At 30.7% G+C, this 57,671-nt stretch carries 55 protein-coding genes, 6 tRNA genes and 1 pseudogene (1 of these 62 running past the window's edge); 14 read left to right on the top strand and 48 right to left on the bottom strand.

Annotated elements, in window-relative coordinates; all coding sequences use genetic code 11:
- The 3 genes in view from CPIN17260_RS02700 to CPIN17260_RS02690 are tightly spaced (at most 3 nt apart) and all read right to left on the bottom strand, a layout consistent with a single transcriptional unit that may run on beyond the window.
- Window positions 1-899, bottom strand: partial view of an alanine racemase gene (locus CPIN17260_RS02700; protein ID WP_078387488.1) — the 5' portion only. The gene continues 115 nt to the left of window position 1, outside the view; 899 of the gene's 1,014 nt are visible here — the first part of the coding sequence; it begins with the start codon at window positions 897-899; its stop codon lies beyond the left edge, outside the window.
- Between the two features lies 1 nt (window position 900).
- A complete protein-coding gene (gene cmeU, locus CPIN17260_RS02695) occupies window positions 901-1,128 on the bottom strand; it encodes a CmeU family protein (RefSeq protein WP_069632920.1) in 228 nt (75 codons plus the stop codon).
- Window positions 1,129-1,131: 3 nt separating this feature from the next.
- Window positions 1,132-2,100, bottom strand: a complete 969-nt coding sequence (locus CPIN17260_RS02690) for a L,D-transpeptidase family protein (RefSeq protein WP_069632919.1) — start codon at window positions 2,098-2,100, stop codon at window positions 1,132-1,134.
- A gap of 149 nt (window positions 2,101-2,249) precedes the next feature.
- Here CPIN17260_RS02690 and CPIN17260_RS02685 point away from each other — a divergent pair, with 149 nt between their 5' ends.
- Genes CPIN17260_RS02685 through CPIN17260_RS02675 form a run of 3 tightly spaced genes read left to right on the top strand, consistent with a single transcriptional unit; the run spans window position 2,250 to window position 3,705 of the window.
- Window positions 2,250-2,684 (top strand): copper chaperone PCu(A)C, encoded by a 435-nt coding sequence (locus tag CPIN17260_RS02685; RefSeq protein WP_069632918.1) that lies wholly within the window; start codon window positions 2,250-2,252, stop codon window positions 2,682-2,684.
- Between the two features lies 1 nt (window position 2,685).
- Window positions 2,686-3,147, top strand: coding sequence for a hypothetical protein (locus CPIN17260_RS02680; protein WP_069632917.1), 462 nt, complete (start codon window positions 2,686-2,688; stop codon window positions 3,145-3,147).
- Between the two features lie 9 nt (window positions 3,148-3,156).
- A complete protein-coding gene (locus CPIN17260_RS02675; protein ID WP_069632916.1) occupies window positions 3,157-3,705 on the top strand; it encodes an SCO family protein in 549 nt (182 codons plus the stop codon).
- Window positions 3,706-4,246: 541 nt separating this feature from the next.
- Here the strand turns inward: CPIN17260_RS02675 and CPIN17260_RS02670 are convergent.
- From CPIN17260_RS02670 to CPIN17260_RS02585, 18 genes are all read right to left on the bottom strand, one after another.
- On the bottom strand, window positions 4,247-5,296 hold the full coding sequence (locus CPIN17260_RS02670) for a c-type cytochrome (protein WP_078440525.1): 1,050 nt from the start codon (window positions 5,294-5,296) through the stop codon (window positions 4,247-4,249).
- Window positions 5,297-5,298: 2 nt separating this feature from the next.
- On the bottom strand, window positions 5,299-6,540 hold the full coding sequence (locus CPIN17260_RS02665) for a cytochrome b (protein ID WP_078440524.1): 1,242 nt from the start codon (window positions 6,538-6,540) through the stop codon (window positions 5,299-5,301).
- Window positions 6,541-6,550: 10 nt separating this feature from the next.
- Complete coding sequence (locus CPIN17260_RS02660; protein ID WP_069632913.1) at window positions 6,551-7,054, bottom strand: ubiquinol-cytochrome c reductase iron-sulfur subunit; 504 nt, start codon at window positions 7,052-7,054, stop codon at window positions 6,551-6,553.
- A gap of 147 nt (window positions 7,055-7,201) precedes the next feature.
- Entirely contained in the window at window positions 7,202-7,609 is a 408-nt protein-coding gene (locus tag CPIN17260_RS02655) for an SseB family protein (RefSeq protein WP_157887325.1), read from the bottom strand.
- Between the two features lie 7 nt (window positions 7,610-7,616).
- A complete protein-coding gene (locus tag CPIN17260_RS02650) occupies window positions 7,617-8,618 on the bottom strand; it encodes a YeiH family protein (RefSeq protein ID WP_069637935.1) in 1,002 nt (333 codons plus the stop codon).
- Between the two features lie 6 nt (window positions 8,619-8,624).
- Window positions 8,625-10,211 carry an arginine--tRNA ligase gene (argS, locus tag CPIN17260_RS02645; RefSeq protein ID WP_069637934.1) on the bottom strand — a complete coding sequence of 529 codons (1,587 nt, stop codon included), beginning with the start codon at window positions 10,209-10,211 and terminating at the stop codon, window positions 8,625-8,627.
- 9 nt (window positions 10,212-10,220) lie between these two features.
- Window positions 10,221-10,421 (bottom strand): Sec-independent protein translocase subunit TatA/TatB, encoded by a 201-nt coding sequence (locus tag CPIN17260_RS02640; RefSeq protein WP_069632909.1) that lies wholly within the window; start codon window positions 10,419-10,421, stop codon window positions 10,221-10,223.
- Between the two features lie 25 nt (window positions 10,422-10,446).
- Window positions 10,447-11,058, bottom strand: coding sequence for a guanylate kinase (gene gmk, locus CPIN17260_RS02635; RefSeq protein WP_078440523.1), 612 nt, complete (start codon window positions 11,056-11,058; stop codon window positions 10,447-10,449).
- On the bottom strand, window positions 11,059-12,711 hold the full coding sequence (locus tag CPIN17260_RS02630; protein WP_078440522.1) for a hypothetical protein: 1,653 nt from the start codon (window positions 12,709-12,711) through the stop codon (window positions 11,059-11,061). It lies immediately after the preceding gene.
- Window positions 12,712-12,772: 61 nt separating this feature from the next.
- Window positions 12,773-13,534 carry a flagellar biosynthetic protein FliR gene (gene fliR / locus CPIN17260_RS02625; protein ID WP_069632906.1) on the bottom strand — a complete coding sequence of 254 codons (762 nt, stop codon included), beginning with the start codon at window positions 13,532-13,534 and terminating at the stop codon, window positions 12,773-12,775.
- Window positions 13,525-14,169, bottom strand: coding sequence for an ABC transporter ATP-binding protein (locus CPIN17260_RS02620; protein ID WP_069636487.1), 645 nt, complete (start codon window positions 14,167-14,169; stop codon window positions 13,525-13,527). The genes fliR and CPIN17260_RS02620 overlap by 10 nt, the downstream gene beginning before the upstream one ends.
- The gene (gene tsf / locus CPIN17260_RS02615; protein ID WP_069632904.1) at window positions 14,169-15,233 is read right to left on the bottom strand and encodes a translation elongation factor Ts; all 1,065 of its coding nucleotides are present in this window, start codon (window positions 15,231-15,233) and stop codon (window positions 14,169-14,171) included. Before tsf ends, CPIN17260_RS02620 begins: the two co-directional genes overlap by 1 nt.
- Complete coding sequence (gene rpsB, locus CPIN17260_RS02610) at window positions 15,233-16,021, bottom strand: 30S ribosomal protein S2 (RefSeq protein WP_069636485.1); 789 nt, start codon at window positions 16,019-16,021, stop codon at window positions 15,233-15,235. The genes tsf and rpsB overlap by 1 nt, the downstream gene beginning before the upstream one ends.
- 131 nt (window positions 16,022-16,152) lie before the next feature.
- Complete coding sequence (locus tag CPIN17260_RS02605) at window positions 16,153-16,665, bottom strand: flavodoxin family protein (RefSeq protein ID WP_078387485.1); 513 nt, start codon at window positions 16,663-16,665, stop codon at window positions 16,153-16,155.
- Window positions 16,662-17,882: a radical SAM protein gene (locus CPIN17260_RS02600; protein ID WP_069632901.1), complete on the bottom strand. Its 1,221-nt coding sequence runs from the start codon at window positions 17,880-17,882 to the stop codon at window positions 16,662-16,664. The genes CPIN17260_RS02605 and CPIN17260_RS02600 overlap by 4 nt, the downstream gene beginning before the upstream one ends.
- A gap of 36 nt (window positions 17,883-17,918) precedes the next feature.
- On the bottom strand, window positions 17,919-18,716 hold the full coding sequence (locus CPIN17260_RS02595) for an ABC transporter substrate-binding protein (protein ID WP_069637929.1): 798 nt from the start codon (window positions 18,714-18,716) through the stop codon (window positions 17,919-17,921).
- A gap of 3 nt (window positions 18,717-18,719) precedes the next feature.
- Window positions 18,720-19,493: an ABC transporter ATP-binding protein gene (locus CPIN17260_RS02590; RefSeq protein WP_078387484.1), complete on the bottom strand. Its 774-nt coding sequence runs from the start codon at window positions 19,491-19,493 to the stop codon at window positions 18,720-18,722.
- Window positions 19,490-20,476: a FecCD family ABC transporter permease gene (locus tag CPIN17260_RS02585; protein WP_069636482.1), complete on the bottom strand. Its 987-nt coding sequence runs from the start codon at window positions 20,474-20,476 to the stop codon at window positions 19,490-19,492. Before CPIN17260_RS02585 ends, CPIN17260_RS02590 begins: the two co-directional genes overlap by 4 nt.
- 347 nt (window positions 20,477-20,823) lie before the next feature.
- Between CPIN17260_RS02585 and CPIN17260_RS02580 the strand changes: the two genes are divergently transcribed.
- Window positions 20,824-22,491 (top strand): anaerobic C4-dicarboxylate transporter, encoded by a 1,668-nt coding sequence (locus CPIN17260_RS02580; protein WP_069636481.1) that lies wholly within the window; start codon window positions 20,824-20,826, stop codon window positions 22,489-22,491.
- A 44-nt stretch (window positions 22,492-22,535) separates the two neighbouring features.
- Here CPIN17260_RS02580 and CPIN17260_RS02575 read toward each other — a convergent pair whose 3' ends face one another.
- Window positions 22,536-23,627, bottom strand: coding sequence for a nicotinate phosphoribosyltransferase (locus CPIN17260_RS02575; protein ID WP_078387483.1), 1,092 nt, complete (start codon window positions 23,625-23,627; stop codon window positions 22,536-22,538).
- Between the two features lie 191 nt (window positions 23,628-23,818).
- Between CPIN17260_RS02575 and topA the strand changes: the two genes are divergently transcribed.
- The gene (topA, locus tag CPIN17260_RS02570) at window positions 23,819-25,906 is read left to right on the top strand and encodes a type I DNA topoisomerase (RefSeq protein WP_078387482.1); all 2,088 of its coding nucleotides are present in this window, start codon (window positions 23,819-23,821) and stop codon (window positions 25,904-25,906) included.
- Window positions 25,907-25,924: 18 nt separating this feature from the next.
- On the opposite strand, the gene hydF is transcribed toward topA, so the two are convergent.
- From hydF to CPIN17260_RS02500, 14 genes are all read right to left on the bottom strand, one after another.
- Entirely contained in the window at window positions 25,925-27,109 is a 1,185-nt protein-coding gene (gene hydF, locus CPIN17260_RS02565) for a [FeFe] hydrogenase H-cluster maturation GTPase HydF (RefSeq protein ID WP_078440521.1), read from the bottom strand.
- A complete protein-coding gene (hydE, locus tag CPIN17260_RS02560; protein WP_078423047.1) occupies window positions 27,106-28,155 on the bottom strand; it encodes a [FeFe] hydrogenase H-cluster radical SAM maturase HydE in 1,050 nt (349 codons plus the stop codon). Before hydE ends, hydF begins: the two co-directional genes overlap by 4 nt.
- A complete protein-coding gene (gene hydG / locus CPIN17260_RS02555) occupies window positions 28,143-29,615 on the bottom strand; it encodes a [FeFe] hydrogenase H-cluster radical SAM maturase HydG (protein ID WP_078387481.1) in 1,473 nt (490 codons plus the stop codon). Before hydG ends, hydE begins: the two co-directional genes overlap by 13 nt.
- Window positions 29,616-29,629: 14 nt before the next feature.
- Window positions 29,630-30,313 (bottom strand): cytochrome b/b6 domain-containing protein, encoded by a 684-nt coding sequence (locus tag CPIN17260_RS02550; RefSeq protein WP_078440520.1) that lies wholly within the window; start codon window positions 30,311-30,313, stop codon window positions 29,630-29,632.
- Window positions 30,306-30,653, bottom strand: a complete 348-nt coding sequence (locus CPIN17260_RS02545) for an iron hydrogenase small subunit (protein ID WP_069632892.1) — start codon at window positions 30,651-30,653, stop codon at window positions 30,306-30,308. The genes CPIN17260_RS02550 and CPIN17260_RS02545 overlap by 8 nt, the downstream gene beginning before the upstream one ends.
- Window positions 30,654-30,667: 14 nt before the next feature.
- Entirely contained in the window at window positions 30,668-32,017 is a 1,350-nt protein-coding gene (locus tag CPIN17260_RS02540; protein ID WP_069632891.1) for a [Fe-Fe] hydrogenase large subunit C-terminal domain-containing protein, read from the bottom strand.
- Window positions 32,018-32,252: 235 nt separating this feature from the next.
- Entirely contained in the window at window positions 32,253-34,709 is a 2,457-nt protein-coding gene (locus CPIN17260_RS02535; RefSeq protein ID WP_078440519.1) for a molybdopterin-dependent oxidoreductase, read from the bottom strand.
- A 24-nt stretch (window positions 34,710-34,733) separates the two neighbouring features.
- Window positions 34,734-35,333, bottom strand: a complete 600-nt coding sequence (locus CPIN17260_RS02530) for a hypothetical protein (protein ID WP_078440518.1) — start codon at window positions 35,331-35,333, stop codon at window positions 34,734-34,736.
- A gap of 224 nt (window positions 35,334-35,557) precedes the next feature.
- On the bottom strand, window positions 35,558-37,060 hold the full coding sequence (locus CPIN17260_RS02525) for a [Fe-Fe] hydrogenase large subunit C-terminal domain-containing protein (protein ID WP_157887324.1): 1,503 nt from the start codon (window positions 37,058-37,060) through the stop codon (window positions 35,558-35,560).
- 196 nt (window positions 37,061-37,256) lie between these two features.
- Window positions 37,257-37,341: transfer RNA gene (locus CPIN17260_RS02520), tRNA-Leu, on the bottom strand.
- A gap of 11 nt (window positions 37,342-37,352) precedes the next feature.
- Window positions 37,353-37,429: transfer RNA gene (locus tag CPIN17260_RS02515), tRNA-Arg, on the bottom strand.
- Window positions 37,430-37,446: 17 nt separating this feature from the next.
- Window positions 37,447-37,523 (bottom strand) — tRNA-Arg (locus CPIN17260_RS02510).
- A gap of 6 nt (window positions 37,524-37,529) precedes the next feature.
- Window positions 37,530-37,606 (bottom strand) — tRNA-His (locus tag CPIN17260_RS02505).
- Between the two features lie 12 nt (window positions 37,607-37,618).
- A tRNA-Pro gene (locus CPIN17260_RS02500) sits at window positions 37,619-37,696 on the bottom strand.
- A gap of 229 nt (window positions 37,697-37,925) precedes the next feature.
- Between CPIN17260_RS02500 and CPIN17260_RS02495 the strand changes: the two genes are divergently transcribed.
- On the top strand, window positions 37,926-38,768 hold the full coding sequence (locus CPIN17260_RS02495; protein ID WP_069632889.1) for a biotin synthase: 843 nt from the start codon (window positions 37,926-37,928) through the stop codon (window positions 38,766-38,768).
- Window positions 38,769-38,820: 52 nt separating this feature from the next.
- On the opposite strand, the gene CPIN17260_RS02490 is transcribed toward CPIN17260_RS02495, so the two are convergent.
- From CPIN17260_RS02490 to CPIN17260_RS02475, 4 genes are all read right to left on the bottom strand, one after another.
- Entirely contained in the window at window positions 38,821-39,315 is a 495-nt protein-coding gene (locus CPIN17260_RS02490) for a flavodoxin (RefSeq protein ID WP_078440517.1), read from the bottom strand.
- 93 nt (window positions 39,316-39,408) lie between these two features.
- Window positions 39,409-40,038, bottom strand: a complete 630-nt coding sequence (locus CPIN17260_RS02485; protein ID WP_078440516.1) for an NAD(P)H-dependent oxidoreductase — start codon at window positions 40,036-40,038, stop codon at window positions 39,409-39,411.
- Window positions 40,038-40,451 (bottom strand): DoxX family protein, encoded by a 414-nt coding sequence (locus CPIN17260_RS02480; protein WP_226996990.1) that lies wholly within the window; start codon window positions 40,449-40,451, stop codon window positions 40,038-40,040. The genes CPIN17260_RS02485 and CPIN17260_RS02480 overlap by 1 nt, the downstream gene beginning before the upstream one ends.
- Window positions 40,452-41,585: an iron-containing alcohol dehydrogenase gene (locus CPIN17260_RS02475; protein ID WP_078440931.1), complete on the bottom strand. Its 1,134-nt coding sequence runs from the start codon at window positions 41,583-41,585 to the stop codon at window positions 40,452-40,454.
- A 132-nt stretch (window positions 41,586-41,717) separates the two neighbouring features.
- On the opposite strand from CPIN17260_RS02475, the gene CPIN17260_RS02470 reads away from it, so the two are divergent.
- The 8 genes and pseudogenes from CPIN17260_RS02470 (at window position 41,718) to ureC (ending at window position 50,938) form a co-directional block, all read left to right on the top strand.
- The gene (locus CPIN17260_RS02470; protein WP_078415705.1) at window positions 41,718-42,122 is read left to right on the top strand and encodes a winged helix-turn-helix transcriptional regulator; all 405 of its coding nucleotides are present in this window, start codon (window positions 41,718-41,720) and stop codon (window positions 42,120-42,122) included.
- A gap of 113 nt (window positions 42,123-42,235) precedes the next feature.
- Window positions 42,236-45,697 carry a S8 family serine peptidase gene (locus CPIN17260_RS02465; protein ID WP_157887323.1) on the top strand — a complete coding sequence of 1,154 codons (3,462 nt, stop codon included), beginning with the start codon at window positions 42,236-42,238 and terminating at the stop codon, window positions 45,695-45,697.
- Window positions 45,698-45,883: 186 nt separating this feature from the next.
- The gene (locus tag CPIN17260_RS02460; protein ID WP_069636476.1) at window positions 45,884-46,381 is read left to right on the top strand and encodes an urease accessory protein UreE; all 498 of its coding nucleotides are present in this window, start codon (window positions 45,884-45,886) and stop codon (window positions 46,379-46,381) included.
- A 32-nt stretch (window positions 46,382-46,413) separates the two neighbouring features.
- A complete protein-coding gene (locus CPIN17260_RS02455; RefSeq protein WP_226996988.1) occupies window positions 46,414-47,097 on the top strand; it encodes an urease accessory protein UreF in 684 nt (227 codons plus the stop codon).
- Between the two features lie 9 nt (window positions 47,098-47,106).
- Window positions 47,107-47,718 (top strand): urease accessory protein UreG, encoded by a 612-nt coding sequence (gene ureG, locus CPIN17260_RS02450; RefSeq protein ID WP_069636474.1) that lies wholly within the window; start codon window positions 47,107-47,109, stop codon window positions 47,716-47,718.
- A 5-nt stretch (window positions 47,719-47,723) separates the two neighbouring features.
- Entirely contained in the window at window positions 47,724-48,509 is a 786-nt protein-coding gene (locus CPIN17260_RS02445) for an urease accessory protein UreD (protein WP_069637914.1), read from the top strand.
- Window positions 48,510-48,527: 18 nt separating this feature from the next.
- Window positions 48,528-49,226 (top strand): annotated as a pseudogene (ureA, locus tag CPIN17260_RS09745) (urease subunit gamma).
- Window positions 49,223-50,938, top strand: a complete 1,716-nt coding sequence (gene ureC / locus CPIN17260_RS02430) for an urease subunit alpha (protein WP_078440513.1) — start codon at window positions 49,223-49,225, stop codon at window positions 50,936-50,938. The pseudogene ureA and the gene ureC overlap by 4 nt, the downstream one beginning before the upstream one ends.
- Window positions 50,939-51,056: 118 nt before the next feature.
- Here ureC and CPIN17260_RS02425 read toward each other — a convergent pair whose 3' ends face one another.
- The 8 genes from CPIN17260_RS02425 to CPIN17260_RS09510 all read right to left on the bottom strand — a co-directional run bounded on the left by CPIN17260_RS02425 (window position 51,057) and on the right by CPIN17260_RS09510 (window position 56,362).
- Window positions 51,057-51,317 (bottom strand): MarR family winged helix-turn-helix transcriptional regulator, encoded by a 261-nt coding sequence (locus CPIN17260_RS02425; RefSeq protein WP_069636472.1) that lies wholly within the window; start codon window positions 51,315-51,317, stop codon window positions 51,057-51,059.
- 233 nt (window positions 51,318-51,550) lie between these two features.
- Window positions 51,551-52,027 carry a Cys-tRNA(Pro) deacylase gene (gene ybaK, locus CPIN17260_RS02420; RefSeq protein WP_069632876.1) on the bottom strand — a complete coding sequence of 159 codons (477 nt, stop codon included), beginning with the start codon at window positions 52,025-52,027 and terminating at the stop codon, window positions 51,551-51,553.
- A gap of 745 nt (window positions 52,028-52,772) precedes the next feature.
- A tRNA-Asn gene (locus CPIN17260_RS02415) sits at window positions 52,773-52,847 on the bottom strand.
- Between the two features lie 76 nt (window positions 52,848-52,923).
- The gene (locus CPIN17260_RS02410; protein ID WP_078440512.1) at window positions 52,924-53,754 is read right to left on the bottom strand and encodes a pyridoxamine kinase; all 831 of its coding nucleotides are present in this window, start codon (window positions 53,752-53,754) and stop codon (window positions 52,924-52,926) included.
- Window positions 53,751-54,662: a radical SAM protein gene (locus tag CPIN17260_RS02405; RefSeq protein ID WP_226996987.1), complete on the bottom strand. Its 912-nt coding sequence runs from the start codon at window positions 54,660-54,662 to the stop codon at window positions 53,751-53,753. Before CPIN17260_RS02405 ends, CPIN17260_RS02410 begins: the two co-directional genes overlap by 4 nt.
- Before the next feature lie 71 nt (window positions 54,663-54,733).
- Complete coding sequence (locus CPIN17260_RS02400) at window positions 54,734-55,660, bottom strand: ribose-phosphate pyrophosphokinase (RefSeq protein ID WP_078415696.1); 927 nt, start codon at window positions 55,658-55,660, stop codon at window positions 54,734-54,736.
- Between the two features lie 431 nt (window positions 55,661-56,091).
- Entirely contained in the window at window positions 56,092-56,241 is a 150-nt protein-coding gene (locus tag CPIN17260_RS09105; protein WP_153300920.1) for a hypothetical protein, read from the bottom strand.
- Window positions 56,234-56,362, bottom strand: coding sequence for a hypothetical protein (locus CPIN17260_RS09510; protein ID WP_257616993.1), 129 nt, complete (start codon window positions 56,360-56,362; stop codon window positions 56,234-56,236). The genes CPIN17260_RS09105 and CPIN17260_RS09510 overlap by 8 nt, the downstream gene beginning before the upstream one ends.
- Window positions 56,363-57,671: the final 1,309 nt, after the last annotated feature.

Raw genomic sequence — 57,671 nt, 5'->3', positions numbered from 1 at the left:
CTATCTATACAGCTAAAACTATCCATAGACATAGTTCCTAAAATTTTATTTTTATTGGCTAAAAATAAATCACCAACTCCATTATATCTTAACAACCCATCACCATAACCAAGATCATAGGTAGCTATTTTTATATCTTTTGTTGTGGTAAATTTAGCCCCATATCCAACAGAACTTCCAGCTTTTAAAATACGATCACTTACTTTATCAGCCCATAGGCTAAGGACTGGTTTTAATGATAAAGAGTTATTAAACTGACAATAACCAAACTGTGACATACCTATCCTAACAAGCTCATCATATAATTCATAGACTCTTTCTAATCCAGCTGAATTATGAGAATGAAAAATAGGGTTTTGAAATTTTTGACTTATACAAAAATTTTTAATTCTTTCTTTTGTTTTGTTAAAATTTTGTTTTTGAACAAAATAATCAGCATTTAAAATATCAGCTGATCTAAAATGAGTAAAAGCTCCAAGCAAAATTATATTTTTATCTTTTATAATCTCAAACGCCAAATCTAGCTCATCATACGAAATACCATTTCTGTGCATCAAAGTATCTATGGCAAGATGTATTTTAGTGTTATTTTTAATTTTTCTTAAAGAAGCTATATCATTAATGGCATATATAAATTCACTATTTTCATCTCCGTTTGGTATATGAGATAAAACAAGAATTTTTTCAAAAAAATCAACAAGCTCAAAAGCTTCTCTTTCATCTTTAACAGCACAAAACTTAAAGCCTAATTCACTAGCAAGTGGAGCTAAGGCAGTAGCACCATGCCCATAAGCATTATCTTTAAGAACAAGAATGATTCTATCTTTAGACCCGATCTTCTTTGTTATTTGATTTAAGTTATTTTTATAAGCTTTGGTATCTAATTTTATCTTAGACATTTTAATCTATCTCATATGCTTTATAAACATCTATCAGTAATTTTCTAACACTGTAATCATAAGCATAAAATTTAGCATACACATCTTTTAAATCTACATCTTTTTGTTTATCAAAATCAAAAATGTCAGTACCTTCTTTTTTTGGAACAACAGAATCCAATAAATCAAAAAAATCAGACCTTGCTTTAAATAAATCTTTTATTTTTTGTTCAACTAATTCTTTTTGCATTTTTTAATCCTCTACTAAAATTTTTATCTTGTCATCAACAAGTTTTATATATAAAGTTTTTTCACCATTAAATTTATAGTTTGATGTGCTATAATTTTCATAAAATACAACTCTAAACATTGTTTCATTTTTAAAATTTGGATAAGGGCTTATTATAAATTTTGAAAAAACTATATTTTTAAGCTCTTTTCTTGAAAATATACTTTTTTTAAAGCTAGCAAATTTCTCAAAACTCATACCGTCATATCTTTTAAAATTCTTATCGTAAAAATTCAAATAAGAATCTATATCGCTTTCAGTCCATGCTTTTTTCCATGCAAAAATTTGAGAAAAGATAGTCGCTATTTGATCTGTTGTCGCTTTTTTAATATCGTTTTCATATATTATAGCTAAGCTCTTTTTATAATCAATAATTTTATCATATTGCATTAAGATATTATTTTCCATAACAACACAACCTTTTGTGTTTATCTCATCTTCTCTGCTTCCATTTATAGGAAATCCATGTATCCATATACCACTACCTGTTTTATTTGATAGTTTATCATGCAAATTTGGATACGATAGAGAAAAAGCTAAAGGCCCAAGATATGAATCTAATGGGGTAAATCTTCTTGTTAATTGATAAACACCAACTGGAGTTTTCAAATCGCCCTCAACAAGTTTATTGCCAAGCTTCCCAACTAAAATATTTGTATTGAAAGTTTTTTCTAGCTTGCCATTGGAATACTTATAAACTTCAAGATATTTTTTTTCTTTACTAACAACAGTGAGTAAAGCTTCTTCATCATAATAACCAAAATCAAGTTGAATACCTTCTAGTCTTTTAGTCCAAAAGTCTTTACTTAATATATTCTTTTCAATAGTTTTTATAACCTCATTGCTGCCTTTTTTAAGATACATATCCTCATAATCAACAGCATTTAAACATATAATTGCAAACACAAATAAAGCAAAAAGAATTCTTGGCATTTGATAGATTCCTTGATATAAAAAATTAATTTATTTTAAAGATATGAATTATATCTTTAAAAGTTTAATGTAAATTTATAAGCAATATTTAAAAGATAAAATTTTAAAATTAAACAAAAAGAAATTTAAAAGAAAGTGAGAATAAATTTATGAAAAAGTTATTTGTATTTTTTATATTTTTAACATATTGTTTTTCTGGAGAAATTGAGATAAGCAATGTATTTGCAAAACAGACAATGGATCACAAAAATGGTGCTGTTTTTATGGATATAACAAATAATTTAGAAGCTGATGTAAAAATCATAGGTGCAAGTTCAAGTGCATATGAGGCAGTTGAATTACATACTCATAAGATAATGGATAATATGATGGCTATGGTAAAAATCAATGATATAGATATACCAAAAGACTCCACTATAAAATTAATGCCAAAAGGTCTACACTTTATGCTTTTTGGCGCAAAAAAAGAAATCAACAATAACAAAGGCATAGATTTAACCATTAATTTTAATACAGGTAAAAGTGTAACAATAAAAAATATTTTATTGTTTGATGCAAAGAAAAAATTATTTTTAGAAAAATAAAATGAAAAAAATCTATACCACATTAATTTTATTGATAATTCTCATTATCGCTTTATTTTTTATTTTTAATAATAAAGATGAAAATGTATTACCGGAGCCTACAGCCGAAGTATATTTAAAACCATTAAAGTGTGATTTAAATAATAAAAAATGTGATATAGTTTTTGAAGATAAAAAGCTAGAATTTGAAATAAACCCAAAACCAATACTACCAATGCAACCAGTTATATTTAGCATAAAGGGATTGGAAAATTTTAACTATAAAAATTTAAGCTTAGAATTTTACGGTCTTGATATGGATATGGGTATCATTAAAGCAAAGCTAAAAAAAGATAATGATAATACTTTTAGTTCAAAAATAGTTCTTAGTGCTTGTGTGCTTGATAAAATGAGATATAGGTTTGAAATTCTCAACAATAATGAGAAAACAGGTATCTATATAGATTTTGATATCAAGATGTGAAAGAAAAATATGAAAAAGATTATATCAATATTAACTACTATTTTAATTTTAATTGCTTTTGTTTTATTTATAAATAAAGGAAAAGCAAATAAATATGATTTTGTAGCACAAACTCAAAACAAAGAGATAAAGCTAAGAGATTTAGATGGAGAATATAAAATTTTATATTTTGGCTATCTATTTTGTCCTGATGTGTGTCCAGCTACGCTTTTTAGGGTATCTGAGGTGCTATCAAAAATCAACAGACAAGATATAAAACTTTTGTTTGCTACACTTGATAAAGAAAGAGATACACCAGAACAACTCCAAGAGATGGTGAGTAATTTTTATAATAATTCGCTTGGTATAAAAATGAAAGATTTAGACAAAGTAGCAAAAGCATACAATGTAAAATATAAAAAGATACAAATGCCAGACTCTGCGATAAAATATTCAATCGCGCACTCTTCTGCTATATACCTACTTGATAAAAATGGCGACCTTTTCACAGAAGTTTCAAATTTAACAGAAGAAGATATAACACAAGCTATACAGGACATGATAAAACAAAGACCTTAATGATTAAAAATTAAATAGTATGTATTAAAACCGGATATAATCAACTCAAAAACTCAGCATGGTCAAAATAATATTTTAAAAATACTTATTCAATCTAAACAAAGAACTTCATTAAATCTTACATAATACTCCCAAACATTTATAAAAACCATATTATCAAGTCATAATTTTAAAATAGAGATATCTCTCCTACGAATTAAATCCAAGCTTTTTAATGCCGAAATTAATAAAGCGTTTGTATCTATCTATTATTATTTAAAAGATTTTATACTTTATATTAAACTTGGATTTTGAAAAATTAATTTATAAATAAAGATGATTTTTTGGACTTTTATTTTTCAACAAAACAATAAGACACAAAAGATAAATATTAAAATTTACTATACTAAAATATTCTTATGTGATATTTTTTACTTGAGTTATTTTGAATTATTTAAAAATATATAATCTATTTTTAAAAGTCTAATTTTTTATATCGTTAATGGTTTATACGAATTTATATAAAAACCAATAAGAAAAATCTTATTGGTTTTTGAAATTATTAATGTAGTTCTTTCCAGACTTTTATCTTCCAAAGTGTAGCAAACACACCAAGTATAAAGAAATAAATCATAGTATAAAAACCTACACTTGATCTCTCATCTTTTTTACTGTCGCCAATTTTTTCAAGATAAGACACAACTTGATCTTCAGATTCTTTTGTTAAACCAACTCTAGGCATAGCAGTAGCCAAAAGCATTTTTTGAGGATCGTTAATAAATTTATTTAGATAATTATCAGAATTTTTAGATCTTATCATCATAGATAAATCAGGTGGATTTGAACCCATATAATTCGCTAAATCAATTCTGTTACCAAGCATATATTTTTTATCATATTTTATATCATGACAACGTTGACAAGCATCTTCAAAAAGCTTAGAATCACTAATCTTTCCATTTTCTTTTATATATTTAGCTGATACTGATTTTAAATAAGCAACTAAATCTGCTAATTCTGCATTCATATCATCACCACCTACACCATAAAACTCAGGCATAGGAAATCCTCTTTCTTCGCCAAATTTATGATTTAATTTCATAGCCATAACTGGATTTTTTATAACAGCTGCCAAGAAACTCTCATCATATATAGCACCTGCTGTGCTTAAATCAGGAGCAACAACACCAAAACTAGAGCTAGAAGTAGCGTTATCCATAGGTGCATCGAAACCAGCAGTTTTTATTCCATGACATCCAGTACAACCAGCATTCGCAAAAACATCTGCACCACGAACAGCATCCGCACTTTTAAAATCTATAGCTTTAATATCATTCCAGAAAGATTTATAATCATTAAGATTTTTTTCTGCTTTTTGCACATCAAATTTTGCATTTTCAATTTTTTTACCATCTCCACTTACTTCTGCTTTTTCAAGTGCTATTTTTGAAGACTCAAGCATGCTTTTTGAATAACTATCATCTCCCGCAGCAAAATCATAAACAGCAGGGTCTGTATGAGGATGTAGCTCATGATGAGCATAAGGCTCTATACCCCAATATAAAATACCTGAAAGAAAGACAACTATGGCAAATATTTTTAACTCTTTCATAATTATCCCCTTTTCTTTTCAATAAAACTAATAATAGGCAAAGCCACAATAAATAAAAATAAAAATAAAACAGATGTTCCAAATCCAAACCACTCTCTACCTTCTGTTGGAATTTTACCCAAGATAGAAAGTGCAATTAAATCAGCAACAAGCAACCAAAACCATATAAAAAATAGAGGTCTTTTGTGTGCTGGAGCAACTACATCGCTTGTATCTAGCAAAGGTATTATCATAAATGCAGCACCTGCAAATGCAAACGATAAAAGACCTAAATTACCAGCTGAAATTCCAAAAATATCAAAGAAAAATCCACGTAAAATTTCATATTGCCATAAGAAATACCACTCAGGATATATATGTGGTGGAGTTTTTAAAGCATTTGCTGGTTCAAAATTTATAGGGTCCATAGCAAAGCCAAAATGGAAGCATACTAGATACATAAAAAATATCATAAAAAACGCTACATACATAAAATCTTTAGCTAAAAATCCAGGCCAAAAAGGTATAACTTTAGCTTTTTTTCTATCACCGTGCAAATATTCATTTGCTTCTACATCAAAATCTATCTCTTCACTTTCAAGGTTGTTTACATGCGGAATACGCAAAGAGTAAAAATGCATAACAACAACAACTATTATAATAATAGGCATAAGACAAACATGAAGCATAAAAAATCTAGTTAATGTAGCATCACCAACAGCATAATCGCCCCTTATCCACTCAACAAGAGCATCGCCTATAACAGGAATTGCACCAAATAATTGAGTGATAACAGTCGCCGCCCAATAACTCATCTGCCCCCAAGGAAGCATATAACCACTAAAAGCTTCTGCGGAAAAACAGATAAATAACAACATACCTGTAACCCAAATAAGTTCTCTTCCTTTTTTATAAGAACCGTAATAAAGTCCAGTAAGAAGATGTATATACATTATTAAAAATATTACAGAGGCAGCAACAGCATGCATATGACGCCAAAGCCAACCATATTCAACTTCTTGCATAATAGTAAAATTTACACTATCAAAAGCTAAATTTACATCGGGTTTATAATACATAAGAAGTAAAAGCCCTGAAACAAAAAGGACAATAAAAAGAGTGGTTAAAATAACACCCATAGCCCAAAGAAAGTTTATATTTTTTGGTATCCAATATTCGCTTACTAAAACCTTCATAAGCTTAGTAACAGCTAAACGCTGATCTAGCCAGTCAACAACTCCGTTTGATTTATGAATTTGTGCCATATTATCTCCCTTATGCTTTGCCGACTAATTTGTTATACTCGGGTCCTGTTTCACCAAGTACTAACTTTGTTCCATCTATTTTAAACGGTGGAATATCTAATGGGCGCGGTGGTGGTCCAAAAACATTTAAACCATCAGCATCAAACTCGCCTCCATGACAGGCGCAAATAAATGCATTTTTAGAACTCTTCCATTCTGGTATACAACCAAGATGGGTACAAAGACCTATCACAACCGTATATCTATCATTTCCAATCTTTATATCTCTGTTATCATTTGCAGGAGAATTTGGATCTTTTTTTAAAATAAATATTGGCTTTTTACGCCATTCAACCTGTCTCATCTCTCCATCTTTCATAGGACTAAGATCAACGGTTGTAAAACCTGCTGCTTTAACACTTGGAAGTGGATCCCAAGTCTTTTTCATAGCAACCAATGAAAAAGCACCGCCAACAGCAGCCACTGCTCCGAACGCAATTCCGATAAAATCGCGTCTTTCTTGCTTTACAGACATTATTTTCCTTTCTTAATTAATTTATACAATATTTGCATTATATCTAAAAAATATTAAAAATTCTTTGTGCAATTTAAATAATATTCTTACAAAATAGTCGCTTTATATATCAAAATTAATTATTATATTTTATACTTTTATTAGTTTTTATTTAAAAACTGATTCTAAAAATTTTAAATTTAAAATCAAAGAATGAGAAAAAGGATCTATAACAATACCATCATATTCATTTTTTTCGGATAACAACATCGGAGTATAATCTTTTAATTTAAGCTTTATACTTTCTTGCTCCTCATCTTTTCTCCATTTAAGCATCTCTTCTTGGCTAGTAAATAAAGGATAATATTTTTTATCTGTGTCTTCATCTTCCAGTATAACAAATCTAATATTATTCCCTTCTTCTTCATCAAAAGAGCTTCCATCTTTGTTTACCATTGGTGAAATAAGCATTATGGGCGATAGAAATTCACTAGTTTTTAGGATATCTATTAAATTCCTTTCATTATCGCTTACTGGGTTTTTTAAAAATTTATCCATCGCATCTTTTAAATTCATAAACATCCTATAAGATAAAATAAGTAAATAAATAACAACTAATCATAAGGTATAAAAACAACAAAATAGCCAAAATAAATGGTTTATACCCAACATTAACAAAAATGCTTTTATTTATTCCCATACCAAGACATATCATTGCAACACTAAGTAAAAAATTATCAAAATATTGTATAACATTCAAAACATCTTTGGAGAGCCCTAAAAATGAATTTACAACAATTACAATCAAGAAAAATATAGCAAAATACGGAATAAAAGATTTTATATCTCCTTTACCTTCTTTTGTATTTAAAAATCCCAAAACAAAAAGCATAGGAACAAGCATAAGAACTCTAAGCATTTTTATAATAACGGCATTTTTTTGAACCAGCTCACCAAAACTAGATGAAGCGGCCACAACATGAGCTACTTCGTGCAAAGAACCACCTATAAAAAAGCCTATTTGCTCTGGTGTAAAATCAATAATTTTAAACAAAAATGGATAAGCAAACATGCCAATACTGCCAAAAAGCACAACAGTGCAAATCGCAATACCTACTTTATCACTACCGCCTTTTACAACACTCTCACTTGCCATTACAGCAGCAGCTCCACAAACAGAACTACCAGAACTTATAAGGGCTGAGCTTTTATAATCTAACCCAAGCATTTTACCAATAAAAAGACCCAAGAAAAATGTGCTAAAAACTATAAAAAATGCTAATGTTATACCATTTAAGCCAACATATTCAATATCCGATAAACTTATTCTAAAACCAAATAAAATTATACCAAAACGTAAAATTTGTTTTGTTGATATTTTTACAACACTTGTATTGCTGATTGATTTTGATATTTTTTGAAAGAAATTTGCCAAAATAACACCAAGAACAACAGCAATAATTAAAGGTGAAATAAAATAGGTGCTAAATGGTGGTAAAAAAGATATCGCCACACATAAAACACCGAGAATAAAAATAAAACTCCAAGATTTTTTAAATTTTAAAAAACTGTTTAAAGTTTCCATTGTTTTTTACATTTTTTCCTTAGCTTTAATACCCATAAGTTTTAAAGTAGTTCTAATACAAAGAGCAACAATAGCAAATAATTTCAACAATGCATCTTCATTTTTAGCACCTACAACACGGTTTTCATTATAGAACTTGTGAAAATTAGACGATAAAGATTTTAGAAAATCGGTCAGTTTATGTAATCCCCTAGAGCTATAAACATCTTGCAACACTTCGTTTAAGGTAAGAGCTTCAAAAAGCAAATTTTTTGCATTTTCATCAAGAGAATCCAGACTAACATCTAAGACGTCTGAAACAGTCTTGTTTGCTTTTGTAAAAATTTGATTTACACGAGCATGAGCATAGTTGATATAAAAAATAGGGTTTGAGCTATCATTTTGCTTTAATGCATTAAGTTCAAATTCCAAAGGGCTTGTGTTTGATTTACTTATAAACATAAATCTAAGTGCATCAGAGCCTATATCTTCTACAATCTCACTCATAAGCACAGATGTTCCGGCTCTTTTACTCATCTTAAAAGGCTTTCCGTCTTTTAAAAGACTAACCATTTGCATTAAAATAACTTCAAGTTTATCTTCATCATATCCCAAGAAATTAATAGCCGCTTTTATCCTAGCTATATATCCATGATGATCAGCTCCCCAGATATTTATATACCTATCGTATGATTTTTCAAATTTGTTATCGTGATAGATAATGTCTCCTGCAAGATATGTAGGCCTGCCATCATTTCTAATTACAACCCTATCATTATCATCGTTTAATTTTGTAGATGCTATATAGGTAGCACCATCTTTTTCATACATCTGACCAGATTTTTTAAGTTTTTCTATGGTTGGAATTAAATTTGAATAAAGTGATTTTTCACTAGCCCAATTTTGTATAAAAATGCCAACATCAGCCAAATCTTTTTTTATAATTTTCAAAACTTCATCTTTTGCAAATTCAGCAAGCTCGAGATTTCTGTTTTCATCATAAAAAATATCTTTACCAAATTTATCAAGTGCTAATTTTGATATCTCATTTAGATATTCACCTCTATAATAAGATTCTGGATAAACCACACTTTCGTTAAATAAAAATTCTTTTGCGGCCAAACTAACAGATATGCCAAGCAAATCTATTTGATTACCGGCATCATTTATATAATACTCAGTTGTAACGTCGTAACCAAGATACTCGCCTATATTGGCCAAAGTATCCCCAAAAACAGCACCTCTAACGTGACCTATATGCAAAGGGCCTGTTGGATTTGCACTGATATATTCTATAAAGACACTTTCGTTTTTTTTCTCGCCTTTTGCAAAATCAACATCAAGCTTTAGTGTTTGATTTGAAATTTTATCCAAAAACTCATTTTTTAATTTAAAATTTATATAACCATTGACAGCACTTACGTCAAAAATATCACTGTTTTGAAACTTAGACACAAGCTCATCAGCTATCAACATTGGTGATTTTTTAAGCTCCTTAGCCATAGAAAATGCAATGGGTGTAGCATAATGAGCCAAATTTTTATCTTTTGGTTTTTCTAGGATAAATTCTCTACCAAGAACTTTAAATATTTCGTTTTTTACTATATTTTTCAAAGCTCAAACCTATACAGTTTTAGTCTCTTCACTATTTTTAACAGTCTCTTCTTTTTTCTCAACTTTTTCTACTGGCTCTTCCATTTCGGCCTTAAAGCTTTTTATCCCTTTTCCAACACCTTTGGCTAGTTCAGGAATCTTTTTAGCACCAAAAAGTAAAACTATGATAACCAAAATTATCAACCATTGACTAATACCTATATTACCCATATTATTCTCCTTTTATTATAAGTTATTAACAATTTTTCCAGTTATCAATAACTTCTATTATATTAACAATTGAACTTTTAACTCTCATAGAACGCACAATGGATAGTAAATCCATATAGCTTTTTTCTATATCATCATTTATTAAGAAATAATCATATTCTGATATATGCTCCATCTCTACCGCAGCATTTGTCAGTCTATTTTTTATTGTTTCATTAGAATCAGTATTACGTTTTTGCAATCTTTTTTCTAATTCATCTTTGTTTTTTGTTGTCACAAATACAGATGTTATATAGTTTTTAAGTTTTTCTCGAGCTATACAAAAACCCTGAACATCAATATCAAAAACAACTATTTTACCATCATTTAAAGCTTTAAGAACAGGTTTTAAACTAGTGCCATAATAATTTTTGTGAACACATGCCCATTCTAAAAATTCATCATTATCTATACCATATTTAAATTCATCTTCGCTTACAAAATAATAATCAATACCTTCTCTCTCACCATTTCTTCTTGGTCTAGTAGTGCTTGATATAGAAAAATATAAATTATCCTCCTCTTTAAAGAGTCTATTTAAAAGTGTGCTTTTCCCACTTCCGCTTGGACCTGAAACTATCAGTATTTGGCCCTTCAATTACTTTTCCTCAAAGCTTATATTTATTTTTATATTCATATCTCTCAAAGCTTCTTTTATAGATGTTTCAGTAAGGGAACTAGTTATATGTTCGGTTATTTTTTTAGTTAGCTCTTCTTTAAAATCATCATTTTGAATACCACTTTTCTTTATCTCTTTTATAGCTGCTGCGGCACTTTCTAAACCAAATGCGGCAAGCATAGATGCTTCATCAATATCATCTATAGTGTTTATATCTTTATTTTCCATATCCAACTCATCTTTTACATCAATTTTATCTAATTTCTCTTCTTTATTCATGCTATCGGATTTATCATCAATATTATCTTCTAAGTATATTTCTTCATCAATGTTTTTATTTTCTGATTTTTCTTCATTTTCTGATTTTTCTTCTTCACTATTCTCATCTAAAATGTTTTCTGTTTGCATATCCTCATTTGTTGTAAGTTCTTCTGTTTCTTTAAAATCAGGCTCATTTATATTTTGATCTTTAATTGTATTATTGCTATTGATATCTTCAATTTGATTTTCTAAGTCATTAGAAGTGCTAAGAATATCATCATTCTTATCATCATTAATTTCCAAATTATCTTCCTGTAGTTCTTCCTTAAAATCATCAGATTGAGTTTCAATATCTTCTAATATATGTTTAATTGTCTCAATAGAATCCATTTTGTCATCATCGCTAGAACTATTTTCTTTATTTTCATCTAAAGTATCTTTTTTTGATTCATTAAGATTTGAAAGTTCTTCATTATCCTCCAAATTTTCTAATTCATCAACATTAATTTCTTCTTTTAAATTTTCATCCGTGTTGTCTAAATCGGCTATTTGCTCTTCATTATTATCTTCTTGCAGCAACTCTTCAGAAATATCTTTATTTTCTTCAATTGATTCTTTATTAGACTCATTCAAACTATTGGAATTTAAATTCTCTTCAATATTTTGCAATTCATGCTTCTTCAAAACATCATCTATAGAAGTATTATCAATACTTTCTAAAGTATCCAAAGCTTTCATTTCATCTTCTAAATTTTCAATATCACTTTCCAAATCCAATGCTTCTTTGTTGTCTACATTTTCATTCAATATTGAATCATCATCTATATTTTCTTGATTTTGTAGCCCAATATCTTGCAAGTCATCTAAATTTTCAATATCAAAATCATCTTTTAAAGAAACTTCATCGTCTAATTTTATATCTAGATTATCTAAATTTTCAATCTCACCTATATCAAGATCATCATCAATACTTGGCAAGTCAAAATCTTCTAATTTATCCGAAAAATCAATTTCTTTATCATCAAAATTATTATCTTTATCTAAAGTTTTTAAATCTCTCTTGTTGTTTTCAACAGAACTATTTTCTTCAAAAATACTTATAAAATCAGTAGGTAAAAATGGTTTTTGCAAAACAACATCAGCAAAATCAGGAGATTCAGCTCCACGAGGTAAAAGATACATTACTTTTGATGCAATGTTTTTTAAATCAATATCACTTTTTTCTACATCACTATCCAGTATCAAAAAATCAAAATTATCATCAACATCAGAAAGCTCTTGAAACTCTAAATATTGAGCTCCAATTTTATTCAAGCTTAAAGTAATCAATCTTGAAACTGCAGGATTTTTGTTTACCAATGCAACTTTCATAAATACTCCTTGAAACATAATCTTTTATTTTATGATATTTTTCTTTTTTATTTACTTAATTTTAAAAAAATAAATCAGGTAAATCATTTATTAGCCTAAGCATTAAATTTGTAAAAATTTTCATAATACCAGATAAAATAGCTATAAGCACAGCAAACGATATTGTTATTTTAATAGGATAACCTATAACCAAAAGATTAAATTGAGGCATAGTCTTCATAAGCATTCCAAAAATAACATCCGATAATAAAGAAAGACCTATTATTGGAAATGATAGTATAAATCCAAACATAAAAAGATTAATAAAAGTATTAATAGTATATTTTAACACTCCTACTCTTGGATAAAAATCGCCAAGAGGAATATTTGCCAAAGAGTGTGAATAAAACTGCAAAACTAGATGATGTCCGTCAAATACCAAAAATGTAAGCAAGGCTATAAAATTTATAATATTTGAAATAACTGGTGAGTTTGTCCCTGTTTGTGGGTCTAAAACTGTTGCCATAGAAAAACCCATAACCATGGAAATTTGCTCCCCTGCAAGTTGTAAAATAGCAAAAACAATAGTAAGCAAAACTCCGGAACAAAGACCCAGCATAACCTCGCTTAATATATCTAAAATTAAAAAATTTATAGTTCCATCATGGACTTTTGATAAAGGAAAAAGGACAACAGTCAATAAAAATATAAATAATGTTTTTATTGATATAGGAATTTGATTGTGTGAAAAAAACGGGAAAAATACCACAAGTCCGCTAAGTCTAGCAAACAAAAGCATAAAGGTTATAACTCTATCGGGACCAAAAAATTCTATCAGCTCCATCTTAAAAACTGTTTATTTTCTAACCTAAATTTATTATCACAATTTACAGCCAAGTCGTTATCATGAGTAACCAAAATTAATGTTGCTTGATTTTGTTTTATATACTCAAATAAAATATCCATAACATCAAAAGCTGTATTTTTATCTAAATTTCCAGTTGGCTCATCAGCAAATATAACTTTTGGTTTTTTACTAAGAACTCTTGCTATACTTATTCTTTGCTGTTGACCGCCACTTAGCTCGCCAATTTTTTGATTTAAAATTTTATCGATACCCAATCTCTCAAATAAATTTTTATCATAATCTTGATTTGATAAAATATTTGCTATTTGTATATTTTCAGCACCGCTAAATCCCTTAAAAAGATAATGTGCTTGAAATATGATACCAAAATCGAGTCTTCTTATGTTGTTTAGTTCAGTATCTGAAAGTGTATATAGTGATTTTTCATTATAATAAACATCGCCATTATTTGGCTTTAATAAAGTAGAAAGAATATGAAGTAGTGTTGATTTACCACAACCACTAACTCCAACAATGGCGCTACTTTCGCCTTTTAAAAAAGATAAATTTACATTTTCAAAGAGCGTATAATCATACGCAAATGTTAAATTACACGCTCTTAAAATTTCCATTAGCCGATTTGAGCTGCTACTTCAGCTGCAAAATCTTCATTTTTCTTTTCAAGTCCTTCACCAAGTTCAAATCTAACATATTTTACTATCTCGATTTTTCCACCTAGTTCTTTACTTTTTTCAGCTATAACTTGCTCTATTGTCTTTTTGTCATCCATTACATAAAATTGGCCTAAAAGTGTTAAGCGTTGATCTAAAACTGTGTTATCAGCGAAAAATCTTTCAACTTTACCAGGTAAAATTTTATCCCAAATTTTTTCAGGTTTACCCTCTGCTTTTAATTCTTCTTTGATTGCAGCTTCAGCTTTTGCCAAAACATCATCAGTTATTTGAATACGACTTGCATATGAAGGTATATGATGCAATGTTTTACCAAGTCTTTTTAGCTCTTCATTGTCTTTTTCAAGTTCAGCTTTTAATGCAATATACTCTTTTTCTACAAATTCTGGATCTAAATCTTTATAGCTTATTACACTAGGTTTCATAGCTGCAGCATGCATACATAAATTTCTTATAAATTCACCAGCTTTATCAGCGATCTCTTTACTCTCACAAACTGCACCGATTAAAACACCAACACGTCCATTTGAGTGAACATAACCATTGACAACACCATTTTCATCTGTTTCGATAGTCTCAAAACGTCTAACAACCAAATTTTCACCTATTGTAGCAATTTGGCTTTTGAAATAATCTTCAAATTTAGTACCGTTTATACTACTTATATTTAAAGACTCAACATCTTTTATATTATTTGCTTGTATATGTAATGTTGTATCTTTTGTTAAAGCTTGGAATTGAGCATTTTTAGCAACAAAGTCTGTTTCAGAGTTTATCTCTGTAATAGTAGCTTTTTTGCTATCAGCAGATACTTCAACACTAACAAGACCTTCACTAGCAAGTCTGTCAGCTTTCTTAGCAGCTTGTCCTAATCCTTTTTCTCTTAGCAAATCTATAGCTTTTTGCATATCACCGCCAGCTTCAGATAATGCTTTTTTACAATCCATCATGCCAGCTCCGGTACTTTCACGGAGCTCTTTAACCATTTGTGCTGTAATTTCCATTATTCTTCCTCACCGCCAAAATCTTCTTCGCTCATAGCCTCAGCTACAACTTCTTTTTTCTCATCTTCTGTAACAGCTTGTTTTTCTTCGCTTATATCGCTATCTTGCTCTAATAAAGATTTTCCTTCTATAATAGCCTCAGCCATCTCTTGGCAGAAAAGTTGAACTGAACGAATAGCATCATCATTTCCAGGGATTGGATAATCAACAACATCTGGATCGCAGTTTGTATCAATAGGAGCAACAACTGGAAGTTTTAAACGATTAGCTTCTTGAACAGCTATTTTCTCTTTAACTGTATCAACAACAAATATCATATCAGGAAGATTTTTCATATCTCTGATACCGCCAAGTGTTGCCAAAAGCTTCTCTTTTTTTCTACGAAGCATAAGAGCTTCTTTTTTTGTTAATAAATTTATAGAACCATCTTCTTCCATAGTTTCTATAACTTCTAGTTTTCTAATTGACTGGCGAATAGTTCCAAAGTTTGTCATCATTCCACCTAACCAACGATGGTTTACATAAGGCATACCACATTTTTGTGCATACTCTTTTATAGCTTCAACGGCTTGTTTTTTTGTTCCAACAAAAAGTATAGTTTTTCCTTCAGCAGCTGCATCACGAACTATATTGTATGTATATCTAAAATAACGAATAGTTTTTTGTAAATCTATTATATAGATACCTTTTCTTTCACCAAAAATGTATTTTTTCATTTTTGGATTCCATCTGCGTGTTTGATGTCCGAAGTGAACACCACATTCTAATAAATCTCTCATAGTTACCATAATTAGGTCTCCTTAAATTTAGTTTTACCTCCACACCCATCAACAAAAACTAATTTGCAACCAAATCAAGGATTGGTGTGTGTGAAATAAGGCTTGGATTATACTTAAAATATTATAAAATTAAGATAAAATCAAATTCCCTCAAAAGCTTTTTTTGCATTTTCTATATCATTTTCATCAGGATGAGTTGATGCAGCAGCCCATCTAGCTTTTCTCTCTTCTGTAATAGGATGCATTGTTTTATCCCCTAGTCTTTCAGCCATATCTATCATTTCTTGAATCATTTTTGGATCAATAGCACCTTGGCAAATAAATTTTCTTAAAACTTCATTACCATTTTGCTCAAGTATTTTAACACCATTTTCAAGCATTTCAATACCATGGTTTCCATCTGGTTCTGCACCTAGTGTTATAAACAACCCAACTTTTTTATTTTTTACTTTTTCTTTGATATATCTTTTAAAGTGAGCATCTGGACCACCTTTATCTATATAGTATCCAACCGCAATAAAATCATACTCGCTTAAATCAGCAACACTTTTATCTTCAAAACTAAATGCGCTACAGCCTATTTTAGAAGCTATGGCTTCGCCTATTTTTTTTGTATTTCCGGTTAAAGATGAGTAAACAACTATCTTTTTCATTCAAATTCCTTTTGTATAATTTTTGATACTTCTTCGGAAATGGTATTTCCCCAAAAAACACCATCAACATTTAACTCATATCCATTTTCACTAATATTTAAAAGCTTATTTTCTTCACATTTTTTGAAAAAATTTAAAAGTTCTAAAAATCCATCTTCACTTATATATTTTTTCAGATCATCAAATTTAACTTTCGGATATTGAAACAAAGCCGTAAAATTTCTATAATTTATCTCTTGCTGTGGCAAAATTCCAACCATCTTAAGATTCTTTTTCATATTAAAAATTCCAAAATCATCAAGTTTACCACCAGCACCTATACCAAGTGGTAAAATATCAACTCCTAAGTGGGTAAGCTTTATATATTTATAAGAATCCCTATCTTTTTTATTTATCTTAGTAAGCTCCAAAAACTCATAATCCCCGCCCTTAAACATCTCATCAACAAAAGCATTATGAAGCATCTTATCTGTTTGCAAATCATAATAATCTTCTGTATGTGTTTTTGCAAACTCAGACCCCTCAAAAAATATAAGAGAGTAAAAACTAGAGCTATCTATGCCTATATTTTTTAAAATTTTAGCATCTTCTCTTACTTCTTGCTCTGTCTGGTCTGGATAATTATAAATAATATCCGCACATAATAATTTATCAAAATTTGCTCTTATTTTCTCAAGATGAGATATGGCGGCTTCTTTTGTATGAACCCTATTTAAAAGCTCTCTTCCTCTTTGAGAAAATGTCTGAATACCTATACTAAAACGATTAACACCAAAATCTTGCATCAATTTTAACTTTGATAAATTTAAATTATGCAATGTGCTTTCAAAATTAAACTCGCATGTGTTAGATAGATTAAATTTATCATTTATAGCACTAAGTATTTTTTCCAAATGTCTTTCTTTAAATATAGTGGGTGTGCCGCCACCAAAATAAACACTCTCAAAAACTTTTCCCCTTATATATGCAAATTTAGCATATAAATCAATCTGTTCTAAAATATATTTACAATATTCATCAAGTTCATCTTCTATCCGAGAACGATTCATTGAACAAAAAGAGCAAATATTATCGCAAAAAGGGGTGTGAAAATACAAAACACCATCTTTTTGTTTCGGAAAATTGGTGTCTAAAAACTCAAATAATTCATCTTCATCTGAATATTTAGAACGCTTTGGATGTCCAGAATGATGACTTTTTATTCTTTTTTCAAACATTTAAATACCTCCAAATTGTTTAAAAATCTAACTATATTATTTTAACATTTCAAAAATTTCACTCATGTTTTCTTTTATTCTAGGTGTTCCTCTTAATAAAAGCGAAGAAGGTATAGTGATAACCTTATCATTTTTTACAGCATTTATAGTTTTTAATGTTTCATTACTTGAAAGTATATCCTCTTTTGAACCCATACCACCTACTACTATTATAAAATCAGGATTTTTAGCAAGCAAAACCTCACTAGATATAATAGGTGTCTGCCCACTTAACCCATCAGCTATATTTACAAAACCAAATTTTGAAAAAATATCTCCAACTAAAGACTTATTATTAAATGCCATTATTGGGTTTGAAGAAAATAAAACCGCTACTTTTTTGCCTTTAAACTCGGAATTTGAAAACTTATTAATAGACTCTTTTATGTCGTTCACCAATTGTTTTGCTTTTTCATTTTTATCTAAAATTTCACCTATTTTTAAGACGTTATTATAAATATCATCTAAACTATCACTTTTTAGACCCAAAACATCTATATTAAACTTACTAAGCTCATCTTTTATATTTTCAGCGTGAAAACCAGTTACAACCAAATCAGGTTTTATCTCTATAATTTTTTCTATATTTGGTTTTGAATAAGTACCAACATTTGGAAGTTTTTCTGTTTTTTCAGCAGGCCAAATTTTAGACATGGTTAATTTTGATATAGCTGCTATATCAGATTCTGAATCAAGCATATACATCATCTCAACTACACTAGGCTCTAAAATAACTAGCTTTTTAGCCCCTAAAAGACTAGCACAAATAGCCAAACTTAAAATAATTTTCTTCACTATTTACTCCTTTATTGCAACCACTAAAGGATTGCTTTTGTATTCTAAAATATCACATTTTAAATCATAAACATCTTTTAAAATTTCAGTCGTATATAACTCTTTTGATGTGCCACTATACACTAAATTTCCTTTTTTTAACATAATAAGTCTATTGCAAAACATGGAAGCTAAATTTAAATCATGAATGACAGCTATACTTATAAGACCCAACTCATCATTAAGTTTTTTACAAATTTTCATCATTTCAACAGCATAGTTAAGGTCTAAAGCCGAAGTTGGCTCATCAAGAAGTAAGATTTTTGGCTCTCCTACCAAAGCTCTAGCTATCAAAACCTTTGAAAACTCACCACCACTTAAAGAACTTGTATCTCTATTTTTAAAATCAGAAATTCCCAAAAGTTCTAATATTTCATCAACTTTTATATAATCCTCTTTACTATAACCGCTAAAAGCATTTTTCATATGTGCAAAACGTCCCATAAGAACGACCTCTTTAACCAAGAAAGGCGCACTTAAAAAACTTTTTTGTGGAACAAATCCTATAATTCTTGATAACTGCTTTTTAGAATAACTTTCTATTGGTGTATTATCAAAATATATACTATTATGATTTGAACTCAATAAGCCTGAAATATTTTTTAGTAAAGTTGATTTTCCACTTCCATTTGCACCCAAAACACCTAAAAAATCACCACTACTTACAGAAAAATCTATATTTTTCAAAATCTGTTTATTACCATAGCCAAAGCTTAAATTTTTTACATCTATCTTCAAGCTATACTCCTACGAGATTTGATAGCCAAAACAAGAAAAAATGGTGCTCCAAAAAAAGCAGTAATAACACCAATAGGAATTTCTATAGGAGATAATAAGCTTTTTGCAAGAACATCGCAAAGCAATACAAAAAAGCCACCGGCTAGCAAAGAAAATGGTATTAGTATCGCATTATTTGATGTTTTTAAAAGCAGCCTTAAGCTATGCGGTATAATAAGTCCAACAAAACCTATCATTCCAGTAAAAGCAACAGAAAAGCTAACAGCCAAAGCTGATACAACAAGAAGTATTTTTTTTACTCTATCTGTATCTATGCCTAAACTTTTTGCCTCATCATCACCGTTTAAAAGTATATTTAATTCATTTCTTTTAATATAAAAATAAATCACACAAAAAATGAGCGGAATACAAATAATCAAAACCTTATCCCAAGTAGCTCCACCCAAATACCCCATAGACCAAGATACTATTTTAAAACTATCTTCTCCAATAAGATATGTTGCAAAAGATGTAAAAGCGCCCAGAAAAGATGATAATGCTATGCCTATTATAAGTAATGTAGCTATTGAGTTAGCCTGACTTGCTAATTTAAAAATAACCAAAGATAATATAGCTGAGCTAATAAAAGCAAAAATACCATAATAAAAACCATCAAGTTTTAATAAATATGCGATAACTGCACCAAAAATTGCACTAGCTGCTATACCTATAATATATGGGTCTGCTAATGGGTTTAAAAAAACACTTTGAGTAACAACACCTGAACTAGCAAGCAACATTCCAATCAAAATAGCCATAATAATCCTAGGAGCCCTTAATTCAAATACGATGGTTTTTATGATTTCATTATCATTTTTTCCTAAAACAAAATCAACAATATCCACAAAACCTATATTTGCACCACCAAGGCTTAAAGCAAAAAATCCTAAAACAATTATGCCAACAAAAAGCAAAATAGCAATTAATGTATTTTTAAAACTCACAACAAAATCCTGTTGTGCTTTTGTGTATTATTACCAAATAATGGGAAAGTATTTTTTTATCAAACAATTTTTACTCCATTTTATTATTCACAAAAATATTATTATAATCTATATCAAAAAAATATTTTAAAAATGTATTCTACATTTGAAATTATTATATTATGATTAATAAAACTATTTTTAGTAGTAAAAATATAAAAAATATCAACGATTTTAATTAAACTATTCTTTATAATTATTAATAATAACTTTAAAATTTTATTTTATATATATACTTAAGTATATTTAAAGTTAATTTTATTAATTAATTGTTAAAATTATGTAAAATTTTAGTTAAAGGGGTTCTTATGGATTTTTTAATGAACTTAAACGAAGGAGTTCAATTTACAATACAGCTAATAGTTGTATTAATTTGTCTATTTTATGGAGCAAGAAAGGGCGGTATAGCGCTTGGCTTGCTAGGTGGTGTCGGTCTTATAATGCTTGTATTTGGTTTTGGTATAGAACCTGGAAAGCCATCTATTTCTGTTATGCTAACAATCCTTGCTGTTGTTGTTGCAAGTGCTACCCTACAAGCAAGTGGCGGTCTTGATGTTATGCTTCAAATAGCTGAAAAAGTACTAAGAAAAAATCCTAAGTATGTAAGTATACTTGCACCTTTTGTTACTTGCTTTTTAACAGTTTTATGCGGAACCGGACACGTTGTTTATACAATGCTTCCTATTATATACGATATAGCTATTAAAAACGGCATAAGACCTGAAAGACCAATGGCAGCAAGTTCTATAGCTTCTCAAATGGGCATTATTGCAAGTCCTGTTTCTGTTGCTGTTGTAACCCTAACCGCATTTTTGATAAATGCAAAAAGTCACTTGGCTGGATTTGATGGTTATTTAGATTTGCTTAAAATAACAATACCATCAACACTTTGTGGTGTTTTAGCGGTTGGGATTTTTAGCTGGTTTAGAGGAAAAGATCTTGATAAAGATCCTGAGTTTAACGAAAAAATCAAAAATCCAGAGTTTAAAGAGTATGTTTATGGAGATTCTACAACTCTACTTGGCAAAAAACTTCCAAGCTCACAATGGCTTGCAATGTGGATATTTTTAGGTGCTATAGCTGTTGTTGCTGTGCTTGGTTATAACAAAGATTTAAGACCATCTTGGAACAAAACCGCCCCAGCAAAAGTGGTTGAAATAGTATCTATGGATAATAAAGTAATTAAAAGTTTTAATGTAAAAGATGGACAAATAATAGCAAATCTTAAAGACACAAAACTGGTTCAAAATGTAAAAAACAGTAAAGCAAAAGTAGATATGGCGTATAGTGAAGTTGAGATTTATCAAGATAACAAACTCACAAATAGCATAAAAGAAAGCGATAATGCTGTTATGATAACAGCAAACAATAAAAGCGAAACGATAGATAATGCAAAAATAATCATCAAAGATTCTATAAGCAAAAAATCAACCCTTGGAATGGTTCACGTTATTCAAATTTTTATGCTTTTAGCTGGTGCTTTAATAGTGATTTTTACAAAAGTAGATGCTAGTAAAATCAGCAAAAATGAGATATTCCGCTCTGGTATGATAGCACTTGTTGCCGTATTTGGTATATCTTGGATGGCTGAAACTATGTTTGCTGTTCATACACCTATGATGAAACAAGCGCTTGGAAGTGTTGTTATGCAACACCCTTGGACTTATGCTGTAATGTTGCTTCTTATATCAAAGTTTGTAAACTCTCAAGCTGCTGCACTTGTTGCTTTTGTGCCACTAGCACTTGGTATAGATGTAAACCCTGCCATTATCCTAGCTTTTGCTCCTGCTTGCTATGGATATTATATACTTCCAACATATCCAAGCGACCTTGCTGCTATTCAGTTTGATAGATCTGGAACTACAAAAATAGGCAAATTTGTTATCAATCACAGCTTTATAATACCTGGTCTTTTAGGTGTTAGTGTATCTTGTGTATTTGGTTATATCTTTACCACAATGTTTGGATATTTATAATATTTTAAACCCTAGGCTTTTTTGCTTAGGGTTTAAATTTTATTTTAAAAATTAACTATTTTAAGTCTATCAGAATCTATAAATTTCCTGCCAAATTTTGCTTCTTTTTTACCATTTAACTCAACCAAATCTCCAGTAAAACCACAAGTATCGTTTTTGGTCATAAAACTTCCAACACCATAAACATCAACCGGAGTATTAAATTTTTCAAAATCAGCAATTTTTTCCGGAGTAAAACCAGAACTAACAACTATCTTTATATCTTTAAAACCATGGCTATCCAAAGCATTCCTAAGTGCAAAAATAAGTTCTTTACAAACACCGTGTGGATCAAACCCAGTCGTGTCTTTATCCAAAAAATACTTATCTATCAAATTTGCAGAGGTATCAACCCTAACAGCTGCTATTTTATCTTTAAACTCCCTTGCTGCTTTTAAAGAGTCGTTTATAACATCATTATTATAATCAACCAAGGCCGTAATTTTTTCTTCTGGGAATGTCTTTATATAAAGCTCGCAAGCCTTTAAAATATCTCCGCCACAAATTTGAATCAAAGCGTGTGGCATAGTTCCAAGGCCCACTCCGCCCCACCATAGGCCCTGAGCATTTGTGGCTACTTTGTTTATGCCTGCTACATAAGTAGCATATCCATCGCCTATTTGAGTATAAATATCATCTTGTCTATCAGCCATACAAAAAATATCTTTTTTATTTGCTACGCTAATGACTCGCATAGCATTGGTCGCAATGCTACTTCTTCTAGCAAGAACAGCATCTATTATATTTTCTAAAAATCCAAAGTCTTCATATCTGCCACTTACACGTAAAACAGGTTCATTTGAGCTTATAATATCACCATCATTTAAAGCATAAATTTTTAATTCATCTATATTTTTAGCAAATGTATGCAAGATAGATATAGCTTCATCTATACCGCAAAGCATTATATTGTCTTTTCTTTGAAACCACTGCATAGTAACAGTTTGATTTGCAAGATTTTGTTTTATTATTTTATTTACTTTTAAAAAATACTCAGCTGTGTAAAATCCACTAGAAATTCTTTCATCAAATTTAAAAGTTTTATTTGTAAGTCTTTGTATTTTACCCTGCTTTTTTAATTCAATTTCACTAATCACTAATGCCCCTTAGTTAATATAACATGATAATATTTTCATTCTAACTAAAATTATTTTAAATCATCATTTATTTTACATACAAAAAAATTAAATTGCATATAAAAATTTTAATAAATTATAATGTAAGTTTAAAAATTATTGTTATTTTTTGATACAATTACAAATTATATAATCAATTAAAAGGAAATTGTATGAGAAGTCTAATAATAGTAGAATCTCCTGCAAAAGCGAAGACGATAAAGAATTTTTTGGGTGATGACTATGATGTTATAGCTTCAAAAGGACACATAAGAGATCTTCCAAAAACCAGCTTTGGCATAAAAATAGAAGATGATAAATTTAAGCCAGAGTATAGAGTTAGTGCAGACCATTCAAAAATAGTAAAAGAGATAAAAGAGTTAGCCAAAAAAGCCGATCAAATATACCTAGCTACCGATGAGGATAGAGAGGGAGAGGCTATTGCATTTCACATAGCAAGTGCAATAGGAAAAGACGCAAACAAGCTACCTAGGATAGTCTTTCACGAGATTACAAAAAATGCCATACAAAATGCTCTTTCAAATCCAAGAGTTATAGATATGGATAGCGTAAATGCTCAGCAAACAAGACGACTTTTAGATAGGATAGTTGGATATAAACTAAGTCCGTTATTAAATCTAAAAATACAAAAAGGCCTAAGTGCTGGTAGGGTTCAAAGTGCTGCTTTAAAAATAATAGTAGATAGAGAAAAAGAGATACAAGCATTTAAACCGGTTAGATATTTTAGTATAGATACTAAATTTAAAAAAGATTTAGAAGCGGATTTGATAAAGTTTCAAAATCAAAAAATAGAAAAACTGACTATAACAAATCCAGATAGAGCAAAACTTATAGTTGATACACTTAAAAATGATAAATTTGTTGTAAGCAATATAGAAAGCAAAGAGAGAAAAACAAGTCCTCAGCCTCCATTTATGACATCAACATTGCAACAAAATGCAAGTAATGTCCTTGGCTTTAGCCCCAAAAAGACAATGATGATAGCCCAAAATTTATACGAAGGTGTTCAAACAAATGATGGTTTTATGGGTGCAATAACATATATGAGAACTGATAGCTTAAATCTCGCAAAAGAGGCTGTTGAATCAGCAAGAGATCTTATAAAAAATGAGTTTGGAGATAAATATCTACCAAGCAAAGCTATATCTTATGTGACTAAATCAAAAGGTGCACAAGAGGCACACGAAGCAATAAGACCTACAAATTTAAACTTCACACCAACAATTGCTGCTAAGTTTTTAGAAAAAGATGCATTAAGACTATACACGCTAATCTACAATAGATTTTTAGCATGTCAAATGAGTCAAAGCATAAGTGAAACCCAAAATGTTTTTATAACAAGTGAAAATTCAGAGTTCAAACTTAGTGGCAAAAAGATGGTATTTGATGGTTTTTATAAAGTTTATGGCGATTTAGATAAAGATAAAATCTTACCTAGTTTAAATATCAATGATGAATTAAATATTCAAAGCATAGAACAAACAGAACATTTTACAGAGCCACCTTCAAGATACTCAGAAGCTGGGCTTGTTAAAAAGTTAGAAAGTCTTGGCATAGGAAGACCATCTACTTATGCACCTACAATATCACTTCTAACATCAAGAGATTATGTAAAAGTAGAGAAAAAACAGCTTATACCAAATGAAATTTCATTTATTATAATGAGTGTTTTACAAGAGCATTTTAACGATATAGTAGATAGCGAATTTACTTCCAACCTAGAAGCAAAACTTGACCTTATAGCATCAAATCAAGCTGATTGGCAAAATGTTTTAGGTGATTTTTATCATCCTTTTATGGAAAAAATAGCTTCAGGAAAGACAAATATAAAAAGCTTAAAAGTTGCAAATCCAATAGGTGAAAAATGTCCTGAATGCGGAGGGGAACTCTTAGAAAGAAGTGGCAGATACGGTAAATTTATCGCTTGTGGGAATTTCCCTAAATGCAAGTATTCAAGAAATATACAATCAGATAAACAAGATACTAAAGAAACCGCACAAAAAAAACAACCTATAAAAATAGAAACACCATGTCCAAAATGTGGTGGAGATATAGTTCAAAGATTTTCAAGGCGTGGTAAATTTTATGGATGTTCTAACTACCCTAAATGTGATTTTATAAGCTCTTATGAACCACTTATTCAAAAGTGTAGTAAATGTGGTGGAAACACAATCAAAAAAGAGCTAAAAAAAGGAACATTTGCTGAATGCGTTGAGTGTAAAAATAAAGATGAGATTTAAATCTCATCTTTTAAATGTCTAAAAATCAAATATCTCGATAACCCTATCCAAAACACCTTGGCATTTTGATATCACTATGCCGTAGTTTGTTATGCAAATTTCTGAGTTTTTAGCTTTGTTTATCCTGCTTTGCATTAAATTTTTATTTATCATACAACCGCCACAATGGATTATAACCGCAAATTCATTTAAATTATCAGGATAGTCTTTTCCATTTGTGTAATGAAACTCTAACTCTTTTTGTGTGAATTTTCTAAGCAATTTTGGTATTTTAACCCTTGCTATATCACCATCTTTTGTGTTATGAGTACATGCTTCTGCTATTAAAATTTTATCGTTATTTTTTAGTTCATCTATCTTGTTTGCACCAAGTATGAACTCTTTTAAATCGCCCTTTAATCTTGACATAAGTATAGAAAAAGTAGTTATATTTATATCTTTTGGAGCTGTTTTTACAACCTCTAAAACACACTGTGAATCACACACTATCAAATCAGGTCTTACTCTTTGACATATCTTTGATATATCGCTATCTTGAGTAACCAAAGAAAAAGCTTTATTATCAAGTATTTTTCTTATAGCCTGAACTTGTGGGAGTATAAGCCTATCTTTTGGAGCCTCTTCATCAATAGGAGCTACAAGCAAAACTAAATCTTCTTCTTTTAAAATTCCATCAAATAAACTACTTTCATCGGGTTTTATTTTTTTTGTAGTTTTAAGCAATGCCTCGTAAACTTCTTCTAAGTTTAGCTTTGTTTTTGCAGATGTTAATACAAAATCATATTCACCTATTTGTTTTAAAAAATCATCATTTGGTTTTTGTGTATCGCATTTATTTACAAAGATCAAAAATGGTTTTTTATTTTGTTTAAAATCAGCTATTAAGCCTATTTCAAAATCAGTTATCTTGTTAGACTCTAAAACTAAAACAGCCATATCTATCTCATCAATAGCCTTTTTTGTTTTTAAAATTCTCTTTGCTCCAAGCTCTCCTACATCATCAACTCCAGCCGTATCAAGCAAAACAGCAGCACCTATGCCGTGAATTTCTATGCTTTTTTCAACAACATCGGTTGTTGTTCCAGCTACATCCGAAACGATAGATGTATCTTGGTCGCTTAACATATTCATAATGCTTGATTTTCCTACATTTCGCCTACCAAAAATACCGATTTTTAATCTTAAAAGCTTTGGTATATTCATTTTAATCTCTGATTAAATCTCATACTATCGCCATTTTCTAAAGATACTTTATCTCCTATGGAAAATAAAAGATTATCAAATTTTGTATATGTCTCACTTACATCAGATTTTATGTAAAATTTCTTAGGATAAAGTCTATATAAGTCTTGATATTTTCCATTTGTTATGGATGGCATTATTACATTTGCACCGCTTTTGAGTGCCTTTTTTCTACCTTCGTTTGGATCTATAGTCTCTATCGCTGTTGTTGCTGGTATGTTTATATTAGGTAATAATAGCCTTGTTATGGCTATTAGTTTTATTGCCATATGAACACTTCCCCCCTTTTCATTAGAAAGAGGAGTGTTGTCAGCTGGGATAAAAGGACCTATGCCAACCATGTCAAAATCAAATTTTTTCAAAAACATCAAATCTTTTGCTAAAATTTCAGGATTTGTATCTGGAAGTCCTACAAGCAAACCGCTACCGGTTTCATAGCCTAATGTTTTTAAGTCTTGTAGACATCTTATTCTGTTATCCAAACTCATTCCTGGATGAAAACGCTTATAAAGTTTTTCATCTGTTGTTTCTATCCTTAAAAGATATCTATTTGCACCAGCCTCTTTATAAGCCTTGTATTGTTCAAAGCTCTTTTCTCCAAGGCTTAGTGTGATTTGAACTCCAAATTTTTTAATACCCCTAAGTATTTTACACATATCATCATCGCTAAAAATGTTACTTTCGCCTGATTGTAAAACTATGGTTTTATAGCCTACTTGAGCTGCTTCTTTTGCATAGTTTATTATATCATCAGGCTCTATCTTGTAACGGTTTACGACTTTATTTGCTTGTCTTAAACCACAATAAAAGCAAGTTTTGGTGCATATATTTGAAATTTCTATAAGTGCTTTTAAATGCACCTCTTGTTTTGAGTATTTGCGCCTAGTTTTATCAGCAGCCTCAAAGAGATAATCGCAGTTGCTTTCATCTTTGATTATCTCTTCAAGACCTTTAAGTGATGTCGTATGTGTATTATAAAGTTCGTTTATAAATTCTAAAGATGACAATCTCTTTCTCCGTTTTCCATTGCAGTTATAAGTGTTCTAACTTTTTCTGCAATATGAGGTAAATTTTGTTCAAGCTCTTTTAAATATTTTGGAATTATAACATTTTCGCCTAAATTTCTAGCCTCCTCTGAGCCATAATCAAGCAAATACTCTTTTAAAGTCAAAATAGCATTTGGAAGACAAAGGTATTTTATCTTTGCATTTTTTGCATAAGGCATAAAGTGATCACCAGTTCTACCTTCTCTATAACAAGATGTGCAAAAGCTTGGAATTCTATCTTTTTTCATAACATTTATAACAAACTCATCTATACAGCGATGATCGCCGATTTGGAATTGTTGTTTATTTAACTCATCTATCTTGTTATCTTTTGAATATCCACCAATTTCTATATTTGTTCCAGCATCCATTTGAGAAATTCCACATCTTTGAATAGCTTTATTTCTTAGCTCTGGCTCTTCTCTTGCTGTAAGTATTGTTCCTGTAAATGGACACATTAGGCGAATTATCGCAATAGCTCTTAAAAACTCATCATCATCTAAAGCATAAGGCATATCATCGTTATTTGCACCAGATGCTTTTTTAATGCGAGGAAAAGATATTGTATGAGGTCCTATTCCAAAGTATTTTTCCAAGCTCATCGCATGAAATAATAATCCTAAAATTTCAAATTTATAATCATAAAGACCAAGTAAGGCACCTATTGCAACATCATCAAGTCCGGCTTTTAATGCTCTATGAAGCGCAAAAACACGCCAATCATAAATACCTTTTAGTGTATTTTCTGGATGATTTTCTTTGTAGGTTTGTCTGTGGTATGTCTCTTGAAAAACCTGAAATGTTCCAATGCCTTCGTTATGAACTATCTTGTATTCGTCTTCAAAAAGTGGAGCTGCGTTTATATTTACTCTACGCATACTTAAATTACCCTTTTTAACTCCATAAATAGTTCTTACACTTTGTGCTATAAAGTTGTGATCGCTTTTTGGGTGTTCTCCGTAAACAGCAACAAGTCGTTTTTGACCCATATCGAGCATAGAAGTTACTTCATTTTTTAACTCTTCTTCACGCAATATTTTTTTATTATGCTCGGTATTTGACTCTGCAAAACCACAATATTTGCAGTTGTTTACACATGGGCTTGATATATAAAGAGGGGAGAATAAAACCATTCTATCGCCGTAAACCTCTGTTTTTACCCATGTTGCTGCATCAAAAATTTCTTCCCAAAGCTCATCGTGAGAGTTATTCAATAAAATAGCTGTTTCATAAGGACTAAGCATAGCCCCATTAGATGCATTTTGTTTAGCTTTTGCTATTATAGCTCTTACTTCTTCTTTGCTAGCATTCTTTGTTTTTTCTAAAATACTATGTATCTCATCTTCATCTATGAAATTTTCATATTCGTGTTTATTAACCCATTCAACTATTTTTTGATATCTCTCACTTGTCCATGACATATATTTTCTCCTTATTATTTTATTGTTTTTAGATTGCCATCAATAGATATTAAATCCTCCTTTACCCATTTTGGGGCGTGATGATATGCATCTTCTAAAGGCACATCTCCTGGTCCAAATCTAAACATAGCTTTAAAGTCTTCAATATTTATTAAAGCTAGTGGCATATGAGCACAAAAAGCTATTAAAGTTGTTAAAATTGAGGCCCAAACATGAAATACAAACATCCATTTAGTAACAACTTTACCAATTGCTGTTGGATAAGCATAAAGTAGCCAACCTGTAACGATAAGAGCAAATATCATAAACATAAATATAATATAAGTTGCCTTTTGTCCGGCATTAAACCTACCTTGAGGAGCGACTTCTTCTGGCCCAAATTTTATACCAAAAAGTCTTCTTGGGTAACCGCCAAAGTTTTTAAACCAGGCAAAAGTATCTTTATCCCATATAAATAAATTTCTTAGCATTAACGAAAATCTATCAAAATTCAAAAACATAAAACCAAAGAAATTCATAGTAAATACAATAGCTATACCTATATGCCAATCCATAAGTATTTCAGACATTTTTTCATCAACTAACTTAAAATAAATCAATACTCCAGTAACAGCAAGACCTGTCCATGTTACTAAATTTAGGTTATGGAAAACTTTTTCTGACAACGGGAATTTTAAAACTCTTTGATTACTAAGCATGACTTGCTCCTTTTAAAAGCAAATTTTTACGATCAAAATAAGCATTTGTGTGAAGTAACTTTTCTGCTATTTCACCCATCGGTTCTGTTTTTAAATCAGCATAAGATTTAGCACAACTTGGATTTTGATGAGAACTTGTGATATTCATTTGTTGACATCTTTTATCATCCCTATAAAGGCCATTTTGTCTCATTGTTATATAGGCTTTTCTCTTTTTAATAATATCTGTTATAGCATATCCGCTCATTGCTACAACAGCTGTGCAAACACCACCAACTTTTAAAAAATCTCTTCTTGAAAATATTTTTCCAACCGGTTTTTCTATATATTGATATCTCATTTTCTATCCTTTTACTATGCTCTTAAAGGAAGTGGTAAAAGTGGATGTAACCACGAAGTACCCATAGCTTGAACAGGCTGACCGCCACCATTTACACATCCGCCAGGACAATTCATAACCTCTATAAAGTGATATTTATTACTCTCTTTTGTTATATGTTTTATAATTGTATTAAGATTTCTTGAAGCCCCGTTTACAACAGCAATTTTTAGCTCAAGAATTTTACCATCATAATCCTTTAAAGGTATAGGAACAACAGCTTGTGTTAAGTCTTTATCATAACCCCTAACAGGTGTAAGCTCTGGATCTTTTAAATTTTGACCTGAAAGAAGGTAATAAGCTGTTCTTAAAGCAGCCTCCATAACACCGCCGCTATTACCAAATATAGTTCCGCCGCCAGAATAAACATTCATAATTTTTTCAGGATATTCAGCTGACATTTCAAGTGGATTTATACCTTTTTTTCTAAATAAATTTGCTAAATCCCTAGCTGTTAAAACTGCATCTATATCAGGAAAGCTAGCAGTGTCTTCTGGAATCTCACCTGTTTGTTTTAAATATCTATATGCTGAGTCAAACTCAGGTCTACTCGCTTCAAATATTTTTGCAGTACATGGTGTAATAGAAACCATAAAAATATCTCTTGGGTCTTTATTCCATACAAATTTAGCAGCCCATGTTTTTGCCAAAGGACCGCCCATTTGAATCGGAGATTTTGCTCCTGAAATATGTGGTATTAACTCAGGATGAAAAATTTCAGCATTTCTTACCCATGCAGGACAGCAACTTGTAAAATGTGGGAAAGGGTGTTCTGCCATATGATTTAAATCATCACTTCTTTCTCCCAAAACCCAGTATTTTATCTTTTTGATAAGTTCTGTTCCCTCTTCAAGGATAGTATGATCTGCTGCAAAGTTTACATCATACATATTAAAGCCTGCTTTTTCTAACGCATTATACATTTTATTTATCGTTAGATCTCCTGGTTCACCACCAAACTCCTCAGCCAAAGCCACTCTCACAGAAGGTGCTGGATGAGCAACTACGAAGGTTTTTTTATCCTCTAGTTTTTTTATAACCTCATCAACAAAACTCATCTGCTCTATAACACCAAATGGACAATTTATCAAACACTGACCACAAGCTACACATAAGTTTTGATCTATCTTATGTGCCACTCCAAGCGAACCATCTATGGCATCAGTAGGACAGAACTTGCTACAGGTATCGCATCCAACACAATCATCTTGATTGATTTGGATAATTCCCCTAAGTTCACCTTTTCTGTAAGTACCTTCAAACTCAGCATCACCACCTCTTGAATTTACGGAAGGTGGAAAAGTCTTTACAGTATAAACACCCATAATAAACCTCCCCCTAGGCTATTTTAAGAATCTATTTTACCAAATCTTTAAATTTAAATAAAATATTATATTTTTAATATTATATACACTGTCCTTAAAAGATAATAAAAACTATAAAAATAATTGTTTTAAATAAACTATAGTGTGTAAAGAGTTAATTTTTGAATTCTTATAATACTAATCAAAATTTACAAATAATATTAAGAGAGATAAAGCTACCCCTCTTAATATTTTTTTATTTATTTAAAATTTTTGGCTTACCAAATGCTCTAATCTCTCTTACTACTCCTTTGTATTTTTCAACTTGAACTAGTAATGTATGAGCACAATTGCTTTGCCCTAAGCTACTTGAACCTTTGTCGTTTGTTAAGACATTTATATTTCCGTGCTGACATAAGCTTTTTTTACCCCAAACTTCTGGGTCATACCAAGCACCTTCGCAAATGATTCCAACATCATCTTGAGCTATATCGCTTACTATCGCACCACAAAGAATTTCACCCCTGTCGTTAAACACTCTAACAATATCACCTGTTTTTATGTCTCTTTGCTGGGCAGCCTTAGGGCTTATTATCATAGGCTCTCTAGCAGATACCTCTGCATACTCTCTTATGATAGAGTTGTTAAGTTGAGAGTGCAAGCGGAAACGGCTGTGTGGACTAGATATAGCTAGTGGATATTTTTTAGCTTGTTTCTTATCGCCCAGCCACTCAAATGGCTCAAACCAAGCAGGATGTCCGAAACAATCTTTATAATTCATCTTAGCGATCGCAGGTGAATAAATTTCAATCTTTCCTGATGGTGTTCCTAGTCTATTTTTATTTGGATTTTCTCTATATGCTTGAAGTCTTGTATAATACTTTTTGCTCTCATCTTCTTTATCAAATCTTACATAGCCTTTTTCCCAAAACTCATCAAAACTAGGTAGATTTTGATAACCTAAACCTTTTGCTTGCTCCATAGCATCAGCAAAAAACTCTTTAACCCAAGCTAACTCATCTTTGCCCTCTGTAAATGTCTCTTCCATGCCCCAACGCTTACAAATTTCACGGCAAATTTCAAAATCGCTCTTGCTCTCTCCCATAGGCTTGATAATAGGCTTCATTGCAAATATATATTCATTTGTTGAGTTTGAACTATTTATATCTGTTCTTTCTCCTTCTATTGCAACCGGTAATACTATATCGCTAAATTTCGCACAACTTGTCCAAAAAGGCTCTGCTGTGATAACGGTATCAAGTTTTTTCCATGCCTTAACAGCACGATTCACATCTTGGTGGCGTGTAAACATAGAACCACTTGCATTGTATGCTACTCTCATATGAGGTAGTTTTATCTTACGACCTTTAAAGTCTATCTCTACACCAGGAGTTTCTAAGGATTGAATGCTTCTACTTGTTGGTATAGTATAGTTTTTGTTTTTTACCCACGGGCTATCAGGTGTTGTATATTTTTCACTTGGTAGAGCTGACATTCCTTTTAATCCCGGCGCTATCATACTCTTAGGACCACCACCATTATAACCCAAGCTAAACTCAAATCCACCACCAACTTTACCTATATGTCCTAGCATAGCTGATAATGTTGCTATCATCCAAAATGTCTGCTCTCCGTGGTCTTGTCTTTGTAATGCACGACCAGCTATAAGTATAGAGTTGTCCTTTGCAAGCATTTTACATAGTTGTTCTAATTTTTCAACAGGGACATTACATATAGCACTAGCCCATTTTAAGTCTTTAACCACACCATCGTTTTTACCTAAAAAATAATCTTTAAATTTATTAAATCCAACTGTGTATTTTTTTATAAATTTTTCATCATAAAGCTTATTTTCATATAGATAATGGCACATTCCTATCATCATAGCAGTATCTGTATTTGGGCGAACAGGCACATAATCACTTTCTAAATAACGCGCTGTGTTATTACGATAAGTATCAATGCTTGTAATTGTCATCTTGCCTGCTTTTTTAAGCTCTTTGATTTTAGTAAAGTACTCATAGTTGTTGTGTGTAGGAACTCCTGTTGCTATTTGGTTTGTAAGAACCGGATCTGTTCCCCAAAATACAACATTTTTGCACTCTTTTACTATGGCTTCCCAGCGTGTAGGAGCGTCATAAACAGTAGTAGAACCAAAAACATAAGGCATTATAGCTATACCAGCACCTGTTGAATAATCATCAGTTTCTTCTACATATCCACCTAAGATATTTAGCATTCTATGTGCAACTGTTCTTCCCCAACTAACCTTACCGCTACCGCCCCACCAATAGCATTCGCCATAAATAGCCTCAGGACCATATTTATCAAAATTTTCTTTTAAAGCTTTAGCTGCCAAATCAAGTGCCACATCCCAGCTAACCCTTACAAACTCATCTTGTCCACGAAGTTCAGATTTGTTTGGACCTTTCTTCTCTAAGTAGCTTTTTCTTACATAAGGATACATTACACGGCTTTCGTTTTGGATACGATCAGGTAATGAGTTATTCATAGTATTTGGAAAAGCATCTCCCTCAAAGCTATCCACACTTACGATTTGATCGCTATTTAAATTTGCATAAAAAGGTCCAAAACGATTAATCCCCAATACTCTTTTGCTATCAAAAATAGTTTCAGTAATACCATCTATACGATTTGCTTGTGCCACAGTAGCAGTAACTGCACTAAATTTTAAAAAATCTCGCCTTTTCATATTTTCTCCTTTTATGAGTTGTTCTTATTTTACATCTTTAGCATTATGCTGAAGAAATTTAGTAATCAAATCACGCTGACTAGACTCTAAAACAATATAGCCAGCGCTCTCCATACTTTCAATAGCTGCTGGCCACTGACCAACGGTGAATTCAGTAGTGTCATGCAAATGATGACATGCAGAACAAGTTTGTTCGTACAAGCCTTTAGCTTTTGCATAAAGCGGGTTTGGATCATATACCACAGAATCTTTTGGAACGTCAAATGAAATTTCAGCCTTTAGCCATATTTCACCATAATCATCCTCTATTTTTCCATTATTTTTTATATATGGATTTATATCCCCCTCGTAAGTTGCATTTTCTCCATCTTTGCTAAAAATAGCATATTCTTCGTATTTAACTGGATCAAGAACTATTTTTTCTTGATAGTTTTCATTAACAAAACCTGTTATTTTTACATTCGCTACCCCGTTATTATCGCTAATAATTTCAACAGGAGTAAGAGTTGTGGCAACACCTATAACATTACCATCTTTTGAAATTTCAACATGTTTGCTTAAATAACCTTGCTGGGCATTTGCAAAGCAAGCTATCAAAAGCATACTTGCCATAGATTTTTTCATATAGTATCCTTAAATAATATAATTAGATTATAATCTTAATACTATAAGGCTTTATACAGAATTAAAAATCTATAATAAAATGTTATTTTATGCAACTTTGTTACATTTTGAAAAATATTTATTTTTTTTTACATACTATAAATAACATAGTTGGAGATAAGACATCAAGAGTTTAAAAAATTAAAATACCCACTATAAGTATTTTAATTATAGTGGGTTTGATCTTAGTTAAAGTTTTTTCTATTAAAGTAAGCGTTTGTGTGAAGTAGTTTTTCTGCAACTTCCCCCATAGGTTCAGTGTTTAAATCAGCATAAGATTTGGCGCAGCTTGGATTTTGATGAGAGCCAGCTATTTTTTTATCTTGGCATAACTTATCATCTTTATAAAGACCTTCTTGTCTCATAGTTACATATGTTTTATTTTTCTTAGGCTGAACGGGTTGACCACCGCCATTTACACATCCACCAGGACAGTTCATAACCTCTATAAAATGATATCTGTTATTGTCTTCTGAAATATGTTTTAGTATAGTGTCTATATTTTTTGAAGCACCGTTTACAACCCCAACTTTTAGCTCAAATATTTTTCCATCATAATCTTTTAAAGGTATAGGTATAACAGCTTCAACCAAGTCATTACTATGACCTCTAACTAATGCAATATCTGGATTTTCTAGATTTTCTCCTGATAGAATATAATAAGCAGTTCTTAAAGCTGACTCCATAACACCACCACTATTTCCAAATATTGTTCCACCGCCAGAATAAACATTTGTAGGCTTTTCTGGGTATTCGGATGACATTTCAAGTGGATTTATCCCTTTTCTTCTAAAAAGCTCAGCTAAATCCCTTGATGTTAAAACGGCATCTATATCAGGAAAGCTAGCACTATCTGCTGGAATTTCTCCTGTTTCTTTTAGATATTTATAAGCTGAATTAAACTCCGGTCTACTAGCTTCATATATCTTTGATGTGCAAGGAGTGATAGAAACCATATAAATATCTCTTGGATCTTGTTCCCATATAAACTTAGCTGCCCAAGTCTTTGCCATAGGGCCACCCATCTGAATCGGAGATTTTGCTCCTGAAATATGAGGAATTAACTCAGGATGAAAAATTTCAGCATTTCTTACCCAAGAAGGACAGCAACTTGTAAAGTGCGGAAATGGATGAGAAGCCATATGATTTAAATCCTCATCTCTTTCACCTAAAATCCAATACTTAATCTTTTTAACAAGCTCTGTTCCCTCTTCAAGTATAGTATGATCTGCAGCAAAGTTTACATCATAAAGATTAAAGCCAACTTGTTCCAATGCATTATACATTTTATTTGTAGTAAGTTCTCCTGGTTCACCACCAAACTCCTCAGCCAAAGCAACCCTTACGGAAGGTGCTGGATGAGCAACCATAAACATTCTTTTTTCATCTAGCTTAGCTATAACCTCATCAACAAAACTCATCTGTTCTATAACATCAAATGGACATTTTATCAAACACTGACCACAGGCTACACACAAATCTTGATCTATTTTATGAACAACTTTTGGCGCACCCTCTATGGCATTGGTTGGGCATACTTTACGACACATACCACAGGCCACACATCCATCAGGGTTTATTTGAATAATGCCTCTAAGTTCACCTTTTCTATAGGTGCCTTCAAATTCAGCATCTCCTCCTCTAGCTCCCTCAAAAGGTGGAAAAGTTTTAACAGTACGAACATCCATATCAACCCCCTATTTTTATTATTACTAAATTTATTAAAGATTATATTAAAGCATGTTACCTTGATAATACTTAATAAAAAATAATAAATACATTTATAGTTATTATTTTTTATTGATCAATAAAAAATATATACATTTGTTTAAAATTATAAATAAAGACAAAAAAGAAGAAAAGGTGAAATACAATATTAAAAAGTGGTGCGGATGAGAGGACTTGAACCTCCACGCTGTGAAGCACCAGATCCTAAGTCTGGCGTGTCTGCCAATTTCACCACATCCGCAACAATAAGAATGGTACGCCCATCAGGATTCGAACCTGAGACCTACGGCTTAGAAGGCTGTTGCTCTATCCAGCTGAGCTATGAGCGCATATAAACATGAACAAGTGGCGCGCCCGATAGGAGTCGAACCCATAACCTACAGATCCGAAGTCTGTCGCTCTATCCAATTGAGCTACGAGCGCCCAAAATGGGGTGAGTGATGGGAATCGAACCCACGACCCTCAGGACCACAATCTGATGCTCTAACCGACTGAGCTACACTCACCATACAAAAACATGGTCGGGGTGAAAGGATTCGAACCTTCGGCCCTCTGGTCCCAAACCAGATGCGCTAACCAGACTGCGCTACACCCCGTATTGTTGTGATGAGTTATCTGCCACTACCTCATAAAAAGCGTTATAGTATCAAAAAAAATATTAATTGTCAAGGAAATAATCAAAAATTTAAGATAAATATTTTGTATAAATTTATAATTTGTGTTACAAAGCGCCATTTTTAAAATTTAAATTTAAAAAATTTAAAGCAAATTAAATATAACTTGCTATACTAAAATTTAATAAAATAATTTATATAAGGTTTATTAATGAACAAACAAATAATGTTATGCGCCATAAATTCTCTTAGCTGTGGTATGTGTGATGAAGATTGCGCGTATTGCACACAAAATATAAAATCAAAAACAAAAATTCAAAGATATAAAATAAAAGATGAAAGCCAAGTTGTTAGTGAAGCAAAAATAGCAAGGGCAAACCACGCTCTTGGATTTTGTTTGGTAACAAGTGGAGCTGGGCTTGATGATGAAAAAACAGAAAAAGTAGCAAGTATAGCAAGAGCTGTAAAAAAAGAAGTTCCTGATTTGATGCTTATAGCTTGTAATGGAATAGCAACAAAAGAGCAATTAAAAGAGTTAAAAAATGCTGGCGTGTTTAGCTACAACCACAACTTGGAAACAAGTCAGAATTTTTTCAAAAATATATGTTCTACCCACACATGGGAAGATAGGTTTTTAACAAATCTTAATGCAAAAGAGATTGGACTTGAGCTTTGCTGTGGTGGAATTTACGGGCTTGGAGAAAGCGAAGATGATAGAATAAGTTTTAGAAAAAGCCTAAAAGAATTAAATCCATTCTCAAGCCCTATAAACTTTTTTATGAAAGCCGATGGTTTGGATATAGATGTTCCTGAACTTAGTGTAGATGAAGCATTTGAGATAATAAAACAAAGTGTGTCTGATCTTCCAGAAACAAGGATAATGCTAGCTGGTGGTAGAGAGAAAATACTAAAAGAAAGACAATATGATATATTTGATTACGGTGTTGCCGCTATTGTTTTAGGTGATTATCTTACAGCTAAAGGCGAAGATATTTCGGATGATATTAAAGAGTTAAGAAAACGAGGATTTGACTTTTTAAAACAGTGCCATTAAAACAACTAAAAGCCTATAAAAATATCTCGTTAAAAAACGAGATATTTTAAGATTATTCAAAGCTTGGTTTTATTTTTTCTACCCAAGCATCAACTCTTGAAGGTGTTAAATCAGCTTGATTTACAGAATCAATAGCAAGTCCTATAAATTTTCCATCTCTTACAGAAATGGTATCTTTGTAGTTATATCCATCTGTGCTTACACTAGCATCTATCATATTTGCACCAGCTTCTTTTGCCGCATCATATAATTTTGCCAATGCATCACAAAATGTTTCAGCATGCCCTACCGCATTTCCAAGACCAAAACAAGCAACTGTTTTGCCATCAAGCTTTAATTTGCTAAAATCAAATTTAGCCCAATCTACATGTAGCTCGCCTTTTCCTTTTGTAGAGCTTCCAAAGATAAGCTTGTCATAGCTATTTATCTTATCTGCACCTATATCTTTTATATTAAACACTTCACTTGGTAGACCTAATTTTTCAGCTATAAGTTTAGCAACAGCTTCTGTGCTTCCTTTTCCAGTTCCATAAATAATACCTATCATAACATTCTCCTTTGTTAAGAAATTTTGTATATTGAAATTTTATCAAGCAAAAATAAATTTCAATAAAATTTACTTAAAACATAAATTAAAAATTTATTTAATAAACTCAACTACATCATCAAATTTTTTTCTTAATTGTTCTGATTGTGGTTTTATTCTATAACCAAAAGGCAATACCAGAGCAAGTTGTTGCTTTTTAGTATCAAGTCCTAAAACTTTTTCAACTTCTTCTTTACTAAAACCTTCAATAGGACAAGAATCTATACCCTTTACAGCAGCAGCTGTCATCATATTTGCTGCGGCTAGATAAGCTTGCTTTGAAGTCCAAGCATATGTTTTTTCATCTGTACTTAAAGTTTCTTTTAAATGGTTTGCATATATACCAAGATATAGTTCTTGCTTTTGCTTATCTTTCTTACTTCTTGCAAATCTTTGTGCTGGAATGCCTGATTCTACTCTTGCATTTTGTATATCACACAATAAGATAACTAAATGCGAACAAGTGGTTATTTGTGGCTGATCCCAGCAAAATGGTCTTATTTTGGCTTTTAGCTCTTCATTTGTGATAACTAAAAACTTCCAAAGCTCCATACCAAAAGAAGATGGTGATTTTCTACCAGCTTCAAGTATATAACATATATCATCGTCATTTATCTTTTTTGACTCATCAAATACCTTGCATGCATGTCTAAAATCCATTGCTTGTTCAAATGTGTTTTGCATTATTTTTCCTTTATATTAATGTTTTGTCTAGTTTTTAAAAATTTATACATAAAAAATGCCCAACCTATAAATAAAAACTGAAATGGTAGGCGAATTAAAGCTGCTTTGTAACTCCCTATGGCTGGATTATCGACCAAGAAATCATTTATATGAATAGGTAAAAACACTATCATCATAAAAAATATTCCCAAAGCTGAGTATTTTGAAATAGCTGGTTTTAATAAAAGCATTACCCCAAACAATACTTCAAAAACCCCTGAAAGAAGTATGAAAAAATCCTTATAAGGCAAAAAGCTAGGCACAAATGGTATGTAAAAATCAGGATTTGAAAAATGTCCACATCCTGCATAAATCATAAAAACAGCAAACAAAAACCTAAGCCCTTGCCCTAAGATAAGTTTGATTTTATTCACTTACAAAGACCTTTTTATAATTTTTTCTACCACATCTTTGTTGATAGACCCATTTATGCCAAATCTATCAAAACCATGTTTATGCAAAAGTTCTGTGACTTTTTGTGCCACATCCTTATCATCTGTATAGCTTGAAAGTTTTAAATTTACACCTAAAGATAGATATAAGCTTTCTATCTTGTCTATAACTTTATTTGCGTCATCTGTTTGCATAGCAAAAACATTTTTACCCATTTGTAAAAGCTTTTGGCTTTTTTCATCAAGCAGCTCTCTAAACAAATTTGGCTGAATAATAGCAAGTGTTCTAGCGTGATCTATACCATAAAGACCGCTTAACTCATGACCGATATAATGAGTAGCCCAGTCTTGAGGCACGCCAGTGCCTATTAGCCCGTTTAGTGCTTGATTTGCACTCCACATTAAATTTACATACCACAAGTCATCTTTTTTGTCAAATGTCTGCATTAATTCAAGTATAGAAAGCAAAAGCGCCTCACTATATCTATCTTGAACCAAACATCCATGATTTATTGTAAGATACTGCTCGCAAACATGCACAAAAGAGTCAATTAAACCATTAACGATTTGTCTGTCATCTAGACTTTTTAAGACATCTGGGTCAAGCACGGCAAAGCTAGGATAAGTAAAAGGTGAGCCGAAAAATCTTTTTTCTTTTGTCTGTTTTTTTGTGATAACAGCACCACTATTAGACTCACTTCCAGTAGCAGCTAGTGTTAGCACAGCTCCTATACCAAGAGCTTTTGTTGGTATATATTTATTTTCTAAGATATCCCAACCATCACCATCATAGTAAAATGCACTAGCTATATATTTACTTCCATCAATCACAGAACCGCCACCAACAGCTAGGATAAAGTCCGCATTGTTTTCCCTTGCAAACAACACCGCTTTATCAAGTGTCTCTTTTGTAGGATTTGGCTCAACTCCACCAAATTCAACAAAATTGTGATTTTGTAATGCATTTATAACTTGTTCGTAAATGCCGTTTCTTTTAATACTACCGCCGCCATACAAAAATAAAATAGTCCTATCTTTTGGAATAAGAGTTTTTAAATTTGCAATTTTTCCTTTACCAAACTCTATCAAAGTTGGGTTCTTATAAGTAAAATTCAATCTTTTGCCTTTTTTATGAATTATTTTTAACATAGTATCCATTTATTACTTAAATATCTTTTACGATACTTTAGGTAAGTAATAGAAAATATTATTTTATGGTATAATAATTACATTAAAAGGATTTTAATTATGTATACAGTAAATGAAAAAGAGTACAAATGCCCGGTTTCTATAACACTTGATGTGTTTAACGATAGATGGAAACTAGCTATTATTTGGTATTTGCTAGATGGCAAAAAAAGATTTAAAGAACTACACAATAATATTGGTGAAATTACACAAAAGACATTAACAGTAAAACTAAAAGAACTTGAAGAAAAAAATATAATAACAAGAACTGTCTATGCACAAGTACCACCAAAGGTAGAATACAGCCTAACTCCTATAGGTCAAAAACTGCAACTAACATTAGATGAAATGTATAAATGGGGGCTTGAGTATGTAAAAGATAATGGCAAAATACTTGATGATACAAATGCTTCAAGTAAAAAATGTCAAAGGAGTAAAAAGATAGAAGAAGATATGAAGAAATAATTAGATTTTGTGTAATGAATTTTTTAATATTATTTAAATACAAAAATATTGATATATTAAAATATAGTAATTATAATCCACAATCATTTTAAACAAATATGGGAAAATTATTTATGAAAACAACAAAAACAACATTACTTGCAACAAGCGTTGTAACTATACTGCTGGCTGGTTGTGGTGGCGGTGGCGGTGGCGGAGGAAGTAGTACTTCTACTAATTATTATGCTCCGTCTAGCAGTATTGGTTCAACACCTTCTAGCTCTAGGTCCACAAACGATACTTCATCTAATACTATCTCTTCTTTAAGTGTTTCTAACTCTGGAGAAATGGTTGGAGTAGCTTATCCACTAATCTCTGGACCTGTTGTTTTGGAAAGAACAACAATTCAGGCTTTTAGAGCTATGATCAAAAATGTACTAGATAGGCCTGAGCACTATAGTAACTCAAAATCAAATCAGCCCTTGACTAAGCTAAATGATCACAGAGTGGGACATACTGAAATAACCGATAGGTTTATTAATACCATTACAGACAAAGAAACTAGACCTAATTCTACTGTAAGCGCTTTTCGTTCTAATTCTTTTTTTAGAAGTGCGAATTTTTCAAGTCCAGTGACATTGGCTTCGTCCCATAATGATAATGAGCAACTTAGGTTTAATACCGGTTATTTAGATACATCTCATAAATGGAATAGCCGACAAAAAATAGAACAAGCTTTTAGCTGGAATAGACTAAATAGAATAAGAAATGGTGCTAAAGTTGCAATTAATAATCAAAGCCTGATCGATAATGCTAATGATGTTAAAAAATTATCAAGTTTAATCAATAATGGCATAAGTAAAATTTTAGTTACGGACAACTATCTGCATCCCAATAATGTTTCAACAATTGATAGATTAAAAAGGGAAAAAAGGTTTGAGGCTGGGTCGATTATAAAAGATCGAGAAAGACTAACTATAAATAAAAAAATTTCAGACAATAATAATAAACCTAGTAGCACAAAAGGAACTTCTCACTTAGAAGAGATGATTGTTACTATCGCTGGAAAACAAGATCGTATAAATAATAGAACACCTGGTATGTTTATTGATAATGGAAAGGTTTATGCATTTGAGTCAAATTTAGATTTTAGTAGCATGGTAAATTCGACTCAATTTAGCAAAGCTATTAAAGATGGATATAATATAATTAATGCATCTTGGGCATATCCTGTTGAAAAAAACTTTAGAACCAAAGGGGAAGATGTAACATGGACAACTGGTTTTGAGGATCTTGGAGAAGCAAAAAGAGATAATGAAACTTGGTTAGAATTTGTTCAAAGAAAAAAACTTGGCGATAATTCAATTGTTAGGTCAAATACTGATATAGTTATTAAAAAATTAAACGACTTTGTTAAAACAGATGATATACTATTTATAAAAGCTACTGGAAATGATAACAACGAAAAAACAACATTTATACCGTATTATGTATATTTAAACAAAAATAAAGAAGAGGTTAAATATCTCTACAATAGCCTTTTAATGGTCGGCGCTATTGATCCTGACACAGGTTTCAAAGCTAAATATTCAAACAACTGTGGAGATTTTAAGGAATTTTGTTTAGTAGCAAGCGGAACATTATCATATCAAAGCCAATACAATAACAACAATAACACATATCTTAAGGCAGAAGGAACATCTTATGCTGCCCCATACGTTGCATCTGCTGCTGGCTTAGTTAAATCAGTTTTTCCTTTTATGACAAATGACAATATAAAACAAACTTTGCTAACAACAGCAAAAGACTTGGGCAAACATGGTATAGATGATGTTTATGGCTGGGGCTTAGTTCAACCACAAATAGCGATAGAAGGTCCTATGAAATTTTATAAAAAAGATTTTGTAGTTGATTTTGGTCATAATGAAAAATTCTTAAGCAACAGACAAGTTTTTAATTTTAGCAATGATATAGATGGAGATAGTGGACTTGTTATTAAAGGTGGAAATACAAATAATGTCTTGTCTTTAAGTGGTAAAAATACATACAATGGAAGGACTAGGTTAAAAGATGGAGCAATCCTTAATGTCGATGGAATTGTGAAATCAAAAATTCATATAGATAATAATTCGCATCTTTATGGATCTGGAGTTGTTGGAAATGTATTAAATAATGGTTTTGTACATAACTACTCTTATGATACTGTTACTAATAGAAATAGTCGATTTAATGGGCTTGGTATGCTTATTAAGGGCAATTACAGACAAACTAGTGGAGCAAGCTTATATGTTTATTTAGGCCAACCGCTTCTGGTGGAAGGGTATGCAGATATAGAAGGAAATTTAGTAGTAAATGGAGTTAAAACCGGCTATGTATCTAAATATGGTAAGATTTTTGAAGATGTTCTAGCAAGCAAGAGTGGAATTACTGGTAAGTTTGATAAGATAAGTGTTCCTGGATATTTATCAAATCCAGAAGCTTATTATAATTCACTGCACAATCAAGATGGTTTAGAAATATACACTGTGTCAATATTTAGTGATTATGCTGGGCATAATCCAAGCTCTACGCCTATCAGAACAAGTGCAATCACAAATCTTGTAACATTAAACAACGCAGTTGAAACTAAAATAGAAAAAGCTGTTGATAAAGCAAAAGAAAAAGAGCCTAACTTAGATAAAGTCGAAACAGCAGTTGTTGCAAATAATGAAGTTTTAAAACTAGAACAAACAAATACTTCTGTTATGCAGCTATTAGCCGAAGCTCAAAGTGATAGCTCAACAGCTATAAAATTAGCTAAAAAACTAGATGGTAGTGAGTATCTAACTAGCATAAAAAGATCAAATAAGATAGATGATATAAATAGCTTTAATACCTTAAATAATAAACAAGATGGTTTTGGTTATGAATTTATCAAAAATGAAAAAGATAATATAAATATAGTTAGTTATGGTTCTAAAAAACAATCACATGAGTTTTCAGCAAAGATTAACTATACTACAGATAATGACTTTAAACAAAATGGTATGAATCTAAACTACTACAACTCTGATTTTAAAGTAGGTTTTGGTTTGGGATATAGTGCTACGAATGAAAAAATCTATGGTGACAATACAACAAATGGTAACAAGCTTAAGCAAAACACTTATCAAACAGCTATTTATGCAAAAGATAGCATAAGCTTTGGAAGCAGTAACATTAGCGGACTTTTTGGAGTAGAGCTTTTAAGAAAAACCATAAAAGACATAAATGGTGATTTATATAACTTACCTAAGCAAAACCTCAATAATACAAATTTATTGCTAGGATTAAATTATCAACTAACCAATCCATTTGATATAAGAGATATAAGCTTTAATCTTGGCTACTTATACAAAAAACAGCTTAACAAAAACAAAGCCCTTGTTGGTAGAGCCTTGGATAGTGCTAAGCTTACATTTAATGATAGAGAAAAAAGAAGAGATACTCATATACTATCAACCGGCATATCTAAACAATTTGGTAAATTTAACTTAGGAGTAGATTATAATTTATACAAAGCAAGAGATAAGAAAGCAGAAAACGGATTTAGAGTAAGTGCTTCTTATGCGTTTTAAATAATTAAATATTTGTCAGTGTATTTTTAATATACACTGACTTTAAAATACAAAATTTATTTTCACTATTATTTTCTTGCCAACAAAAATATAATATTAAATTTTATATATCTTCATTGATTGATTTTTGATATAATAATAAATAAAATACTAAAATATTAAAATACAATGATAAGGGTTAGTTTTATGATAATTACTGATATTTTAGGCAGCGTGTTTGAAGATAAATTTTTAAAATACAAGCTTGTATATACAACTATATCATACGACCATACACATAAAAAAATTCAGACATTAGTCGCGGATGATGGTGTGGAGTTTAGATTTAGATTAGATGAAAGTGTTAGGGTTCGCGGACTAAACGATGGCGATGTGTTTTTTGTAGATAAAGAAAAACAGACTTTATATGCTATAAAAATATCAGAAATTTTATGTCTAGTCATCAAAACAAAAACACCTGCCAATAGTGCAAGTATAGGATATGTGATAGGAAATAGGCATGCAAAATTATACTTTGGAGAAAGTGAAAATGAGTTTTTAACGCCTTATGAAAAGACTATCGAAGATATGCTTAGTGTGGTTTTGAATATAGAACTCAGCAAAGAACACAGAGTGCTAGCGCCCGAAAAATCACTTATGAATATCTTGCCAAACTCACAAGATACACACCATCATAGCCATTAAAAGGATTTGGCATTAAAAATTTCATAGATAGTGTGCTCTTTTTACATCAGATAAACGATAGCCAATTCCCAATAGGCGGATACTCTCACTCTTATGGACTTGAGACATATATTCAAGAGGGTTTTATAAAAAATGAAGAAGACACAAAGCGATATTTGGCTAATTATCTAAAAGGGTCATTTTTATACACCGAGCTTTTTTCTGCTTATTTGGCGTTTGAGTTTGCTTTGGAGCTGGATTATCAGGGGATTTGGGATTTGTGCCTGAAATTAAGAGCTATAAAAAGTCAAAAAGAGCTAAGAGAGGCTTCTGAAAAGCTTGGTTCAAGACTAGTTAAAACCTTAATACAAATTGATTTAAACTTTGATGTTAGATTTTTTAAAGAGCTAAATGAGAGTTTGAGCAAAAAACAAATTCCAATTTGTCATAGTGTTGCTTATGGTGTTATATGTGCTTTGGCTGGGGTTGATAGGGATTATGCTTTGAGTAGTTTTTGCTTTAGCACGGCATCAACGATAGCTATAAATGCTGTAAAAACCGTGCCTATTAGCCAAATGGCTGGGCAAAGAATACTATTTGATATAAAAAATTTGATTAAAGATATAGTTGATGATGTAAAGACACTGGATAAAGATGATTTTGGTGTCTCATTTGCTGGTGTTGAGATATCATCAATGAGACACGAGTATCTTTATTCAAGACTTTATATGTCATAAAGGAGATATATGAAATATATAAAAATAGGTGTTGCAGGTCCTGTTGGCTGTGGTAAAACTCACCTTATAGAACAACTTGTTGGGGAATTTTCAAAAGATTATAGCGTTGGCGTTGTTACAAATGATATCTACACAAAAGAAGACGCAAATTTCTTAAAGAACTCAGGCGTTATTGACGGAAAGAGAATTAGAGGCGTTGAGACAGGTGGTTGTCCTCATACAGCTATCAGAGATGATGTTTCTATGAATTTAGAAGCTGTTGAAGAACTTGCAAACGCTTATCCTGATTTGCAAATAGTATTTATAGAAAGTGGTGGAGATAACCTATCGGCTACATTTTCACCAGATCTTGCTGACGCTACTATTTTTGTTATAGATGTGGCAGAAGGTGGAGATATACCAAGAAAAGGCGGACCTGGCATTACAAGGTCTGATATGCTTGTTATAAACAAGATAGATTTAGCACCTTATGTTGAAGTTGATTTACAAAAAATGAGAACTGACACAATAGCGCAAAGAAAAAATCTACCTTTTGCTATGACAAATTTAAAGAGCAAACAAGGACTGAATGAGCTTTTTGCTTGGATAAGAAAAGATGTTTTGTTTGAGGATGATAAGTAAGAATTATGGCTAAAAGATTTAGCGAGCTAAGCTTGGAGTTTGAAAATATCAATGGTGTAAGTGATATAAAAAATATGTATATGACTCCGCCTTTAAGGGTTATGCGACCATTTTTTGAAGATGGCTTTACAGAAGTTATGATAATGAGTTCATCTCCAGGTTTGCTTGAAGGAGATAGCCAAAAGTATGATTTTAATGCTAAAGACAACACAAATGTAAAAATAATATCTCAATCTTATGAAAAAATTCATCCTATGAACGAAAATGAGAGCGCAAAAAGAGATACAAAAATAAGTGTTGGGAAAAACTCAACCTTAATATGCAGCTTTTTGCCAACCATTATGTTTAAGGATTCAAGATTTTTAAGTAATACAAAAATAAAACTTGAAGATGATAGCTCAAAGCTTGTGTTTGCTGAGTCTTTTGTGGCGGGCAGACTTGGAAAAAATGAGAGCTTTTTGTTTAGAGAATTTAAAAGCTCGATAGAGGCTAAGATAGATGATGAGCTTATTTATTTTGAAAATAGCAAGATCGAACCGACACAAATCGCATATAATGAGATAGGGTTTTTTGAAGGATTTGATCATTTTGCTAGTGTTTGTATATTTAATTTTAGGCATATAGAAAACTTAAATCAAAAAATTCACGACACACTAAAAGAACAAGAAGATATTTTAGATATTCGCTTCGGTGTTTCAAGCACATATAGAGGCGATACTCAGGTCAGAATACTTGCAAAAATGGGTCAAAATTTAATGCAAGCTATTGAGTTAATGATTGAAATTTTATAAAAATTAAGGAGAAAAATAGTGCATTTAGTACCAAAAGACATAGAAAGACTTATGATATTTACAGCTGGTGAAGTAGCCAGAAAAAGAAAAGCAAGAGGACTTAAACTAAACTACGCAGAATCAGTTGCTCTCATAAGCGCAGAACTTTATGAGATGGCAAGAGATGGAAAAACGGTAGCTGAGCTTATGAGAGATGGAAGAAAAATTCTAACGCGTGATGATGTGATGGAAGGTGTTGCTGAAATGATAGAAGATGTACAAATAGAGGCTACTTTTACAGATGGAACAAAGCTTGTTACCGTCTCTCATCCAATAGTTTAAGGAGTGTAAGTGATACCCGGAGAGATATTTTATAAAGATGAAGAGATTGTTTTAAATAAAGATAAAAGAACAATACAATTAGTTGTGACAAATATAGGCGATAGAGCCGTTCAAATAGGAAGTCATTTTCACTTTTTTGAAGTAAATAAATGTTTGGAATTTGACCGTAAAAAGGCGTTTGGATACAAGCTTGATATACCAGCTGGAAATGCCATAAGGTTTGAACCGGGGCAAAGTCATAAAATAAACTTGACCCAGCTTGGCGGAAAATGCAAGGTTATGGGTTTTAATGGCCTTGTAAATGGCGATGTTAGCGATCAAAATGTAGATGAAATTTTAGAAAAAATGATTAAATTGGGATTTGCAAATAAGCAAGATAAGGAGTCTGGTAAATGAGTTTAACAATTTCAAGAAAAAAATATGGCTCTATGTATGGGCCAACAACAGGCGATAAAATCAGACTCGGAGATACAAATATAATCATAGAGGTTGAAAAAGATTTTGCTGTTTATGGAGATGAATCACAATTTGGTGGTGGAAAATCTGTAAGAGACGGAATGAATCAATCAGCAACAGCAACACAACTAACAGGAGCTGCTGATCTTGTTATAACAAACGCTATCATACTTGATTATACGGGAATTTATAAAGCTGATATAAGTATAACTAATGGCAAAATTTCAGGCATAGGTAAAAGTGGAAATCCTGATATAAATAATAAAGTTGATATAGTTATAGGTGCGGCAACGGAGATAATTGCAGGGGAAGGTAAGATAATAACAGCTGGAGCCATTGACACCCATATACATTTTATAACGCCTCAACAAGTTGATACAGCGCTTAGTTCTGGCGTTACTACTATGGTTGGTGGTGGAACAGGACCAGCTGAAGGAACAAATGCGACAACTTGCACCCCTGGTGTGTCAAATATATCAAATATGCTTAAATCTTTTGAAGGCTTTCCTGTAAATATTTTGCTTCTTGCAAAGGGTAATTGTTCTACAAAAGAACCACTTATAGAGCAGATAAAAGCAGGTGCAGGTGGGCTAAAAATTCACGAGGATTGGGGCTCAACTCAGGCTGTTATAGATAATTGTTTAAGCGTTGCTGATGAGTATGATGTAGGAGTTGCTATACACTCAGACACTCTTAATGAAGCGGGAAATATAGAAGATACCCTATCTTCAATAAAAGGCAGAACTATACACTTTTTTCATACAGAAGGCGCTGGTGGCGGACACGCTCCTGACCAGATAGTAGCAGCAAGTATGCCAAATGTCTTGCCAGCTTCAACAAACCCAACCATGCCGTATACTATAAACACAGAAGATGAGCATTTGGATATGGTTATGGTGTGCCATCATTTGGATAAAAATATAAAAGAAGATGTTGCGTTTGCTGATTCTAGGATACGACCAGAAACAATAGCTGCTGAGGATATACTTCACGATAAGGGTGTTTTTTCTATTATGAGTTCGGACTCTCAAGCTATGGGTAGAGTTGGAGAAGTTATTATAAGAACTTGGCAAACAGCTTCAAAGATGAAAGATCAATTTGGTGCTTTGAAAGAAGATAAAGCAAATAATAATGATAATTTTAGAGCAAAAAGATATGTCTCAAAATATACTATAAATCCAGCCATAGCACAAGGAATTGGCGATTATATAGGCAGTGTTGAGGTCGGGAAGTATGCAGATTTGGTTGTGTGGGAGCCTAAGTTTTTTGGAATAAGACCAAAAACAGTTATAAAAAATGGCTTTATAATGACAGCACAAATAGGAGACCCAAGTGCTTCTATACCAACCCCACAGCCAGTTATACATAGAAATATGTTTGCATTTTTGGGAAAAGGCATAGCGCAAACTTGCATAAGTTTTGTTTCAAATGCAGCTTATAAAGACAACGTAAAAGACAAGTTAGGACTTGGCAGGATAGTATTGCCTGTGAAAGATTGCCGAAACATAGGTAAAAAAGATATGAAGTTTAATGATAGTATGCCAAAGTTAGAGGTTAACCCAGAGACATATGAGGTAAAAATAGATGGCGAAATAGCAAAATGCGAACCGACCAACAACTTACCTTTAGCACAACTTTATAATCTATTTTAGTCTTAAACTAGCCCGAAAAAGGGCTAGAAAATATATTAGATTAAATAGTATTTTTTACAAAAAGCAAATAATATCAAAAAATATAAACCAATAAAAAGAAGAACTAATAATTATAAATTTAACTTCTACTTTCACTAAACTCTTGTTCTATCAAATTTTTGCCTTCTTCGGTAATGGTTAGAGTTTGTTTATTTTGGTCATAATCGATAAATCCTTTATATATGTATGATGTTGTATTTTTTCTGTTTGATATAATATTGTTAACATTTTGTTTATCAAGTATACCTCCAAACTCATTTTCAATATCTAATGTACTTATTGACTCCTTTTTATATAAATACATTAAAATTAGTTTATCAAAAAAATAATTTTGATTCATTGCTTATTCTTAAAATTTTATTATGGAAAAGTATTATGTAGAGAAATGGAAAGCATTATCAAAAAAGTTAAAATTATATTTTTTGAATGTATATTTATGCAGTATTTTTAACGCCTATTATTTTTATTATTCATGCTATAGGTTTTCTAATAAACCATAAAATAGATAATCAAGAAGATAACAATATAAAAAAATAATTTTTTATATTGTTAAATTTTATATAAGTTGGCCTCTTATTCTTTTAATAAATCCGAAAAACTAGCTTTTCTTATCTTAGTTATATCTTCAACTTTTATTTTAATTTGAACGCCTATCTTTCCACCGCTAACTATAATTTCATCTAACACTTGCGCGCTTTGGTCTATCTGTAAAGGATAGTCTTTTTTCATACCAATAGGCGAACAACCACCCCTTATATATCCAGTAACTGAGTTTATTTTAGCCACTGGAATTAACTCAACCTTTTTAACACCACAAGCTTTGGCTAGTTTTTTTAAATCAAGCTCTTTGGCTACCGGAATGACAGCAACATAATAGTTATTGTCATTTCCTATAAGAACAAGTGTTTTGTATACACTTTCAACTGCAAATCCGATTTTATTTGCCACATAAACACCATCAATAGCCCCATCTGACTCATAAAAAAATGACTCATAAGCTATTTTATGCTTATCTAAAATTCTCATTGCATTCGTTTTATTTTTTTCCATTATTTTTTCCAAATTTGATTAAAATTGATTGCATAATTGTAATTAAATTTTATTGAATGCTTGTTTATATTTTTAAAACAAATCGCTATATTTTATTTTTTAAAACGTATATTAAATTATTCCGAATTATATTTTATTTTATAACATGGCGAGTTTAGGATTTGATGGTTTTATGATTCAAAAAGATTTTGACCTTTTGATACAAATCTTTTTTCTGTCAAGATACAAAATATTTTTATAAGTAGCTGTTTAAACAATAATTAAAAAGTGGTTATTTTCAACAAGATAATAAAAACAGCTGCTCTTAAAACCGTGTATAAAAGTACAGAATGTTTTAAAAAAATGTAGCAGAAATAAATAACTTTTTTTAAAATAGGAGTTTATATAAAAAAGTGTATGTAAAAACTAAATTTCTGCTACAAAAACCTAATTTCTAAAAATAAAGGTTTTTAGTTATGAAAACACTCGTGTGAAAAATATTTTACCAAATACCCAATAAAAGAGTATCTGAACCTTTAGTAAATCTAATTACAGCTTAAAAAACAATTAAAACTGTTAAAATAGATATATTTTTTAATCTATTTGTCGTATTTTGTAACACATAAAACATTACAATAATATATTATAATCCGCAAAACAAATTCAAATTTATTTGAAATAATATGGAAAAGCAAGATTGACTAAAAACTTAATCTTTCTGAAATATTGGCAAAATGGAAATTTGGAATGGATTTTTAAACATAAGTGGCTCCGGATGCTGGATTCGAACCAGCGACCAAGTGATTAACAGTCACCTACTCTACCGCTGAGCTAATCCGGAATAAATAAAAATGAACTGTGATTATATGAAAAAAATCTTTTTTTGTCAATAAAAATAAATTTAAATTTTTACAAAATTACAATTTTTTTATTAAATTTGGTAAATTTTCTTCAAAATCAACTCCATAGTGGTTGGGTGTTTTGTCTTTTAGAGTTGAATTTATAGAATCCACAACGAAATCAGCTGCTATTTTTGTTGCATTATACAAACTATCGCCTAAAATAATTTTTGAAAAAACGATAGAAGCAAATATATCTCCGGTTCCGCTAAATCTAGCATCTATTAACTCATGAAAATAACTTTTTGTTTCATTTTCTTTTTTATCATAGCTTAAAACACCGCAACTTTTTTCATCATAACTAACACCCTTTAAAACGATAAATTTAGTTTTAAGCTCTTTAAGTTTATCCATCAATTCATCTATAAATTTATCATCATACCCATTTTTTGGATATTTAGTATCTGTTAAAAAACAAGCTTCTGTAATGTTTGGTGTAATTATATCTGCATTTTTACAAAAGTTTTTCATCGCTTTTGCAAAGCTTTCATCAAAGCAAGAATAAAACTTCCCATTATCTGCCATACAAGGGTCTATAAGGATAAGCTCATTATTGTTTTTAAACTTATTTATAATGCCTTCTATTTTGGTAAGTTGTTTTATATTTCCCAAAAAGCCTGTATAAATTCCATCAAAACTTATATTTTCCTTTTCCCAGACTTCAACTATCTTATCCATCTCATCTGTTAAATCCAAAAAAGTAAAGTTACTAAATCCTGTATGAGTTGACAATAATGCTGTTGGCAAAACACAAGCTTCAATACCCATTGAGCTAATTATTGGAAGTGCTACACCAAGCGAACATTTGCCAACACAAGATATATCTTGAATAGTTAAAATTCTTTTCATATTTTTTCCTTTACTTTATAAAAACAAACACCGGCAACATCAATTTTATATATTTTACCCAAACTTATAAGTTCATTTAAATTATTTTTTGATAAATCTGAAAAATTATCGTTTATATTTGATATAGTTTGTGGTCGCCTTAATAAAAGTTGTATTATTTCATCTTTTGTAAAATCATATCTAGTTGTGTTTGTTTTTGATTTTATGATATTTACTGGAATATTTTTTATATTTGATGCTAATTTTTCTAAAATTTCTTCGCCAACGCCAGTAACTTTATACGCAGGTGGTCTATCTATACTACCTATATCAACCCTATCTGGTTTTATGAAATTTAATACATCATTTAATTTCGCAAACTCATCATCGCTATCATTTATATTTTTAACAACAAGAGTTTCTATAACCATTTGGCCATCAAATTGCTCCTTAAACAACTTCATATTGTTAATGAGCTTTTCTAAATTTATATCTTTAATTCTGGCTAGTTTTTTAAAGCTGGATTTTATAACACTATCTAAGCTAAACTTAGCTATATCAAACTCAAGCAAAGACTCAAATGTGTTTTGATTTAAAAGCCCTGTTGCATTACTCAATATAAGCAATTTTTTATCTTTTTTAATATCTTTTATTTTACTTACTAAGTTTTTAAGATTTTTATAAAGAGTTGTCTCTCCGCTTGCGCTAACTGTTATAACATCTATATTTTTGTGTTTTGATATTGCAAGTTTTAATTCATCTATGATATCATCAATATCAGGCTGAATTTCTATATCTTGGGTTATTTTACCTTTACCTATCTCACAATAAACACAATCAAAATTACATGATTTTGCAAAAGGAGATAAATCTATCCCCAAAGACATACCAAATCTACGAGAGTGTATTGGTCCAAATACCAAACTCAATATCTTTCCTTGTTAAAGATTTAAAAAATAAAGCACCTACTTGAAAAATTTAGTAGGTGCTTTGTAGAGTATCAAAATAGAGAATTTACACTTTCATTGTGATAAATTCTTCTTATGGTCTCTCCAAAAAGAGGTGCAACACTTAAAACTTTTATGGAAGGTAATTCTTGTTTTAAAGGTATGGTATCAGTTACAACAAGTTCATCAAGATAGCCTTTTGATAGATTTTCATAAGCAGCTCCGCTCAAAACCGGATGTGTACAAAACGCAATAACACTTGTAGCGCCTTTATCTTTAAAAACTTTAGATGCTTTTACTATGGTTCCAGCCGTATCTATCATATCATCAACCAAAATAACATCTTTGCCATTGACATCGCCTATGACATTCATAACTTCACTTTCATTTGCTTTTTCACGACGTTTATCAACTATAACCATATCAAGACCTAAATTTTTAGCTAGTGCTCTAGCTCTTGCAACACCTCCAACATCAGGGCTAGCAACAATAGGGTTCTTTAAATTTTTAGAGCGAACATAATCAGTAAAAATAATACTACCATATAAATTGTCAACAGGAATATCAAAAAAACCTTGTATTTGTCCAGCGTGAAGATCCATAGTAACAACCCTATCAATTCCGGCTACTTGCATCATATTTGCAACGAGCTTTGCTGTGATAGGAACACGTGGTGCGGCTTTTCTATCTTGTCTTGCATATCCAAAATAAGGAACAACAGCAGTAATAGAACTAGCAGAACTACGTTTTAAAGCATCTGTAAGAACTAAAAGCTCCATTAAATTTATATTTGCCGGTGCACAGGTTGGCTGAACGACAAAGACATCTTTACCCCTTACACTTTCACCTATTTGAACACTTATCTCACCATCGCTAAAACGCTTTATTATAGCTTCACTTAACGGCAAAGATAGATATTGAGAAACTTTTTTTGAAAAATCTAAATTTGCAGTCCCTGAAAAAACTTTATAACCTCTCATTTAAAAAACCTTATATTGATATTATGTTTATAATTTTATCTAAAAGCTGCTTAAATCAATAAAAATAATAAAGTGCAATAATATATTTTATTTGAATTCTATATTTCTTATATGATTTTAGCTAATACCTTTAATAAAGATTATTTAAGTTTAAAAACTTTTGATCATCTTAAATTTCGGTATGAAAAATATTATAAAGTTTAAGTAAAATTCCAAAATTACAAACAAAAACATAATAAAAAGATATGAATTTGATATTTTATTTATATAAAATATCATAGGCGCAATAATCTTCTGGATCTAGATCATCATAACTATGATTATCTATAATAGTTCATTTTAGATTTTAGTTACTTTAGATTTTTAGACATTGCCTCGACACCACCTGTAAATTTAAATTTAATATCTTCATTTTCAACAGCATAACTATCTTACTTATATTTGGTTATAGAATAAAAGTATCTATAAGAGAATTTTAGTAGTGTTCCAAAAAGTAGTATTTGTCTATTTGTATTTACTATTAAATACTGATCTTGTTTTAAACTCTTGTTTATACTTACACTAAATATAATTTTAGCCATCGCTATCTCCTTCTTTGGAAGTTTTATTTCCTATGTTTAGATCTATCTCATCTTTGTATTTATCAAAGTTATTTATAGTTAATATTTTACCATTTATAAACACTTTTAATATATTTCCCACTAAGCTATGCTCTACATTTGTATATTCTCACGCTTATATATCCACTTTTGCCTTTATTATGCATTCAACTGGTTAATATATTACTATCAAATATAACACTTTCTTTGTCATCACTATCTTCTATGATATCTTTATATCCAACATAGTATTTAATCACTTTTGCTACCATAAATAGTGTCTTTTTATAGTAATTACATAGATAGTGTCATTAACACCATCTTTACCATCATTATTATCAGTATAAATCTCATTTTTAGAATTTTCATCTATTATAATTTTTAAATTTATAATAATATCATTACCACCTCCAACTTTTATTTATGAGATATCTCATAAAACAATTATGTTTATCTTTATCCAAAGCATAAATTTTAGTATATATTTGATTTTATGTTTGAATGTTTGTTTCAAATTAGGTTTTAACTTTACATTACTTTTATACAAGCTATAGAACTAGCCACAAGTACTTTTAAAATCATTCTAACTTTATCTTTTGTTATTCACTCGAATACTTATATATATCATTTTAAACCCAAATATTCAAACTAAGTAACTAAATATTATATTAAAAATTAATTATTTATAAGCATTTTAAATAAAATTTATATTATTTATTGTGGTCAATAAAATATGCATTCAAAAAAATCTTTAAGTAATAATCAACAAGACTCTAAAGAAAATTAAAAAACTAATATATTAAATTAAAAGAATAAGCATAGAAAATACCATATCAATCTTTTTCTTCATAAAAGTTAAATAAATTATCTTTAGTGAATATACATATTTATAACATTTAAACAAATAGATAAATAAATTTATCAACAAAAAAAGAACATGAATCAATTCACTATAAATTTTTTATAATACTTATAAAGATTCTACATTATCAAATAACACTTTTATAAAGCATTCAATTATACTTATCTATAAATATAGCAGTATTATATGAGTAAAGTATTGATAAACTTACTAAGATTTTTAATAAAGAACGAAACAGGAATAATCGCTAATTTACCTTTCAGTACATAAGTACTTCGTATACTTACAGCTAATTAATCTTTTTTATATTATTTAAATAAAAGAACTTATATATAAATACTGTAGGAGTATCACACAATTACAGTTGTTTTTATATTATTTGCTTGTAACTTTATAATATGATTTGTTTAATGAGTTGATTAGTGATTGTAAAATTTCTATTTTGTTTATATGTCCATTAAGGAAGAGTTTGTTTATTTAAGTAGTTTTGTTTTTTATATCTTTGTAAATTTGATTTATCTGCTCACTCTTTTATTTTGCTAGCACATTT

The sequence above is a fragment of the Campylobacter pinnipediorum subsp. pinnipediorum genome (genome assembly GCF_002021925.1).
Taxonomy (GTDB): Bacteria; Campylobacterota; Campylobacteria; order Campylobacterales; family Campylobacteraceae; genus Campylobacter_A; species Campylobacter_A pinnipediorum.
Note: the sequence above shows the minus strand (reverse complement) of the source record. Positions and strands in the feature narration are given on the sequence as shown.

Coding starts and splice junctions, on each gene's coding strand:
- CPIN17260_RS02690 (WP_069632919.1), bottom strand. CDS start 2,100: ATGCCAAGAATTCTTTTTGCTTTATTTGTGTTTGCAATTATATGTTTA.
- CPIN17260_RS02400 (WP_078415696.1), bottom strand. CDS start 55,660: ATGAGAGGTTATAAAGTTTTTTCAGGGACTGCAAATTTAGATTTTTCA.
- CPIN17260_RS02660 (WP_069632913.1), bottom strand. CDS start 7,054: ATGTCTGTAAAGCAAGAAAGACGCGATTTTATCGGAATTGCGTTCGGA.
- CPIN17260_RS02685 (WP_069632918.1), top strand. CDS start 2,250: ATGAAAAAGTTATTTGTATTTTTTATATTTTTAACATATTGTTTTTCT.
- tsf (WP_069632904.1), bottom strand. CDS start 15,233: ATGGAAATTACAGCACAAATGGTTAAAGAGCTCCGTGAAAGTACCGGA.
- topA (WP_078387482.1), top strand. CDS start 23,819: ATGAGAAGTCTAATAATAGTAGAATCTCCTGCAAAAGCGAAGACGATA.
- CPIN17260_RS02600 (WP_069632901.1), bottom strand. CDS start 17,882: ATGTTTGAAAAAAGAATAAAAAGTCATCATTCTGGACATCCAAAGCGT.
- CPIN17260_RS02580 (WP_069636481.1), top strand. CDS start 20,824: ATGGATTTTTTAATGAACTTAAACGAAGGAGTTCAATTTACAATACAG.
- CPIN17260_RS02495 (WP_069632889.1), top strand. CDS start 37,926: ATGAACAAACAAATAATGTTATGCGCCATAAATTCTCTTAGCTGTGGT.
- CPIN17260_RS02485 (WP_078440516.1), bottom strand. CDS start 40,038: ATGCAAAACACATTTGAACAAGCAATGGATTTTAGACATGCATGCAAG.
- CPIN17260_RS02670 (WP_078440525.1), bottom strand. CDS start 5,296: ATGAAAGAGTTAAAAATATTTGCCATAGTTGTCTTTCTTTCAGGTATT.
- CPIN17260_RS02605 (WP_078387485.1), bottom strand. CDS start 16,665: ATGAAAAAGATAGTTGTTTACTCATCTTTAACCGGAAATACAAAAAAA.
- rpsB (WP_069636485.1), bottom strand. CDS start 16,021: ATGGTAACTATGAGAGATTTATTAGAATGTGGTGTTCACTTCGGACAT.
- ureG (WP_069636474.1), top strand. CDS start 47,107: ATGAAATATATAAAAATAGGTGTTGCAGGTCCTGTTGGCTGTGGTAAA.
- CPIN17260_RS02665 (WP_078440524.1), bottom strand. CDS start 6,540: ATGGCACAAATTCATAAATCAAACGGAGTTGTTGACTGGCTAGATCAG.
- CPIN17260_RS02640 (WP_069632909.1), bottom strand. CDS start 10,421: ATGGGTAATATAGGTATTAGTCAATGGTTGATAATTTTGGTTATCATA.
- CPIN17260_RS02655 (WP_157887325.1), bottom strand. CDS start 7,609: ATGAATTTAAAAGATGCGATGGATAAATTTTTAAAAAACCCAGTAAGC.
- CPIN17260_RS02540 (WP_069632891.1), bottom strand. CDS start 32,017: ATGGGTGTTTATACTGTAAAGACTTTTCCACCTTCCGTAAATTCAAGA.
- hydF (WP_078440521.1), bottom strand. CDS start 27,109: ATGAATATACCAAAGCTTTTAAGATTAAAAATCGGTATTTTTGGTAGG.
- CPIN17260_RS02525 (WP_157887324.1), bottom strand. CDS start 37,060: ATGGATGTTCGTACTGTTAAAACTTTTCCACCTTTTGAGGGAGCTAGA.
- CPIN17260_RS02425 (WP_069636472.1), bottom strand. CDS start 51,317: ATGAATCAAAATTATTTTTTTGATAAACTAATTTTAATGTATTTATAT.
- CPIN17260_RS09105 (WP_153300920.1), bottom strand. CDS start 56,241: ATGGCTAAAATTATATTTAGTGTAAGTATAAACAAGAGTTTAAAACAA.
- CPIN17260_RS02470 (WP_078415705.1), top strand. CDS start 41,718: ATGTATACAGTAAATGAAAAAGAGTACAAATGCCCGGTTTCTATAACA.
- CPIN17260_RS02620 (WP_069636487.1), bottom strand. CDS start 14,169: ATGGAAATTTTAAGAGCGTGTAATTTAACATTTGCGTATGATTATACG.
- CPIN17260_RS02550 (WP_078440520.1), bottom strand. CDS start 30,313: ATGCTTAGTAATCAAAGAGTTTTAAAATTCCCGTTGTCAGAAAAAGTT.
- CPIN17260_RS02675 (WP_069632916.1), top strand. CDS start 3,157: ATGAAAAAGATTATATCAATATTAACTACTATTTTAATTTTAATTGCT.
- CPIN17260_RS02535 (WP_078440519.1), bottom strand. CDS start 34,709: ATGAAAAGGCGAGATTTTTTAAAATTTAGTGCAGTTACTGCTACTGTG.
- CPIN17260_RS02490 (WP_078440517.1), bottom strand. CDS start 39,315: ATGATAGGTATTATTTATGGAACTGGAAAAGGAAGCACAGAAGCTGTT.
- CPIN17260_RS02445 (WP_069637914.1), top strand. CDS start 47,724: ATGGCTAAAAGATTTAGCGAGCTAAGCTTGGAGTTTGAAAATATCAAT.
- CPIN17260_RS02410 (WP_078440512.1), bottom strand. CDS start 53,754: ATGAAAAGAATTTTAACTATTCAAGATATATCTTGTGTTGGCAAATGT.
- CPIN17260_RS02545 (WP_069632892.1), bottom strand. CDS start 30,653: ATGAGATATCAATATATAGAAAAACCGGTTGGAAAAATATTTTCAAGA.
- CPIN17260_RS02460 (WP_069636476.1), top strand. CDS start 45,884: ATGATAATTACTGATATTTTAGGCAGCGTGTTTGAAGATAAATTTTTA.
- ybaK (WP_069632876.1), bottom strand. CDS start 52,027: ATGGAAAAAAATAAAACGAATGCAATGAGAATTTTAGATAAGCATAAA.
- CPIN17260_RS02465 (WP_157887323.1), top strand. CDS start 42,236: ATGAAAACAACAAAAACAACATTACTTGCAACAAGCGTTGTAACTATA.
- CPIN17260_RS02680 (WP_069632917.1), top strand. CDS start 2,686: ATGAAAAAAATCTATACCACATTAATTTTATTGATAATTCTCATTATC.
- cmeU (WP_069632920.1), bottom strand. CDS start 1,128: ATGCAAAAAGAATTAGTTGAACAAAAAATAAAAGATTTATTTAAAGCA.
- hydG (WP_078387481.1), bottom strand. CDS start 29,615: ATGTCATGGACAAGTGAGAGATATCAAAAAATAGTTGAATGGGTTAAT.
- CPIN17260_RS02530 (WP_078440518.1), bottom strand. CDS start 35,333: ATGAAAAAATCTATGGCAAGTATGCTTTTGATAGCTTGCTTTGCAAAT.
- ureC (WP_078440513.1), top strand. CDS start 49,223: ATGAGTTTAACAATTTCAAGAAAAAAATATGGCTCTATGTATGGGCCA.
- CPIN17260_RS02650 (WP_069637935.1), bottom strand. CDS start 8,618: ATGGAAACTTTAAACAGTTTTTTAAAATTTAAAAAATCTTGGAGTTTT.
- CPIN17260_RS02630 (WP_078440522.1), bottom strand. CDS start 12,711: ATGAAAGTTGCATTGGTAAACAAAAATCCTGCAGTTTCAAGATTGATT.
- fliR (WP_069632906.1), bottom strand. CDS start 13,534: ATGGAGCTGATAGAATTTTTTGGTCCCGATAGAGTTATAACCTTTATG.